Consider the following 57,458-nt stretch of genomic DNA (forward strand, 5'->3'; position numbering starts at 1 on the left):
CGATCCGCGCAGCCGTCACACCATGTGGGGGATCATCCGCGAGCTGGTATCCGGTGGCGTCACCGTCTTCCTCACGACCCAGTATCTGGAGGAGGCCGACGAACTCGCCGACCGTATCGCGGTGCTGAACAACGGGAAGATCGCCGCCGAGGGGAGCGCCGACGAGCTGAAGCGCCTCATCCCCGGCGGGCATGTGCGGCTGCGGTTCACCGACCCGGTCGCGTACCGGTCCGCCGCCCTCGCCCTGACCGAGGTCCAACGCGACGACGAGGCGCTGGCGTTGCAGATTCCCAGCGACGGCAGCCAGCGTGATCTGCGCTCCGTTCTGGACCGGCTGGACTCGGCCGGTGTCGAGGCGGACGAGCTGACCGTGCACACCCCCGACCTCGACGACGTGTTCTTCGCCCTGACCGGCTCCACCCACATCCCCGACCAGTCCAAGGAGACCGTCCGATGAGCGCCCTCTCCCTCGCCGTACGCGACGCCAACACCATGCTCCGCCGCAACCTGCTGCACGTACGGCGCTACCCGTCCCTCACCCTCAACCTCCTGCTCACCCCGGTCATGCTGCTGCTGCTCTTCGTCTACATCTTCGGCGACGTGATGAGCGCCGGAATCGGTGGCGGCGATCGCTCCGCGTACATCGCCTATCTCGTCCCGGGCATCCTGCTGCTGACCATCGGCGGCACCACGATCGGCAGCGCGGTGTCCGTCGCCATGGACATGACCGAGGGGATCATCGCCCGCTTCCGTACGATGGCGATCCACCGCGGGTCGGTGCTCATCGGGCACGTCATCGGCAGCGTGCTGCAGTGCGTGATGAGCGTGGTCCTCGTCGGCGCCGTCGCGGTGGCCATCGGGTTCCGGTCCGCGGATGCCACCGCCCTGGAGTGGATCCTCGCGGTGGGGCTCCTGGCCCTCGTCTCCCTGGCGCTCACCTGGATCGCGGTCGGGATGGGCCTGTCCAGCCCGACCGTCGAGGCGGCCAGCAACAACGCCATGCCGCTGATGGTCCTGCCGCTTCTCTCCAGCGCCTTCGTCCCGATCGACGCGATGCCGGGCTGGTTCCGGCCGATCGCCGAATACCAGCCGTTCACCCCCGCCATCGAAACCCTGCGCGGCCTGCTCCTCGGCACCGAGATCGGCCACAACGGCTGGCTGGCCGTCGCCTGGTGCCTCGCCCTGGCCGCACTCGGCTACTTCTGGTCCACCTCACTGTTCAACCGTGACCCGAAGTAGCGGGAGAAGGGCCGGGAAGTAGAGGGAGAAGGGCTGGCCCGCAGGTTGAGGGCCGCGCCCGCAGATCGTCCCGCCCCGGGGCGGCGTACGCCGACACCGCGTTGGCGTACGCCGCCCCGTCGGCGTTCCCCGCGGTCCGCGCTGTTCCCCGGTGCCGGAGCCCGCGAGTGGTTCAGAGGAGCGGTGTCCGGCTGTCCGCCGGGACCGTGTCCGTGCCCCAGCTCGCGAGGAGGCGCAGAGCCTCCGCCGACGCGGAGCCCGGCTCCGCGTGGTAAACGGACAGGAACTGTTCGGGGTCGTCCGGGAGGCGCATGGTCTCGTACGCGAGGGTGAGGTCGCCGACCAGCGGATGCCGCATCCGCTTCACGCCGTGGCCCTTCTCCTTCACGTCGTGCGTGGCCCACAGCCGCCTGAACTCGTCGCTCTTTACGGAGAGCTCACCCACCAGCGCCGACAGGTCCGGATCCTGCGGGTGCTGGCCCGCGTACAGCCGCAGATAGCTGACCATGTCGGACGCCTTGGAGTCCCAGTCCAGGAACAGCTCGCGGTAGGCGGGGGAGAGGAAGGTCAGCCGCGCCCAGTTGCGCTCCGCGGACGGCAGCTTGCCCCAGTCGCCGAACAGCGCCGCCGCCATGCGGTTCCAGGCGAGGATTTCCGAGCGTGCCCCGCCGATGTACGCGGGCATGCTCTCCATCGAGTCCAGCATGTGCCGCAGCGCCACCCGCACCTGCTGCCGCTTGTGCACCCGGTACTTCCTGCGCTCCTGCTTCGGCTTGGCGAGGTGGGTGAGGTGCGCGTGCTCGGCGTCGCTCAGGCGCAGGGCGCGCGCGATCGAGTCGAGCACCTCAGCCGACACATTGCGCCCGTTGCCCTGCTCCAGACGTGTGTAGTACGCCACCGAGACCCCGGCCAGTTGTGCCAGCTCCTCGCGACGCAGCCCCGGCACCCGCCTGTGCCGCCCGTGCGAGGGGATACCCACGTCCTCCGGCTTGAGCCGGGCCCGCCGGGTGCGCAGGAATTCGCTGAGCTCGGCCCGGCCGTCGAGGCCCTCGGGGAAGGCCGCCTGTCCGTTTTCCGTGGCGGGGGTGTCATCCATGCCTCCCAGTATTCCCGGTCGTACGACCAGAAGCCTGACCCCGTCAGTAGTAGGACCACTGGACGTACGCAAAGCGGTGACCTGGGTGATCACGGTGTGAGGAGGCACGCTGGAGACATGACCACGACTGTTGCCGCATACGCCGCCCCCAGCGCCAAGGCCCCGCTGGAGCGCACCACCATCGAGCGCCGTCCGGTCGGCGAGTTCGACGTTCTGATCGACATCAAGTTCGCCGGCATCTGCCACTCCGACATCCACCAGGCCCGCGAGGGCTGGGGTGAGGCCATCTTCCCGATGGTGCCCGGTCACGAGATCGCCGGCGTCGTCGCCGAGGTCGGCTCCGGCGTGACGAAGTTCAAGGCCGGCGACCGGGTCGGTGTCGGCTGCATGGTCGACTCCTGTCGCGAGTGCGAGAACTGCGAGGCCGGACAGGAGCAGCACTGCGTGCGCGGGAACGTCGGCACGTACAACGCCGTCGGCCGCGACGGCGAGCCCACCTACGGCGGCTACTCGCAGAAGGTCGTCGTCGACGAGAACTTCACCGTCCGCATCCCGGACGGCCTCTCGCTGGACGTGGCCGCGCCGCTGCTCTGCGCCGGCATCACCACGTACGCGCCGCTCAAGCACTGGGGCGCGGCCCCCGGCAAGAAGGTCGCCGTGGTCGGCCTGGGCGGTCTCGGCCACATGGCCGTCAAGATCGCGCACGCCCTCGGTGCCGAGGTCACGGTCCTCTCCCAGTCGCTGCGCAAGAAGGACGACGGCCTGAAGCTGGGCGCCGACCACTACTACGCCACCAGCGACGCGGCCACCTTCGAGAACCTGGCCGGCACCTTCGACATCATCCTCTCCACGGTGTCGGCGCCCCTGGACTTCGGCGCGTACCTGAGCCTGCTGAAGACGGGCGGCGCCCTGGTGAACGTCGGCGCCCCCGAGGAGCCCGTCGCCCTCAACCTGTTCTCCTTGATCGGCGGCAACAAGACCCTCGCCGGTTCGATGATCGGCGGCATCGCCGAGACCCAGGACATGCTCGACTTCTGCGCCGAGCACAACCTCGGTGCCGAGATCGAGCTGATCGAGGCGAACCGGATCAACGAGGCCTACGAGCGTGTGCTCGCCTCGGACGTGCGCTACCGCTTCGTGATCGACACGGCGACGATCTGAGCCGCGCGGCTCTGCCGAGCACGTAACCCACCACGCCCTCCCCGGGCTCCGTCGGGATCCCCCGTATCCACCGGAGCCCGGGGAGGGTTTTCCCTGGACCGGCTGCCGCCGGGCCGCGCTCTCCTCGGCCCCGGCCGCCTTCGGGGCGTTCGCTAAAACGAACGCGAGGTTCACTACATCGATGGTTCGGTATAGTGAACGTATGGTTCATTCAATCAGGGAGGGCGCGGAGAAGGTCGAGAAGGACCGCATCCGCTTGTCCCGAACCGCACCGCACAGGGGCCGCCGATGAGGCCCCCACCCTCCGGCCGCCGACCGGTGAGCAGCACCGCGGCCGCGGTCGGTGCGAAGATCCGCCTGCGCCGCCAGCAGCGCGGCATGAGCGCCGCGGAGATGGCCCGGCGCGCCGGGCTGAGCAAAGCCACGCTGTCCCAACTGGAGGCCGGCAACGGCAATCCGACGATCGACACCCTGGACGCGATCGCGATCGCCCTGCGCATCCCGATCGCCGACCTGCTGGCGCGTGACGCCGACACCGGACCGGTCTTCCGGCCGGGCACGGACATCGAGCCCGGCGAGGTCTCCCGGGAACTGCTGCGCCGCATCAGCAGCGGCAACAGCCTGGAGATCTGGCGGCTGCGCATCCCGCCCGAGACGGAACTGCCCGGCGTCCCGCACGCCACCGGCACGATCGAGCACCTGCTCATCGCCACCGGGCACGTCACCGCCGGCCCGGTCGACGCCCCGCGGTATCTGGGCCCCGGAGACATGCTCGCCTTCGCCGGGGACGCCCCGCACTTCTACCGCACCGGCGCCGAGGAAGTGGACATCACCGTCGTCTTCGCCTCGCCCATCAGCACCTGAGATCCAGCACCTGAGACCCAGCACCTGAGACCCAGCACACCCAGCACCCAGCACCCAGCACCCAGCACACCCAGCACCTGAGACCAAGGAAGACCCTCCATGGGCGCCACCATCGCCATCACCCCCTCCAGCCGTGCCTTCATCAGCGACAACATGGCCGGGGCGTCTCCGCAGATAGCCCAGGCCGTCGCGGACGCGGCCACCGGGCAGGTCCTGCCGTACGGCAACGACCCCTTCACCGAGAGCGCCCGCCGCAGGCTCGGTGAGATCTTCGAGCGGGACGTCGACGTCTTCCCGGTCTCCACCGGATCCGCCGCCAACGGCCTGAGCCTGGCCGCCCTCACCCCGCCGTGGGGCAGTGTGCTCTCCCACCCCGACAGCCACATCAACCACGACGAATGCGGCGCTCCGGAGTTCTTCACCAACGGCGCCAAGCTCGTCGCCGTCCCCGGCCCCGACAGCAAGATCGACGCCGAAGCGCTGCGGGCGGTGGTGCGCCGCCGGGCCGGTGACGTCCACAGCGTGCAACCGTCCACGGTGAGCATCAGCCAGGTCACCGAGAGCGGCAGCGTCTACACCCTGGAGGAGATCCGCCGTCTGTCCGCCATCGCCGAGGACGCGGGACTGCGCGTCCACATGGACGGCGCGCGCTTCGCCAACGCCCTGGACCATCTCGGCGCCACCCCGGCGGAGATGACCTGGAAGGCCGGCGTCGACATCCTGTCCTTCGGCGCCACCAAGAACGGGGCGATGACCGCCGACGTCATCGTCTCCTTCGACCCCGCACTCGCCACCGAGCTCGCCTTCCGCGCCAAGCGCGCCGGTCAGCTCGCCTCCAAGATGCGCTTCCACGCGGCCCAGATCGACGCGTACCTCACCGACGGCCTGTGGCTGCGCAACGCCCGCCGGGCCAACGCGATGGCCACCCGGCTCGGCGACGGCCTCAAGGCCATCCCCGGCACCGGCCTGCTGGCCACGCCGCAGGCCAACATCCTCTTCTGCCGCCTGCCCGGGCACGTCACCGAAGGACTCCTCGCCGAGGGCTACGCCTTCTACCACGACCGCTGGGAACCGGGCATCGTCCGGTTCGTCACCGCCTTCTCCCACAGCGCCGACGACATCGACCAGCTCCTCGAAGCGGTCCGGCGCCACACCCGCTGACCGACGGCCGGGGAAACGTCCTGACCCACATGGTTCGACCCCATCACCCATTGGTGAAGTGTGGGCGCTGACCATATCGGTGGGGCTTCAAGCGCTGCTTAGAGTGCGGAACATGACCGCGCCCACCACACCAGGTCCTGCCCCGCGTACGCCGGGCTCCCGTACCGCGGACAGCCCGGCCGCCCGTGGCCCCGCCACCGCCGACATCGCCGCCGCTCCCCGCGGACTCGCCTCCCTCGCGCTCGATCTCGCGGGCCGCACCGCGCTGGTCACCGGCGCCGCGAGCGGCATCGGCCGCGCCTGCGCGCTGCGGCTCGCCGCGGCCGGGGCCAGGGTCAGAGCGGTGGACCGGAACGGCGAAGGACTGGCATCCCTGGCCGGGGAAGCCGAGGCCGCCGGGGCGGCGGGGGCCTTCGAAGCGCGGGTCCTCGACCTGACCGACCTCGACGCGGTGGGGAAGGCGGCCGAGGGCGCGGACATCCTGGTCAACAGCGCCGGGCTGCAACTGGTCCGCCCCATCGAGGACTTCCCGCCCGAGGTGTTCCACACCGTCCTCACCGTCATGCTGGAGGCGCCCTTCCGGCTGATCCGGGGAGCGCTTCCCCACATGTACGCCGAGGGATGGGGCCGGATCGTCAATATCTCCTCCGTACATGGGTTGCGTGCCTCTCCCTACAAGTCGGCGTATGTGGCCGCCAAACACGGCCTCGAAGGACTCTCCAAGACCGCGGCCCTCGAAGGCGCCTCGCACGGGGTCACCTCCAACTGCGTCAACCCCGGCTATGTGCGTACGCCACTGGTCGAGAAGCAGATCGCGGACCAGGCACAGACACACCGGATCCCGGAGGAAAGAGTCGTCGCGGACGTCCTGCTCCAGGACTCCGCCCTGAAGCGTCTTCTCGAACCGGAGGAGGTCGCCGAGGCGGTCGCCTATCTCTGCACCCCACAGGCGTCCTTCATCACGGGCACGTCGCTCACGCTCGACGGGGGCTGGACCGCGCATTAGGTCCTGTCGGCGGGACCCCTCCGGGCCCGCGACGCCTGGCGCGCACGCTCGCGGCGTTGCCGGAGCCAAGTTGTCCACGTCGCGTCCGTTGTCCACAGGCCGGCGCGACCGAACGAACGGTGGGTAATGCTGTGTCCATGTCCCAGCCGCAGCCCAACTCCCACGCCCACGTCGCCCACCACGATCAGCTCTCTTACCTGGAGCTCCTCGCGCGCGGCGCGGCGGCGGAGGCATTCGACCGGCCCGCCCTGCTGGCCCGCGCGGACGGCAGAGGACCGGAGGCGCTGGCCGCACTGGAGCACGCCAAGCGGCTCGCCCTGAGAGTGCGGGCCGAGCTGGCGGAACGACGGCGCCGGGAGGCCGAGCTGTCGGCGCTCTTCGAGACCGCGCACGACCTCGCGGGGCTGCGTGATCTCGACGCGGTGCTCCGGGCGATCGTGCAGCGCGCACGCTCCCTGCTCGGCACCGAGGTCGCCTATCTGTGTCTGAACGACCCGGCCGCGGGTGACACCTACATGAGAGTCACCGAGGGGTCGGTGGCGGCGCGCTTCCAGCAGTTGCGGCTCGGTATGGGGGAGGGGCTCGGCGGGCTCGTCGCCCAGACCGCGCGGCCGTACGTCACCGACAGCTACTTCGACGACCCGCGTTTCCAGCACACCAGGGCCATCGACTCCGGCGTACGCGACGAAGGGCTGGTCGCCATCCTCGGCGTGCCACTGATGCTCGGCAGCCAGGTCATCGGCGTGCTCTTCGCCGCGGACCGCCACGCCCGGGTCTTCGAGCGGGAACAGATCTCACTGCTGGCTTCGTTCGCCGCCCACGCGGCGGTCGCCATCGACACTGCGAACCTGCTCGGGGAGACCCGCTCGGCGCTCGCGGAACTGGAGAAGGCCAACGAGATCATCAAGGAACACAGCGCGGCCATCGAGCGCGCCTCGGACGTGCACGACCGGCTGACCGAACTGGTCCTGGGCGGAGGCGGTGTCCATGACGTGACGAGCGCGCTCTCCGAAGTGCTGGACGGCACGGTGGAGTTCGCCGGGCCCGACTCCCCTTCCGTGACCGCGCTGGACCTGACCGGCACCGAAGGCCGTGCCACACGCCACGGCGAGGTCTGGGGAGCCGCGGTCTGGGCCGGCGGTGAACTGCTCGGCGCGCTCGTCCTGCGTGGCCATCCCGGTCTGGACTCCGTCGACCAGCGCACCCTCGAGCGGGCCGCCATGGTCACCTCTCTGCTGTTGCTGGCCCGCCGCTCCGCCGGAGAGGCCGAGCAGCGGGTACGGGGCGAGTTGCTGGACGACCTCCTCGACGCCCCCGACCGCGACCCCCGCCTGCTGCGCGAACGGGCCGTCCGGCTCCACGCGGATCTCGACGCGCCGCATGTGGTGCTGGCCGCCCGGATCGACGGCCCAGCCCCCGGCACGCCCGGAGCCACCGAACGGGAGGCGGCCGACCGGCGCCGCCTGTGGTCCGCCGCGTCCCATCTCGCCGCCACCGGACAGGGACTGGCCGCCACACGCGACGGAGGCACCGTCCTGCTGCTGCCGCTCGGCCCCGACGACACCGCCGCCGACCTCGCCCGCCGTACGGCCAAGCAGCTCGGCGAGGCCCTGCGCGAGCCCGTCACCGTAGGCGCCTCCGCGGCTGTGGAGTCACCCGCCGCGCGTCCGGGCGTGGTGGCCGAGGCGTACGCGGAGGCCCGGCGCTGCCTCGACGCGCTCCGGCTGCTCGGCCGCTCGGGCGACGGCGCCGCCGCCCAGGACCTCGGGTTCCTCGGGCTGCTGCTCGCCGACGCCCGGGACATCGAGGGTTTCGTGCACCGCACCATCGGTGAGGTCATCGCCTACGACCTGCGCCGCGGCACCGATCTGGTCCGCACCATGAGGGCCTACTTCGCGTCAGGGATGAGCCCGGCCCGTACGAAGGACGAACTGCACGTTCACGTCAACACGGTCGCCCAGCGCCTGGAACGCGTCGCATGGCTGCTCGGCGCGGACTGGCAGTCGCCGGCGCGAGCCCTGGAGATTCAACTGGCCCTGCGGCTGCACGCCATGTCCGAAGCCGTCGTCCGCTGAACAACGAACAACGACCGGCGAACGGCGAGCGGGGGACGCTTCAGGCGCACTTCACCGTCCCCCGTCCACCGCCCCCGTCCGTCGGACACTTCAGACGCTGGGGGTACGGGAGCCGGCGTCGGCCTGTCGTGGCGCGGGCGCCCCCGACCGCGCGGGATCCGCGTCGACATCCGTCAGATCGCGGTGCCGGGTCTCCCGGGCACACGCGAGGGCCACGACAGTGATCAGCGCGGCGCCCATGACGTACAAGGCGATCGGCGTCGAGCTGTCGTAGTCGGCGAGCAGCGCCGTCGCGATCAGCGGCGCCGGTGCGCCTGCCGCGACCGAGGAGAACTGCGCGCCGATCGACGCACCCGAGTAGCGCATCCGGGTCGCGAACATCTCCGAGAAGAAGGCCGCCTGCGGCGCGTACATCGCACCGTGGAGCACCAGTCCGACCGTGACGGCAAGGATCAGATTGCCGAAGCTCGCGCTGTCGATCAGGGCGAAGAACGGGAACATCCAGCCCCCGACCCCGACCGCGCCGATCAGATACACAGGCCTGCGGCCGATACGGTCCGACAGCGCGCCCCACGCGGGGATGACCGCGAAGTGCACGGCGGAGGCGATGAGTACGGCGTTGAGCGCGGTCTGTTTGCTCAGCCCCGCCGAGTTCGTCGCGTACACGAGGATGAACGCGGTGATCACGTAGTAGCTGATGTTCTCCGCCATGCGCGCGCCTATCGCCACCAGTACGTCCCGCCAGTGGTGCCGCAGAACGGCGACCAGCGGCATCTTCTCGGCCTCGGTCCCCGCTGTACCGGCTGCGGCCTTACGCTCCGCGGCCTGGGCCAGCGCGGCCTTGAAGACCGGGGATTCATCGACGGAGAGCCGGATCCACAGGCCGACGATCACCAGAACGCCGGAGAGCAGGAACGGTATGCGCCACCCCCACGCCACGAACTGGTCGTCCGAGAGCAGCGCGGTCAGCGCCGAGAGCACCCCGGTGGCGAGCAACTGCCCGGCGGGCGCCCCGGTCTGCGGCCATGAGGCCCAGAATCCACGCCGCTCGGCGTCCCCGTGCTCCGACACCAGCAGCACGGCCCCGCCCCACTCACCACCGAGTGCGAACCCCTGGACCAGCCGCAGCACGGTCAACAGCACGGGAGCGGCCGTACCGATGGTGGCGTGCGTGGGCATCAGCCCGATGGCGAACGTCGCCCCGCCCATCATCAACAGGCTGAGAACCAGCAGCTTCTTACGCCCGATCCGGTCCCCGTAGTGGCCGAACACCAACGCCCCGAGCGGCCGCGCGGCGAAACCCACGGCATAGGTGAGAAAGGACAGCAGCGTTCCGACGAGCGGATCGGAGTCGGGGAAGAACAGCTTGTTGAACACCAGAGCAGCTGCGGATCCGTAAAGGAAGAAGTCGTACCACTCGATGGTGGTGCCGATGAGGCTGGCGGCGACGATGCGCTTCAGACTGGCAGGTGTCGGGGGAGCAGGTGCTGCGGAGGTCATGTGCGCCACTTCCTCGTGTGAGGTGGGAGGGGTACGTGTCGGCACACGGTAGAAACACGCAGGTCAGGCGCACATGTGGTGGGGCAACGTAGTTCGAGGGCTAGCTATGCGGGCAGCCACCATGTCGGCTCACGGAAGGGCGGTTCAGGGGCTCGAAGGCGGTCGAAACGAGTGCTGTCCGGAACGCGCAGTTCGAGACGTTTTGGCGGTACGGTGCTGACTCCCGTGCTGACTTGGTGCTGACTACGCTCCGTTGAAGTAGGACATCTTGGGGCTGATCGGCTCAGGGCCGTTGCGTGGTGGCGACCTGACCGCGAGGCCGACCCGGCTCTGCCACTCGGCTCTGCGGCACGGACGAGGCGTTGCGCCGGCGCGTGGTACGCGTTCGTCCCAGCAGATTTTTCGTCTGCGGGTGGTACAGGGCTGGTGTGCAGGTTGACCTGCTTAATTGCTCAAATTGGATCTGGATGATGGCTGCTTGGTCCGTGCGTGGTCCGCACTCTGGGCTTGGACAAGGATCCAGGGGGCGCGGACAGCTCTGCTTGCAGAGCGGTTTCCGTGTAAGGGGCCCAAGATCGCCGAGTGGCTCTGGTGCGAAGTGGCTGGGTTGTGGGCTCTACGGACCTCCGAGCTTTCGGTGTGCTGATGGCCCCGTGGCTTCAGCCGGTACTTCAGCAGGGAGGTCTGGCATCATGAGTGGTGATGTTGAGAGATGATGGCCAAGGAATGGCAAAGCGCCTCTGAAGCCGCAGGAGGAAGAGTGCTTCCCGCGCGAGCGGGGGTGAACCGGCGGACGCCTCGATGCGGAGCGAGTCGAGCGCGTGCTTCCCGCGCGAGCGGGGGTGAACCGAAGCTCGACCAGATCCTCGCCGCACTCCAGGCGTGCTTCCCGCGCGAGCGGGGGTGAACCGTTGACGACCGTGCTGCCGGTCAGCGTCCCTTTGTGCTTCCCGCGCGAGCGGGGGTGAACCGCCGGTGGCGAAGTGGGACTTCTGGCTCCCCGCGTGCTTCCCGCGCGAGCGGGGGTGAACCAAGTAGCGGCGGACGCACTGCACGTCTCCGGTGAACCCTCGCTCGCGCACTTCGCGATGGAGCTGGGGAATGTCGTGGCAGCCGTCGATCCACCGTTGGTGCAGGTAGGGCTTGTAGTCATCCAGGAGAGTAGCTCGGTTGGTGGCCTTGACCAGCAGTTCGTCGAGGTTGCGGGCGCGGGCGAAGCGGCGCACGGTGGAAAGGTCAAGCCGTAGTTCCCTGCCGATGGCGCGCAGCGATTTTCCCTCGGCCAGCCGTTGCTGCACTGCCTCGTACCGCTGTGTGGTGCGGGCGACCAGACGCCGGGGACGCCCCGTAAAATCGAGCGTTCCGTCCGGCGGTACAAACCGTACTGCTTCAACGGCAGGCGACTCCGTCGCGACCAGGTCCCCCGCGGCCGCCTCCGTGGTGCCCACTGGCGTGGCGAACGCGGCCCGGATGCAGCCGTGGTGGGCGCCGACCGTCTTCTCCAGAGCCTCGGCGAGGTTCCGCCACAGATGCCACCCGTCCGCGACCTGCATCGCCTGTGGGGCACCGACGCGGGCGCCCTCCGCGTAGGCGCCGGCCCGGTCCCGGCAGATGATCTCCACCCCGGGATGCCCGCGCAGCCAGGCGGCCAGCGGCGCGGCGTCCCGCCCGGGCAGCACATCGAGCGGCCGACGGGCCTCCAGGTCGATCAGGATGGTGGCGTACGAATTGCCCTTGCGCAGTGCGAAATCGTCCACCCCCAGCACTCTGACCTGGGGCGGAGGCGGCTCGGGGACCGTGCGCAGGAGCTTCAGGAGGGTGTCTTTGGCGACACGGACGCTCAACGCGCTTGCGAGCCGTGCCCCGGGGCGGCCCGCCAGCGTCAGCGCGATCGAGCTGAGCACCGCGCGCAGCAGTGGGGTGTACCGGGCATGCGGGCTGGTCAGCCCGGGGATCTGCTCGGCGAACGTCGCTGCCGTGCACCGGGAGTTGAGGCACTTGAAGCGCCGCACCATCAATTCGATCACGACCGGGACGCCGCCAAGGGGAGCGTCGGCGAGTCGCCGTATGTACCGGCCATGCACCCGCCACGACGGCATCGCGCACGCCGTACATCTCGCCGGGAGCGTTCGGCACGACGTACGAAACGTGACCACCCCAGCCGCCCTCCTGACGGACTCCATGACCACACCCGCCAAATGCGGTAGCAACCGCCCCAAATCCCCTGAATCGCACACCCGGTAGATGCCCAGTTCAGACGGGAAACATCACAAGATCGCCGATAGAGCCGGATACTCGCCAGATGGGCACACTGGTCACACTGCGCGGTTGAGGGCGGAGTGGAAGGTGCCGGTGCGCTGTGGAAGAGGCCATGACAGCGCGCACACGCGGGAGCCTGTGGGTGCCGGAATCTGTTGGTGCTCCGCGTACTTGCCGACGGACGGCCCTGCACGTGCTCCTCGGAGTGCATGTGCGGGGCGGTCTCGTAGGCCCGGAGAGGGCCGCTGCTGAGGGCCGTGCGGGCTGCATCGAGGTTGTCTCAGGAAACGTGTGCCTGTATCTGCGTCTCTCCAAGATCCTTGATCCTGATGTTGCGCCAGCGGCACTGTGCGCCCCTGCCCCAACGGGCATCGCCGAACAACGCGTCGTTGTCGTGCACTTCGAAGGCGATGTGTCCGCGGTTGCCGAGACACTCCAGTACTGCGGATGGGTCGTAGTCCGGGGAGTCGAGCGTCTCGGTGTTCAATTCTGCTATCTTCAGCCCATTCACCCATGTGGTGATGACGGGGAGAGCGCCCACACAGCGGATTCTTATTTCGTTCCAGTCGTCCCACCGCCACACTTCGAGGAACTCGTTCACATCAGCCCCATAGCTCAGTCGGTCGATCTTCTCCTGGGTGACCGGCTCGACGGAGGTCGCCGGATCGTCGGGGGCGAGCCCGATGATTGTGCCGTCTGCGTCCTTCTGTGACACCACAGCGAACGGAACGGCGGAGAAGCTGGCCAGACCGTTACCGAAGAAGCCCGCGATACCGCCGGACTCCCGGTGGTCGAGCAGGACCTGGAAGCCCTCCCAGCTGTCCCGCTTGCGACGGAGCATGATGCCGGTGTCTGCGGGCCAGTCGGGCCGTGCTTCAACCGTGAGTTCGAAGTCCGCGAAGGTTTCGTCGCTCACCAAGTATCCGCCGTAGCCGCATCCCGGCCTTTCCTGTTCGCCCACGATGTAGCCGTCTTCCGCGCGCCAGACGGCAGGGTGCTTCTCCGGCTCCACCGGACGTGCGATGCCGCGCTCGTCGAATACGTCGAGCAGGTGGGGCCCTCCCGGGTGGACCGTGCCGTATACGCGGGGCGCCGGGTGCCAGCCGGTCAAGGAGTTTCCGTCGAAGAGGCTGACGAATCCGTCGTTGCCGAAGCTTTCCAATTTCATCGCATGTGCTCCTCTGGTGCATGGTGTGGGACGTTGAGGTGAAAGCGGGTGGGGTGGGCGGTGCCGGGCAGGTGCGTGGTCGACGCGAGGTCAGCGGAGACCACCAGCTGGTGAGCAACCGCATCGGCTGCCGTGCTCCTCCTTCAAAGCACCGCGATCCGCGATCCGCCGCAACTCGTAGCGCAGGCCCCGCCTTCTACTGGTTGTTGAAGGCGGCGTCGAAGGATGCCGCAGGTAGCTTCCACAGCAGGGAGCGGATATACCGCACGGCCTCGGCCGCCCCGTGCAGGCGGTCCATGCCGGCGTCTTCCCACTCGATCGAGATGGGGCCGTCGTAGCCGATCGACGCGAGCGCCCGGAAAGCGTCCTCCCATGGGATGTCGCCGTGCCCGGTCGAGACGAAATCCCAACCGCGACGCGGGTCTCCCCACGCCAGATGCGAGCCGAGGACGCCCTGGCGACCGCTGGCCCCGCGGATGCGGGTGTCCTTGCAGTCCACGTGGTAGATGCGGTCGGAGAAGTCGGTGATGAACGACACCACGTCGATGCCCTGCCACGCCATGTGCGAGGGGTCCCAGTTGAACCCGAAGGCATCGCGGCGGTCGATCGCCTTCAGGGTGCGCACGCTCGTCCAGTAGTCGTACGCGATCTCGCTGGGGTGCACTTCGTGGGCAAAACGCACGCCCTCGGCGTCGAAGACGTCGAGGATGGGGTTCCACCGGTTCGCGAAGTCCTCGTAACCGCGCTCGATGACCTCGCCGGGCACGGGCGGGAACATGGCGACGTACGGCCAGATCGACGATCCCGTGAAGCCGACCACGACATCGACACCGAGTTTGCGGGCCACGCGGGCGGCCCGCTTCATGTCCTCGGCAGCGCGCTGCCGCACACCCTCGGCGTCACCGTCGCCCCACACGTAGTCGCGCAGGATCGCCTGATGGCGGAAGTCGATCGGGTCGTCGCACACGGCCTGGCCGGCCAGGTGGTTCGAAATCGCCCACACCTTCAACCCGTAGCGGTCGAGGATGTCGAGCCGGGATTGCACGTACGTGTCGTCCTCGTCGGCCCGGGCGAGATCGAGGTGATCTCCGCTGGCTGCGATCTCCAGGCCGTCGTAGCCCCACGCGGCGGCGCGGCGCGCCAGTTCCTCGAAGGGCATGTCGGCCCACTGGCCGGTGAAGAGGGTGACCGGATGGCGGGACTGCTCTGTCACGACTTCTCCGTTTCCGTGGTGAGCGCTGCGTCAGCGGCAGCGATCTCGGTCCAGTCGCCGGTGGCGGCGCTGTGCAGCAGTGCGTCGATGATCTCGACGGATCGCAGCCCGTCGTCCACCGTGGGCAGTCCGGTGCGCTCTTCGCCCCGGACGGCGGCGTAGGTGTCCGCGCAGAACGCCGCGAACGCGTCGGGCCATCCCTGCGGGTGGCCGGGGGGTACATGGTTGAGTCGTCCCTGGTCGTCCGCGACCTCGCCTTCGCCGCGGCGGACGACGGTGGCACCCCGCTCGCTTCCGAACCAGACGGATTCGGGTTGCTCCTGGTCGAACACGGCCGACTTGAGCGAGCCGTCGAGCTCCAGCCACAGCCGGTTCTTGCGGCCGGCGGAGACCTGCGAGACGACGGTGTTCGCGAGCACGCCCCGTTCGGTGCGGAACGTCGCGACCGCGATGTCCTCGGTCTCGACGAGCGCGCGTTCGCCGTTCGCGTCGCCGCTGAAGGAGGGGCCGGAGGTAACGGGTCTCGTGGGATACGCGATGGAGGTACTGGCGGTCACGGCGGCGAACCGCTCGCCGGAGACGAACTCGGCCAGATCCGCCCAGTGCGATCCGATGTCCGCGAAGGCGCGCGACGCGCCACCGGTTCGGGGATCGACCCTCCAGGTCGACGCGTCGGGGGACACGAGCCAGTCCTGCAAGTAGGAACCGTGCATGAGCAGCGGTTCGCCCAGCTCGCCCGACTGCCGACGGCTGCGGATCTCCCGCACCAGCGGGTGGTACCGGTACACGTACGGCACGGTCGCGACCGTGCCGGCGGCATGGACGGTCGCCGCCAGCTCGCGTGCTTCGGTCAAGCTGGTGGCGATCGGCTTCTCGACGACCATGTGGAGCCCGGCCCTCACCACGGCGTGCGCGTAGTCGATGTGCGTGTCGTTGGGTGTGCAGATGTGTACGACGTCCGGCCGTGCCTCCAGCAGTTCGGGCAGAGTCGGATAACCGGTCGTGATGCCCCACTGCTCCGCGGCTTCCAGGGACCGCTCGGGGCGGGAGCCCAGGACCCCGACGACCGCGGCACCGGCGTCCCGGGCCGCGCGCAGATGCGCTGCCGCGATCATGCCGGTCCCGACGATCGCCACCCGGAGCGATCCTGGCCGAGCGCTCACTCGGCGGCTCCTGCCGTGGCCGTGAAGTAGGGGTGCTGTCGCAGGAACGCCAGCGACGTGGCGCTGCTCTGCGCGGGGGTGCCTATGTTGGGCACATCGACCTCGATGACGAACCAGCCGTCGAAGGCAGCAGGAAGCGCGGCCAGGACGGCGTCGAAGTCGATCGCGCCGCGTCCGGGCTCGGTCCACACCTTCGAGTCGCCGGTCGCCGTCCTGTAGTCCTCGCGGCGCTGCCGTGCGGCGTCGGCCGCCTCGGCGTCGACGTCCTTGAGGTGGACATTCAGCACGCGGTCCGCGTAGTGCGCGACGAGCTTCTCGGGTACGGCGCCGGCCCAGCACAGGTGGCCGGTGTCCGGGCCGAACAGCAGCGCGCTGCCCGTGGTGGAATCCAGCACCGTACGGACTTCTTGTTCGATTTCGACAGCGGTGCCGACGTGGGGGTGCAGCCCGTATCGCACGCCCTCTACGGCAGCCGCTTCTGCCGCGGCGGCGAGGCCTTCGGCCACCACCAGCGTCCGGTCCGCGTCGTGTCCCGCGCCGACGGCTGGTCGTGCCATGCGCTCGGGCAGCAGGTCGGCGGCGATGAAGGCGCTGTCGACGCCGAGTTGAAGGTGCGCCTGTGCGTGACGTTTGATCGCCTCGACGGCCTCGCGATGGCGATCACGCTCGTGGAACGGGGCGCAGAAGTACCCGGGCGCCGCGGCGAGCGAATGCCCGGCCAGGAGTGTGCCGTACTCCGCGGGGCTCATCTCCGGGGGCAGCTCGATCGTGAAGTGCGTGTAGCCGATGGCGGACAGCGCGGTCATGGCTTCGTCCAGGACGGCGCGGTCGAGCCGGTATCCGCCATCGCCCAGGATCCAGGGCAGCGGATTGATCGCCGTACGGTGCGTGAGGGGCATCGGAGTCTCTTTCCTGTTCACTGGCCGCCGGAGTCGTTCTGCTGGTCGAAGGGGTAGTCGACGAACGCGAACGCCGCCCCGTCCGGGGACCAGCTGGGCACGTTGATCGTGCCCTGCCCGCCCTCGACCGCGACGAGCGTCGTGGGGTCCTGCCAGGCGTCGACCGACACGAGACGCAGCTCTACGGGCAGGTCGGCGGGGTGGCCGGTCGTGCCGGGCGGGTAGCTGAGGTAGACGGCGATGTCACCGGTCGGGGCGATGTGCGGGAACCAGTTCACACGCTCATCGAAGGTGAGCTGCTCCGGCCCGGTCCCGTCCGGCCTGACGCGGGCGAGTTGGGCGTGGCCGGGCCGGCCGGAGAATTGCTCGGTGTTGAAGACGATCCAGGCGCCGTCCGGCGTCCACTCGCACCCGTCCGCCGGCCCGGGATCGGTGGTGACGGCGATGTCGGCGCCCCCGTCGACGCCGACGGTGTGGATGGTGGCAGAAGCCCACCAGTTGTCGCCCTCGGGTTCCAGACGTACGTAACCGAGGCGGCGTCCATCGGGGCTGACGCCGTGCAGGAAGTGCATCGCGCCGTCGTCGGTGGTGATCCTGCGGGCGGCGCCACCGGAAAGGGGGACCGCCCAGATGTGCCAGTCGTTCGCCGAGGCGAACACCGTGGCCCCGTCGGGAGACAGGACGTGATCGTTGTTGACATCGGGCAGCCCCTCCGCCGGCACCGCCCGGGGCGCTGCCGACCCGTCGGTGGGGAGGGTCCACAGAAGCCCGTCGCCGTTGACGAGCAGGCGCCCGTCGGGCGTCCAGTTGGGCGCCTCGTAGAGGCGGTCGCGGGACTTGTACACGGTGCGGACGGCCCCGCTCGCACGGTCCCAGATGCGAATGCGGGAGCTCTGGCCGCTCCGCAGTTGACGCAGGGGAACCTTCTCGCTCACTCGTTGCCTCCGTCGGCCAGGTGGGCGCGGATGCCTTCGACGATGAGGTCGTGGTCCTCCCGCGAGGACAGGCCGGAGGCGGTCGCGGCTGCGACAACGCCGACGTCCCGAACACGGATGGGGAACGAGCCGCCCGTGACCGCGTAATCCGCTCCCAGCCATCCGACAGCGGCAGGGTCGACCCCCGCGGCGGACAGCCGCGCGTCCACCAGCGCGCTGCTGGCCTCCATACGCAGCACGACCGCGGCCTTCCGGGCGATCCACGTCTCCTGGTCGGGCGTGATGCCCGGCAGGGCCGCGCGGAACAGGATCAGGCCGGGCCGCCGGATGTCGATGCCGACCGCGTGGCCGGCCTGCTCGGCGATCGTGGCGATGCGCGAGCCCAGCCGCCATGCGTCCGCGTGGTCGAACGAGTCGAAGACCAGCTCCTGTTCGTGGCTTTCCAGGGTGGCGATGAGATCGGTCATGGAACTCTCCTTCGAGCCGCGAAGGTCAGGACGCAGTGATCTGTGCTCGCGCCTCGTCGATGGTGGCGAGGATCGATATGTTCTCTTCGAGCGTGTGTACGGGTGATTCGGTGCGGCCCTCGCCGACGAAGCGCGCCAGTGCCGTGGCCTCCCACGAGAGCCCGTCGAAGAGCCTGAGGCCGGTCGGATCGCTCCAGGTCAGCTCCGGGACAGAGGGATCGCCGCCCGAGGAGAGGGTGAAAGAGGTCGGCGTGTAGAAGCTGCCGTCGATGCTGAGTGTCGCCTCGGTTCCGGCGATCACGGCCGTCATCGGTGTGCGGGCCAGGACCGAGGTGTGGAGCGTCGACTGCGCGTCGCCTTCGTAACCGAGCACCAGGGTCGAGTAGGCGTCCACGCCTGTTCCGGTCATGCCTCCGACGGCGGTCACCCGGGTGGGGGCGCCGAGCACCATGGAGGCGAACTGCACCGGATAGATGCCCAGATCCAGCAGCGCGCCGCCGCCCAGCTCGGGACGGTAGAGGCGGTGCTGAGGATCCGCCGCGATCGCCTGCCCGTGATCGGCGAGGACGGCGCGGGTTTCCCCGAGCACGCCGTCAGCGAGGAGCCTGCGGATGACCGATGTCTGCGGCAGGTAGCGGCTCCACATCCCTTCCATCACCAGCAGTCCGGCGCCGCGCGCCGCGTCGGCCAGGGTCTTTGCCTCTGCCGCGCTCACGGTGAGCGGCTTCTCGATCAGCACATGCTTGCCGGCGGCGAGTGCGGCCAACCCGATGGAGAGATGCTCGCTCTGCGGGGTCGCGACGTACACCACGTCGACGTCGGGATGGCTGACGAGCTGCTCCGTGGAGCCCAGAGCGAGGCCAATGCCGTGGGTGGCTGCGAACGATGACGCGCGGTCGAGGGAGCGGGAGGCGACCGCCACGATCTGCTGAGCGGTGTGGGCGCGGACGGCCTTCGCGAACTCACCTGCGATCCAGCCGGGCCCGACGATGCCCCATCGAAGCGATGGCTCTCCGGTGCCAGGCAGATAGAGGTCGGGTTCCGGCAGGCGGGAAGGAAGCATGTCAGTCTCCATCGACGTCGCTATAGGCAAACCAGTTAGCACGAGCTAAGTTGACCTGGCGCCAGATTAGCACGAGCTAAATCGCGGGAATTTGGTGATCCGCTCTGCTGGGCGCGCTTCGCACACGACTCAAGGAGGCGTCGATGGCGACGGAATCCGCCGCGCACCCGGTCACGGCCCAGAGCCCCATCCGGTCCGTCAGTAACTGGTACATCGCTGCGATTGGAATCGCCCAGTTCGGGATCTACGTGGCGATCCTCGCACCCGTATTCGTCAGTATGCAGTTGAAGGCTCAAGAGCTGAGCCCCGCCGACCCAGCCTCCGTCATCGCGGTGGCACTGCCGATAGGTTCGCTCGGTGCGATCATCGGCAACCCGCTGTTCGGGGCACTCAGCGACCGGACCCGGACGCGGTGGGGGCGACGGCGGCCGTGGCTGCTCGGCGGCATTGTGTTCCTGCTCGCCGGCCTCACCGCGGTGGCCTTTTCGACGAACGTGCTGACGCTGACGCTGTCGTGGCTGCTCTGCCAACTCGCGTCCAACGCGGCGTACGCCGCGCTCGTGGCCAGCTTCGCCGACAATGTGCCCGAGTTGCAGCGCGGACGGGCGTCCAGCGTCCTCGGTCTCGCGCAGAACGTCGCGATTCTGGCGGGCATCTACGCGGCTGCGCTCCTCGTTGCGAACCTGCCCCTTCTCTTCATCCTGCCCGGTGTCGTCGGTGTTGCCTGCGTGATCGTCTACGTGCTTGTCACCCCCGACCGCGTCCCGGAAGCCTCCATCGAAGCCTTCTCCGTGACGACCGTCTTCCGCACGTTCTGGACCAACCCGGTGAAGCACCCTGACTTCGGGCTGGCGTGGTTGTCACGGTTCATGATCGTCCTCGCGTCGTTCCTGTTCACGACCTTCCGTCTCTTCTACATGCAGGACCACCTCGGTCTCGCCGAGAAACGGGCGGTCTCAGTCGTCGCGACGGGTGTGCTCCTCTACACGGCCGCCCTGATGGTGAGCGCGGCCGGGTCCGGCTGGTTGTCCGACAAGCTCGCCCGCCGCAAGATCTTCGTCGGTGGTTCGACGCTGCTTTTCGGCATCGGGCTCATCGTGCTCGTCTACGCCGACAGCGTGGCGGCCTTCTATGTCGCCGAGGGCATCATGGGCTTCGCGTTTGGCGTGTACATCGCTGTTGACAACGCGCTCGTGGTCGACGTGCTGCCGGATCCGGAGAGGCCGGGCAAGGACCTCGGTGTCATGAACATCGCCAACTCGCTACCGCAGTCCCTCGCGCCTGCGCTCGGCGCTCTCCTCCTCGGCATCGGTGGCGGAGACAACTACCCGGCATTGCTCTGGGGCGCAGGCATCGTCGCCGCCGTCGGCGCGGCCGTCATCATCCCTGTCCGTGGGGTGCGTTGAGCCGCAGTGCCAACAGAAGCGGGTCGTGACAGCGGGAACTCGTCACGCCCCGGTCCGCGCCGGCCCCGTCGAGTCACGAACCACGAGTGTCGTTGCTGTGGCGATGACACGGCGGGGACCGTCGCCTCCTTCGATCCGCTCAAGTACTGAGCTCAACGTCGCCTCGACCGTGGCATCGACGTCCTGCCGCACCGACGTCAACCGGTGGTACGACAACGACGAAAGGTAGCTGTCGTCGAATCCGATGACGGAGACGTCCTCGGGGACCTGGACACGCGACTGCGCGAAGACTGCCATCACGCCCGCCGCACACTGATCCCCACAGCACACCACGGCCGTCGGGCGCCCCGCGCGCGCGGCCATCTCCCTCGCAGCCGCAGCGCCATCCTCTTCCGAGAACCCGCTGGGCAGAACCTCGATCTGATCGGACAACCCGAACGTCATCATCGCCGCGCGATACGCGTCGGCACGATCCCGTCCCACACTCCCGCCCAGCCCGCCGACGTAGACGATGTCACGGTGCCCCAGACCGACCAGGTGCTCGATCGCGAGACGAAGCCCCTCAACCTCGTCCACGTGCACGTTGTCGACCTCAGGCTTCTGCACCCATTCGCCCAACCAGACAACGGGAACGAGGTCGCACGCCTCGGCGAGCGCGGCGGAGCCCGGGTCAGGGTTGAACACGACGAGTGCTTCTACGCGTTCCTCCATCAACTCGGCGACGACGACATCGGTAGGCCTCTCCACCGTCGCTGCGCCGAGCGCCAACCCCAGCCCCTTCTCGGCTGCCCGGACGAACAGCCTCTCCACGAAACGCACCTGGAAGGGATTGCGCATCTGGAACACCATCCCGATCAGACGGGTACGGTTCTGCCGCAGCAGGCGCGCGGACGCGTGCGGCCGATACCCGAGCTCGCTGGCGGCGGCAAGGATCCGGTCCCTCGACTCAGCACTTGGCCCGGTCACGCCCCTCAGCACCAGTGAGACAAGCTGACGAGACACCCCCACGTGGTCGGCGATGTCCCGCATCGTAGGCAGCCGGCCAGCACCTTTGCCCTTCCTCCGAGTCCGCGAACCCTCCTCACCAGTCGTCATGCGCGACAGTCTCGCACGGGCGGCGGCCCCAGCAGATCGCGGCCGACGGCAGCTCGGCGGCCGTGCAGCCGCACAGGCGCGTTTGGCGTGCACGGCCCCTCCATCGGCTGGAGCGTTTGAGCCCAGGCGGCGGTGGGTCGCCTGCGCCTCGGACGCCAGTACGGTGCATCAAGAATGACCAGGGATATCGGGCTGACGGCGGCGATGAGGACGAGACGGCAGGGCGGCCCGGTTCCGCCATCTCCTCCGCCTCGGGCGGAGGAGATCGAGACAGGCGTCGCCGGGCCGGTTCAGCGGGGGCGGAACTTCGTCATCGTGAATTCCGAATTGCCTGTTCGATGATCTCAAGCGCGCGGATGCTGTCGATCGGGTCGACGGGCAACGGACCGCCCTCGCTCAGAGCAGCCGCGAGCAGACGGTAGAACTCACGGTAGTCGCCGGCGCGCAAGGGCACGGCCTCCGCACCCTCGGGGCCTTCCACGGTGGCGGCCCGTCCGTCATCGTGCAGCCCGAACCCGGCTTCGCCCGGTTTCCGCCCGGCTATGGACTGTGCTTCCTGCGGGTCGAGTCCCGTCGAGCGGAAGACGGCCCGGGACCCGGTGACCCGGAAGCGGGGGCGGGGAGCGGGCGCCACCGCACTCATCCACAGCCGCGTCCGCACGCCGGAGGCGTGTCGGAGGGTGAGGAAAGAGTCGTCGTCGTTCACGCCGCCGGACCGCCGGAAGTCGAGTTCGGCGTGGACATCGGTGATTTCGCCGAACAGTTGCAGGGCCTGGTCGATCAGGTGCGGCCCGAGGTCGTAGAGGATGCCGCCACCCGCGTCGGGGCCCGCGAGGTCCTTCCAGCCGGTACCGACCTGCGGGTTCCACCATTGGAAGGCGGAGTCGAACTCGTGGACCTCACCGAGTTCGCCGCGCGCGATGACCTCGCGGAGGGTGAGGAAATCGCCGTCCCAGCGCCGGTTCTGGAAGACGGTCAGTACGCGCCCGGCTGCCTTCGCCGCCGCTGCAATGTCGCGTGCCTCGGCGGCCGTGACGGCGATCGGCTTGTCGACCACCACATGCGCCCCGGCCTCGATCGCGGCCCGGGCGAGCGGCGCGTGGCTCTCGTTCGGGCTGCCGATGATCACGAGGTCGAATTGGTCTGCCCTGGCGAAGAGCGTGTCCATGTAGGCGATCACGTCGGTCTCCGGGTACGTCTCACGGGCGGCCTGCGCTCGTTCGGGCGATCCGGTGACGATCGCGTCCAAGGCGTAGCGCGGGTTCGCGGCGACCAGTGGTGCGTGGAAAACGCGTCCCGCGGTGCCGAAGCCGATGACGGCGGTGCGAATGACACTCATGGTTTGGTGTTTCCTTCGTGTCCGTGTGTGGTCATCGGGGGCCGACGTCGGCCGGAAGCCCGGCAGCGATCTCGTCCACGGCCTCGAAGAGACCTGAAGGGATGTCGAGTTCGACTGCCGCGACACTCTCCGCGATCCGTGAGGGACGCGATACCCCCACGACGGTTGAGGCGATCCGCGGGTCACGAGTCGAGAACTGGACGGCGGCAGCGGAGAGCGGCACTCCGGCCTCCTGGCAGAGATCCTCGATCCGGCGGATGGCCCCGAGCAGTTCCTCGGATGCTTCCCGGTATCCGTACCGGCTCGAAGCTGCGGTGCCGGCTGCCAGGATTCCGCCGCCGAACACCGCGGCGTTGACCACACCCATCCCGCGCTCGACGGCGGAGTCGATGAGCCGGTCGGCCGTACGGTTCACGAGGGTCCACCGGTTGTGTGTCAGCAGTACGTCGAAGTGGCCGGTCTCCACGTAGGCGCCGATCGTCGCCGTATCACCGCCGGCCACTCCGATCGCCCGCGCCACCCCTCTGTCCTTCAAGTCCCTCAGGACCTCGACCGGGCCGCCGGGCGCGGTCGCAGCGGCGAACGTCGTGTTCTCGGGGTCGTGCAGATACAGCAGGGGCACCGTGTCGACGCCCAGGCGCCGAAGACTGCCGGCGATGGCCCTGCGCATCTGTTCGCCGGAGAAATCACCGGTGTCCAGGTCGCGGGTGATCTTCGTGGCGAGCAGGTAGTCGTCGGGCAGACCGCCGACCTCGGCGATGGCCGTTCCGATACGCCGTTCCGATTCACCGCGGCTGTAGGCGCAGGAGGTGTCGATTCCGCGGATCGGTCCGGTGAGTGCGGCGACGGCGGTCGCCACTCCGTCCTCGACGCTCACGTCGTAGCCGAAGTTCGAGGGCATCGAGCCCAACGGCGCACCGCCGACCATGAGAGGAGTTACGGGGAGCCCGGTGGTGCCCAGGGCTCGGGGGGTCCAACGCACGCTCATTCCTCCGCGCTTGTCCAGTCGAAGAACCCGGCGTCCGCCGGGTCCAGGTGGGCACTGGCAGCCGTACGGTCGAATTCGACGCCCAGTCCCGGGCGATCTCCGACGGTGACATAGCCGTCCTTCACGATCGGCTCGGTGAACCCGTCGAGGACGTCGTACCACCAGGGGTCCGTTGCCAGGGGATATTCAAAGGCGATCAAGTTGTCGGGCAGCGTCGCCGACACCTGGATCAGGGCCGCCAGTCCGAGCAGGCCACTGCTGACGCCGTGCGGCGCGATGCCGATTCCGTACAGATCCGCGAACTCGGCGATCCATTTCAATTCGGCGAGACCGCCGACGTCACCGGGGTCGGGACCGATGACGCGCACGGCGCGTGTTTCGATCAGCTCACGGAAGTTCTGCCGCAGATAGAGCTGCTCACCGGTATGAGTGGGAACCGTCGTCGCCGTGGTGATCTCGCGGTAGCCCGCGACATCGTTCCAGGGCACGAAATCGCCCGTCAGGATGTCCTCGGCCCACGCGATGTCGAACTGCTCCAGTTCGCGCAGCACCCGGATCGCGTCCGGCACGGCCCAGCCCGGACCCATGTCAAGAGCCAGACGCCGGTGAGGGCCCAGTACGTCCTTCATCGCGGCGACCGTATCGACGATCCGGCTGATTCCACTCGGCGTCAGAAACCCGCGATTGGGGTGCAGCGGCCCCTCGCGAAGGTCGTTGTAGAGGAAATCCGGGGTGTGGGGCGCCATGAACCCGTGCAGGCCGACGCCTTCCTTGATGATCGAGAAATTCTCGGGAGCCGCGGCCATGTGCGCCATCGACGCGGCGTACTCCTCGGGCGTGTGGGCGCCGAGGGAGGTGCGTACGCCCCCGTTGTAGACCCGGATGCGGTCACGCACCTTGCCGCCCAGCAGCCGGTGCACGGGTACGCCGAGCGCCTTGCCCGCGATGTCCCACAGCGCGATCTCGATGGCCGAGACGATGGCGCCCCACGGCTTGGAGGCGCCCAGTCGCCGGATGCGCAGCATGCAGCGCTCGACCTCCGTCGGATCGGATCCGAGCAGAAGCGGGCGATACACCTCAAGCGTCCTGGCCACATAGGGTTTGGAGTATTCGATCTCGGCGAAGCCGTCGATTCGCTCATCCGTGAGGATGCGAATCACGGGGGACCGGCCGATACGGGCGCATCGGATGTCGGTAATCTTCATCCCTTGACCGCACCTCCGGTCAGCCCGGCCGTGAAGTACCGCTGCATGACAATGAACAGGATGACGATGGGAACCGTGAGGACCACGGATGCGGCCATGGTCGCGCCCCAGTCGACGTCGAACTCTCCGGCGAACTGCGTCAGCGCCACGGGGGCGGTACGCGAGGCCGTGGACGTGGCCATTACCGAGGCGAACAGGAATTCGTGCCACGACTGCAGGAAGGCGAACATGCCCGCCGCTGCCAATCCCGGAGCGCACACCGGAAGCGTGACGTAGCTGACCGCGTCGAATCGTGAACCGCCGTCGATCAGAACGGCTTCCTCCAAGGAGTAAGGGATGGCGGCGATCTGATTGCGCACCATCCAGGTCACCAGGGGCACGGTGATCGCGAGGTGCGCGAACGCCACCCCGGTCGCCGTGTCGAGCAGCTTGAGCGATGAGACGATCTGATAGACCGGCAACAGCACCACGGTCAGCGGAACCATCTGCCCGAGCAGAATGAACAACGCCAACGGCCGTGCCGACCTGAACCGGAACCGTGCCAGGGCGTATCCGGCGCTGAAACAGAACAGCAGAGTCGCTATGGCCACCAGGCCGCCGATGATGACGGAATTCAGGAGTGCACGCGGCATCGACGACGACGTGAAAACCGCGCTGTAGTTCTCGAACGTCCATGAGTCGGGAAGCAGACGGGCCGGTACGGCGAAGATCTCACCCCGCTTCTTGAACGACGTGAACACCATGACGGCAATCGGGGCGAGGCTCCACACCAGCAGAACGACCAGGGTTCCCCAGATGGCGGTGCGAGCAGAGGCACGGCCTATGAGATTCCTCATGTCTGATCCTCCAGATCCGTGCGCATGGTGCGTGCGAAGAAGACGGCGAAGGCAGCCCCGATGAACACCTGCACCAGTGCGACCGCCGAAACGAGCGTCTGATCCCCGTTCTGGAACGCCTGGTAGAGGAGGATGGGCAGGATGGTCGACGCACCCGCCGGCCCACCGCTCGTGGCGACCCAGATGATCGTGAACGAGTTCAGGGCCCAAATTGCGAGTGTCAGCGCACAAATGCCCGTGGTCGAGCGAATGGCGGGCAGGACGATGTGCCGCAGGATCGCGACACCGCCGGCCCCGTCGAGGCGTGCAGCCTCGTAACGCTCGGAAGGAATGGTGGCCAGAGCCGCCGAGACCATGAGCATCACGAACGGTGCGGTGACCCAGATCTGAATCAGCGCGACCGCCCACAGCACGATGCCGGGATCGGAGAGCCAGCGGACGGGCTCCCCGATGAGCCCGAGATCCAGCAGCGTTTGATTGAGGACTCCGTAGTCCGTGGAGAGCGTCCAGCGCCATACGGTGGCACCGACCACGCCGGGAATGATCCACGGAATCATCAGGAGGGAGCGCCACACTCCTACCAGCCGGATCCTTTTCGACTGCAGTACGAGGGCCCCGGCATAGCCGATGACCATCGCCCCGACCACCGACCCGACCGTCCAGGACAGTGTGTTGAGGAAGACTTGACCGACGTCAGGGAGACTGAAGAAGCGTCTGAGTCCGGTACCTCGGTCGGTGATGACCCGCACGATCGTCGTGACGATGGGTATCACCATGAGGACAGCGGTGATGATCACGGCCGGGAGTACCAGGAGGACCGGGCGGGTCCGTTGCCGCCTTCGGACCGGCTCCATCGTTGTTGTGTCTGTCATTGCTTCACCAGACCCTGGATCTGAACCGCACCGTCGGCCGGTGTGGTGCGCCCCAGCGCGACCTCTTGGATCTTGTCGTGCACCGCCTGGACGGTGGCGGTCCAGCGGGGGTCGTTGGGGGCCGGAACGGAGTGGTGGGCGAGTTGTTCCACGTACGGCCTCCGCTGCGGAGTGGTGAACCTGGCGTCCTCCGACGCACTGGTCCGCGCGGGGAAGGTCACCGTCAACTCCGCCATATTCTTCGGCTGTGCGAGAAAACGTACGAGTTGCCTCGCCGCTTCCTGGTGCCGCGACGCCTTGGGAATGATGTAGCCCCAACCGACGCCCTGCGCGGTCCCCGGTCCATCCGGTCCGGGCAGCAGGGCCGTCCCGACCGCCGCGCCCTGCTCGGCCGCGGTGTCCACATCGAACACACCGGCGGGATACATGGCGATGCGCCCTTGAAGGAACAGTTCGCGGATACCGGTGTTGTCGAGCTCGAACGAACTCCTGCTGGCCCATCCCTCCCGAATCGAGCCGCCGATCAGCTTGAGAGCCGACTCGGTCGATTTTTCCGTGAATCGGGGCGAGCCATTTGTGATCTTCGTGCCGCCGGAGATCGCGAAGTCGAGGAAGCGCAACGTCAAGTCGTTGGGATCGCCCTGCATCGGCCACGCTGTTCCCACCACGTTGCCGCTGGTGAGCCGTTTGGCATCCTTCTCGAACTCCGCCCAGGTGCGGGGCGGGGAGTCGATGCCGGCCGCCGCGAACAGGCGGGGGTTGTAGATCAAGGCGTTGGTGGCCCACCGGTACGGCACGGCGTAGGTGCCGCCCTCGAAGGTGAGCGAGTCGACGAGCCCCGGCGCGAAATCGTTGACCGGCATGGTGGTGTCGTAGAGACCACTGACGTTGGCGAGCTGCCCCTTACCGACGTAGCCGCGCACGCGGGACAGGGACTCCGTGATGACATCGGGCGCGTTGCCCGAGTCCAGCGCCACGGAGGTGCGGTTCGCCACCGTGTCACCGGTGGTCTGGACCAGATCGACCACGATGCCGGGATGCTGCTGTTCGAATTGCTTGACGAGTCCTGTCGCCTTCTTGTAGTCCCAATCGGGTACCCACCAGGCGACGGTGTTGGCGCGTGCCCCACTCTGTACGACGTTGTAGGTGGTCGTGCCCGCGATGGTACAAATCGCTGCGATCACCACACCCAAGAAGAGCCGGGTCCGAGGCATCATTGCCATCTTCGCTCCGTTGATCGAGTACTCCCTGCCGGGTCATCGTGTATCCTGTCATTACAGGATGTCAAGTGATTGTCTCGGCGAGATCCGGCTCGCTTCGCATCAGCTCCTTCCTGGTGTGGTGCTGTCCGATCGCCGACGCACGCGAGCCGATCCGACGCAAGGCAACTGACCGACGAGGACTGTGTGCATGATCGACTGGAGTCGCCCGATCGGTTCCCGGCGTTGGCGCTCAAGATAGGATCTAGTCCCGGCTGGAAGCGGGCGCTCTCAACAGACAAAGGATTTCGGTGACATGGGCGGGAGGATCGAGATCGCGTGGCCATCGGGTGTGAGAGGAATCGAGGGTGGAGGCCGGACGGTGTTCCCTCTCGTCCTCTGCGTGACTCCGCCCGTCGAACCCACGGAGATTCTGATCTCGGCGAGCCCGTTCGACCGGTTGGACGGGCTCGCCGAGCCCGGCTGTCGGAAGTGCCAAACCGGCCAGTGCGTCAGCGCTGGTGGGAGAGGTTGCCATTGGTGCGACGGTCGAAGGAGGCGGAGCGGTCCAGAACGCCACCAGTGCGGCATTAACGCCATCAGTACAGCATTGCGCGGCCCGGCTCATCACAACCAGGGAACCCATGAGCATGTCTTCGTCGATTGATCGGCGTTCGGATATACCGTTCTATTCGCAGCTGAAGCGATTGCTTCGGGAGGACATCGCGGCACGAGGTCTGGAACCCGGAGATCGCCTACCCGGGGACCATGAACTCTGTGACAGGTATCAGGTCTCCCGCACCGTGGTGCGCCAGGCGCTACTGGAACTGGAGCATGAGGGCGTCGTCCGCCGGGAAAAGGGCCGCGGTACGTTCGTCGGCGACCCACGGACATCGCAAGGGTTCGGCGGCGCGCTGGTCGGCACGTTCGAAGATATTCAGAGCAACGCGGGTGAGCAGCACTCCCGCGTGCTGTTTCGCGGCGTCGTCGCTGCCGCCCCGCAGGTCGCGCGCGATCTTGCCGTGACAGAAGGGGCGGATGTGGTCGAGATTCAGCGCCTCCGCGAGGTGGACGGTGTTCCTTGGGCGTTCACCCGAACCTTCCTTCCTCTCGATGTCGGGCAGCCACTGCTCGATATCGAGTTGGAGGACGTCTCGCTCTTCGGTGTCCTGGAACGACAGTTCGGGATCCGGTTCGAGCGCGCCCAGCGGTCGGTGGAGGCGGACCTGGCGAACGATACGGTCGCGTCGGCCCTCGATTGCGGTCCGGGAGCAGCGGTCCTGGTGATGCGGAGCATCTCCTTCGACCAGACCGGACGGCCGATCGAACGGTTCACCGGGTTCCATCGTGGCGACCGCAGCCGCCTGAACGTCGAGGTGTCCCACTCGACAGACCGCATGTGAGGGCCCTGCAACACCCCTGCCTGTCGCTCCCCGGCACAGCCCCGTCTGCCTCTTGGACCGAAGGGCGAGAGGCTCGATTTCGACCTGCTGACTACGGTGATCATCGATGCCGAGAACGCGCTCGGAGAGGCAGCGGGGGCCGGGGGTGCTACCGCCACGACTGCGCCGCCCCAGGTTGTCGCCAGGCGGGTATCTGGGCTTCCTCGCCGTGGGTGATGTTGATGATCTGCAGCATCGAGAGCAGGTAGTTGGGCAGGAACATCCGGTCCAGGAGAGCGAGAACGCGCGGGTGGTCCACCAGACGGTCACAGACCCGGGTCTTGTTCAGGACGCTGTAGACACGCTGCGTGCGGTGCCCCTCGAAGGCGTTGCGTCCGGTCCGGGCGAGCAGGGGAGTCACCCCGGCGCGGATCTCCTCGCACTCCTCGGGGCTCAGGAGTCCCTCCAGGATGACGTACCCGTCGCGTTCGAGTACGGCGAAGTCCGTGTCGACAACCGCCGGGTCGACGGACCCCCGCTGCCGATGGTCGCCGGGTAGCGGCCGGCCAAGTCGGCGGTCAGGCCCGTCTCGAAGGAAACGGCGGGGCCGTGCCCCGGGGATGCGATCGGCATGGCGATTCCTTAAGGCCCGGAACGTCGACCGCCCCTCGAAGGTCTCCCGCCGCCGCCAGGCACGGAGGAACGTCTCCTGCACGGTGTCCTCGGCGTCCTCGAACGACCCGAGCATCCGGTAGCAGTGCACGTGCAACTCCCGCCGGTGCCGCTCAGCCAGCCCTGAGAACGCCGGCTCGTCGACCTCGCCCAGACCGCTCACGCCCAACTCCTCCAGCCGCGTGTTCGCACTCATCACGTCATCCTTCCGCCTCGTCGTGTCCCGCCGTATGTGTGACGGGTGCGGGCGCGGAAACTCATCACCGGGGTCGGTCGGAATGGCTGATCCAGTGACGGATCCGGCGGAGTGGGCGCGGATGCGCGATCGCCTGGCGCATGCCGGGGTCGCCTGGTTTACGACGACGCGACGAAGGCCGCACGTGCACGGCACGAGGTCCACCGGAAGGGATGGGCTTGATCGTGGAGCCGAGACCTGGCTCACCTGGGGAGATGCGCCCGAAGGGATTCGAACCCTACCGACAGCGGGGGTGACGGTAGCGCGAGAACCATCGCACGTGCGCCGGCAGCACCGCCTCCGGCGCACCCAGCGTGCTGACCCCGTACGACTGGGTTCGCTGTCAAACGCCTCGATTGGATGGCAAAGGACAGCCGCTGAAACTCGTCGACAAACGCTGTCCTTACAAGTTAACGAAGCCACTCAGCCGGTCGAAACGGACAGCCCACCGCATCCAACACTCGGAGAGACATCCAGTGCTGACCTACGAAGACATGACCGCATGGGCCGGAGCCGAGTACGTCACCCGGGCTGACCCGGCTGACCTGGACGGCTGGCGTATTCCCGAGCGTCAGAAGGCCCTGCTCGTGAACATCGGCGTTCCCATCGTCGATCAACTGATCGAGTACGTCACGTTCCAGACGGACCCGAACCCCGCCCTCCAGACCGCATCGTGCACCGTCCTCTATCAGCTCTCCCGGAACCATCACGGCGACCTCGTGCCAGGTCTGCAATGGGCTTTCGGCGTCGAGCCGGATACCGGAAAGGTCTACTACGTCTTGCCCGACGGGGAAGCCTGGTTCGCCAACTCCTCCATCGACGTCTGGCTACAGACACTGCACCACTACGGCCGACGAGTGAGCCAGTCTCCGATCCTCAACGACCCGGACGAGCACGTGCGGTCAGCCGGCTATGCGCTATGCCAACCCGGCCGGGCATCCGCCTGCTTGCTGTAGGCGTCGGTGTGGCTCGGCCGCTGGGCGGTGCCTGCTGTCATCGCACCGCGGAACGGGCTACCGTGCGGGTCGTCGTGACAGCCACCGCAGCAGGCGCCGCCGTCCACCGCCTGGCCGACGCCTCCGGCGAGATCAGCTACCTCGCTGGAGGCGGTCGGCAGGGGCCGCACCGTCCTGAGAGGCGGCCCAGGAGGCGAGCAGGCGCAGGGCTTCCTCGGAGGGGGAGCCGGGCTCAGCGGTGTAGATGAGGAGGGTGAGGCCGGGTTCGTCGTCCACGGCCGAGCCGTGCCAGGCCAGGGTGAGGCCGCCGACGACCGAGTGATGGAAGCGTTTGACGCCGGTGCCGTGCCGACGCACGCCAGGTTCTGCGGCACCTTGATCCCTTTGTTCCTTGCCGCGGCCCCCCTTTCCTCCGCCAGTGCCTTCTCCAGCGCTGACAGCGTCTTGGCGTCCACCCTCATGCCGGCCGCGTCGTGATGCGCTCTCGCTGTGGTGGAGTCCACGCTGACCAGGGAAAGGTCCACCTGGTCCCGCCGTGCGGCCTCAGCGATCACCGCCTCCATCAGGGCCTGGAAGACGCCCGCGTCGCGCCACTGGCGGAACCGGTCGTAGACCGTGGACCAGTTCCCGAACTCCTCAGGGACCTCCCGCCACTGGGCCCCGGAGCGAAACCTCCAGATCACGCCCTCGAAGTGATCCCGCAGCCGGTGCGGATACGGGCCGTAGGCGCCTATCGGGAGCAGCGGCTCCACCAACGCCCATTCGTCATCGCTCAGTTCACGCCTCGCCACACGAGTGTTCTACCAACCGAATGATCACGACCCCCACAGGCCCTAGCTAGAACACGTCGCGCAGGGTTTCCAGGAGGCGGGCGATGTTTGCCTCGTCGCGGCGGTAGTAGGTCCATTTGCCGCGTCGGGTGGCGACCACCAGCCCTGCCTGCCGCAGCACGGTGAGGTACTGGGAGGTGGTGGACTGTCCCAGGCCCATGCGCCGCTGGATGTCGGTCACACAGACGCCGATCTCGACGTCTTTGGCTTCGTGGCCGGGGAAGCTCATAGGGTCCTTGAGCCACACCAGCATCTGGCGGCGGGCGGGGTTGGACAGGGCCCGGAACACGGACAGCAACTTCTCTTCCGAGAACACGACGTGATCGTAACCCATTCACATATTGACGATTCGCGATACGACGATCTATCGTCGCCGTATGTCCTCCTCGATGCGTGTGATGGAACTCGTCCGTTTCGGTGGTGCGGACACCGCGTTTGCAGCGCGGGAACTGTCAATGCCCAGCCCTGGGCCCGGCCAGGTGCTGGTGCGGGTCATGGCCACCTCCGTGAATCCCCTGGACCTGCAGACCCGTCGCGGCGACTACCGCGACCAGGTGGCGCTGCCGGCGGTGATCGGCAACGACGTGTCCGGCGTGGTGGTCGAGACCGGCACTGGGGCAGGCGACTACCGGCCGGGCGATGAGGTCTGGTACTTGGCGCCGGTGTTCGCCGGTCAGGGGACCTATGCCGAGTTCCACGTGGTCGACCAGGCCCTGGTTGCCCGCAAGCCCTCCCGCTTGTCGCATGTTGAGGCCGCCGGTCTCGCTCTCGTGGGTGTGACGGCGTGGGAGGCGCTGGTCGAACGGGCTGGGGTGCGGGCCGGGGAGCGGGTCCTGGTGCACGGCGGCGCGGGCGGGGTCGGTTCGGTTGCAATCCAGGTCGCAAGTGCTCTGGGGGCTGAGGTGGTCACCACCGCGCGGGCGAGGGATCACGATTTCGTCACCCGGCTGGGAGCGGACGTCACGATCGACTTCTCGGCCGGTGACTATGTGCCGCAGGTGCAGGCCCTGGGTGGGGTGGACGTTGTGTTGGATACGGTGGGCCGGGACACTCTCACCCGCAGTCCGCAGGTTCTGGCCGACCGAGGCCGCGTGGTGTCGATCGTGGACATTCCCGAGCCTCAGAACCTCCTCGCTGCTTGGGGCGTGAACGCGACCTACCATTTCCTCTTCGTCAGTCCCGGCCGGGCAAAACTCGCGGCCCTCGGCCGCCTGGTCGACCAGGACGAACTCCGGCCGGTGATCGGCGCCGTGCTATCGCTGGCCGACGTCGCCCACGCCCACAGCCTCTTGGAAGGCGGCTCCGTCGACAAAGGACGCGGACGCCCGCGCGGCAAGATCGCTCTTGCCGTGCATCCCGTGGACGAGCCCCCGCACGGGGCGGCGCCCAGGCCTTGAGCGACGCGACCGGGCCCAGGCACGGAGGGGTAAGACCGGCGGCAGACTGGTCGCGGGGATCTGCGATCGGCCCGGCTACTGTGTGCCGTCGGGTGCTGGACGCCTGCCTGACGGTCGAGAGTTGGCTCGCTACCACGGTCCGGTGGCCGGGACGAGCAAGCCATCTGACATGCCGACCCCTCGGGTGCTGGCCCGACCCGCTCGCGGGAACCTCGGTCAGTTCGAGCGGTGGATGCGCCGCCGGCCCGGCTTCGGCGGGGCAGTGGCCTACCTGGTGATCCTTGTCGTCGTCATTCTTCCTACAACGCCAAGCACTGGCACGCGCGGCTCTCCCAGCTCACCGGAACGCACCGTGGACACCAATCGAGGGCTTGGCCGACGGCGACCGACTGCACCCGCTGCAGCAGGCGTTCATCGACGAGGACGCCTTCCAGTCATCGGCGCGATGGGCTCCCGGCGCACCCACAACGAGCGCCTGCGCCTGGTCGACGAGGCGGGCGTCTCCGAAGGCTGCGGCGAGGACGTCCTCGGACACACCGTTGATATGCCTTTTTCAGCCCCGTGCACCACGCGGTGCTGACCCCGGCCAGCAGGGGCCACCACCCGGTACATCCACCGTGATCCCCGGAAACGTCACCCATGAAGCCCAACGCCCCCCACAGACCCTGAATGACCCAGGTTTTGAAGACTCTGCGGAGGCCGGGCGGCCCGCGAGCGATCTTCAGGAAAGGAGGGTCTTTTGGCGTTCGGCGGGTGCCCGACGGGCCGCCTCCGTCTGCTGGGTGCGCCGTAGACGGTCACCTTCCTGTCAGGCGCCTCCGGGCCGCCCTTACGTGGAAAGGCCCGCCGGGCCGGCTCGACGCATGGCCTCGTAGAGGGCGTCGTCTTGGGGCGGATCAGGCAGAGGGCCGCGGGCGGGGGCCTGGAAGGACTGGATCAGCAGGGCGACGAAGCGACGCCAGGTATCGGGCGCGGACTCGCCGACGAAGTTGACGACACCGGCGTTGGCGATGAGCAGGAGGACGAGATCCTGGCTGGCGAAGTCATCGCGCAGGTGCCCGCTGCGCTTGGCGCGGGTGATGAGTTCGAGGAAGCCGTGGTACGCCTCGGCGCGCCGGGCCTCGAAGGCTTCGGCGCCGGGGAAGGTCATGGTCAGTACGTCGGCGAAGCCTCGGTCGGCGGCCTGCATGGCACAGATGGCCTCGATGAAGCCGGTGAAGCCGCCCCAGGGGTCGGGGGCATCGAGTGCTTCGTTGACGGCGGTGACGTAGGCGTCCATGCGGTCGGCGAAGACGGAGGCGACCAGGTCCTCCTTCCCGGGGAAGTGACGGAAGAGCGTGGCGATCCCCACTCCCGCCTCGCGGGCCACGGAAGCCATCGAGGCGCCCAGCCCGTCGCGCCCGAACACCGTGCGCGCGGCGGCGATGATCCGTCCTCGGTTGCGCTCGGCATCGCTGCGCAGGGGCTGGCCGTCGGGGTGGTGGGCAGTGGGGCTCATGATGGCCACCCTACCAACCGGAATACCCTATCCATTTTTGGTGTTACGCTGACAGAGGCAAACGGACAGGGTTTTCCGTTTTGGAATCGGAATGGCCTTTCCGGATGCCGGGTGGCGTCGACGCTGCAGGTGCTCGCACCGCGGGCAAGGACCGCCGCCGCCGCCCGCCACAAACCCACACAACGCTTTACGGAAGGAGCGCTGTGACCAGCATCGCCATTGTCGGAGCCGGCCCCCAACTGGGCCTGGCCATCGCCCGCACCTTCGGCTCCCGCGGCTTCGATGTCGCCCTGATCTCGCGCAACCGCGACAAGCTCGACAAGCTCGGCGGCCGGCTCACCGCCGAGGGCATCACCGCCGCGGTGTTCCCCGCGGACGTCCTCGACCGTGACTCGCTCACTCAGGCGCTCAAGGACGCCGCCGCCCGGTTCGGCGGGATCGACGTCCTGGAGTACTCCCCGGTGGGGGCGTTCGCGTCTACCGTCCTGACCACTCCGGCCGAACTCGAACCGTCCCACGTGCAGCACGAGATCGAGTTCCAGCTCTACGGAGCCATCGCCGCCACCAAGGCCGTACTGCCCGCGATGCGCGAGGCCGGCGCGGGCACGCTCCTCTTCACCACCGGCGCCGGCTCCATCGACCCCGTGCCGCAGGTCGGCAACGTCAACGCCGCCGCCGCGGCCCTGCGTAACTGGGTGGTCAACCTGCACAAGCAGCTGGACGGCACTGGAGTCCAAGCCGCCCACGTCGGCATCGACGTGTCGATCGGCACGCCGGCCGTCCCCGGCTTCCCGACCGCCCAGCCCGATGAGATCTCCCCCGTCTACTGGGACCTGCACGCCACCCACCGTGAGGAGGCCGAGCGCGTGTTCAGCCTCTGACCCGACCGTAACTGCCCCGATCCACCCGATATCGTCTTCTCGCTGGGCTGCGGCGCAACGAGAAGACGGCATTGGCGTTCACGCGAATGCACACCGGGCGGTCCGCCCCTGTTCCCTGCGGACTTCATCGGCTCCGGAGAGGAGCTGGGCTTCCTTGACGGCGGTGTCCTGGCCGGGGTCCGTCAGGTCCTCGCCCCCAGCACCCGGCTCCACACCCTCGACCTGCTCCTCGTCTCCAACATCCGCGACCTGGAGCAGAGCGACTACAGCGGAGCCGAGGAAGAACTCGGTGCACGGCCCTTTCCTGCTGCGACCGTGCCGGACAAAACCGCGGTCCTGGAGCTCCACGCCTTCGGCCCGGATGCCCTGGACCGGACCGCGGCACGGCAGCGGTGGGCGGTCGAACAGGTCACGAAGAGCATGGCGGGCCGCTCGATCGCGATGGTCACCACCGAGGGACAGCGCCGCCCCGTGGACGCGGCCCTCGCCCGGATTGTTGACAGCGCGAAAAAGGTGCTGGCGCGAGGACTCCTCGTGATCGACGGGCACGGCCGCGTGGCCGCCAAGCTCGACGCGCTGACCAGGTTCTGCAGAGCGGTTGACTACGACCACGACCTCATGGGGTTCACCACGCTGTCCGACGAGGAGCGATACCCGATCCTCGACCACCTCGGCGGGGCCCTGCGCGAGGCACAGGCCGCCCTGGAGAAGGACCCGGCGGACAACACCGTCGAGTTCGAGGTCCGGGACAAGGGCGAGCTGCGGAAGGTCAGCGTCGCCGCTGGTCTCGTGCGAGAGGCCCTGAACAGCTGGACCACCACGGCGTCCGTGGTGGTCGCCGGCTACCGGGAACAGGACCGGGCTGACTTCCCCGCATCCATCACCCGGCGCTACGAGTCCATCCATAACGACGCCACGGTGCTGCCGGGCGGAACAGGCGCTGCCCGGCTGGCGGAACAGGCCGTCGATGAGCTGGCCGCCGCAGGAGTCTTCGACGAGGTGCCGGTTCACGGCCGCGCGGTCGCCCGGTACCTCAAGCTTCCCTCCGACCGCCCTGCGGAACTCTCGCTGGAGTACCTGGCCCTGATCGTGGTATGGGTCTTCTCCCGCCGGACGGTCTCCGCCGTGCGCGTCTACGAAGCCCTCGGTCTGGCCGGTGCCATCAGCGAACGCGGCGCAGCCCGTCGCCCAGCGGCTCCACCGTCCCCAGCGCCCAGTGCCGCGGGACATCCGGCTCAACCAAGTCCAGCACCCGCCCCGCGACCCCCTCACCGCCGCCGACCGGGACCGCACCGGCAGCCGGGGCGCGCAAGGCGATCAGCAACTCCGCGCGCACCCGCGGCCGGTCGAGGTCGGCTTCCAGCAGCCGGGCCGCCGCGCGCAGCCGCGCCCGGACCGTTCCCCGGGAGATGCCGAGCGCCTCCGCGGTATCGCCCACCGACGCACTGCGCAACCAGTACTCCAGCACCCGCCGCTGCTCCGCGTCCACCGGCAGCAGCAGCCGCGCCGCCCATGCCGCATACCGGTCGGCCGGGACGATCCGCGCGAGCGCGCCGTGGCCGAGCCAGGCGGCCGGAACCAGCCGCCGTCCCGTCCCGGCCTCCTGCCGGGCCTGCCCCGCCTCCGCCCACGCCCCCGCGATCCGGTCCACCGGCACCGGGTCAGCCACCCCCGCCAGCAGCCCATGAGACCGCGCCGCCCGTGCGACCAGCCGCAGCACCCACCCCTGACCACCCGAGGCGTCATGCAGCACCACCACCGCCAGATCATCACCCATACGAACGATCAGCACCGCCTCCGCCCGCCCCCGGGCCGCCGGGAACACCGCCTCCCACACCGCCCCGGCCGCCCCCACGGGATCCCGGCCACCCGACACCCGGTAGACCGTCGCGTACTCCTGCTCCACCCCGCCGATCTCCCGGGCCAGATCCGTACGGCCAGACAGCAGCAGACGCACCACCACCTCGTGCAACCGCACCTCGCGCGCCCGCCGCGCGCGTACTTGCAGCAGCCCCGCCGTCACCCGAGCCACCAGCTCCGCCCTGCACGCGGGGACCTCCGGGCCCGGGCCGACCACCAGGACCGCCCCGGCCGCCGGACGCAGCACTACACCGGCCTCCGCCGGATCGCCGCGGTCCGCAGACCGGCAGGCCCCGCGCCGTCCGGTGCGCTGTAGACGACGCCCGCGACCGCATCGGCCAGGACCACCCACCCCTCGACGCCGACCGCCGTACGCGCCGCGTCCACCAGGACGGCGCCCGACCGTCCCGCCGCGTCGATCAGCCGCAGCGTCGACTCCACGTCGTCGGACTCCGCCATGTTCACAGCCTCGGCCCACCCCGGGCATCCCGCATCCCCACAGAACAGGCCCTGTCGGCCTGGTCAGCCGGGGCATCCTCATCGAACCCGAAACCGGCTTGTTCGCCCGGCCCGACGCCTGAGGGCCACACCCCGCCCGCGACCAGCAGCCCTTCCCCAACCTCAACTACGAAACGGACAAAGGCTCACGTTGCGCACTCTCAGGGCCAGTTGCTCCCAGGAAACTGCAACCCGGCCGCCACCGCCAGGCTTTCGGCGGGTGTCCGGTCACCGTGGCCCGCCGCGCGCGGAGCGGCGGGCCGGCCGCTCGCGTCCGCTATCTCGGGTGGTTCTCGATCAGCCCGGCTTTCCTCAGCTCCTCGGAGTGGTTCCTGATCTCCGTGGTGAGGTTCTCGGCCGTCAGACCCGCTTCTCCGTATGCCTGATAGAGGCGAATACCGAACATGATCGAGGTGGTGTCGCCCGAAAAGATGGGCTGCCCCTCTTTCACGTCGACGGCGCTCGCGGCCCCCAACAGCACCTCGGGGCTGAACCCGGCCGCCGTACCCACGTAGCCGTAGTGGACGTTGGACCAGAAGTCGTCCCGCATCCAGAAGCCGGTACCGGGGATGCTGGTCGAGTTGTTGACCTTGTTGCCGTTCAGGGCCGCGATCTGACCCTTGTGGTCCCACGGGCCGCCGGTCTTGACGAATTCCTTCCACGCGGCCAGCGCCGCCGCCTTGTCGGCGTACCAGTTCGGTTTGACCCACTTCGTCACGCCCTGGACCGTGTTGATCTCGTGCATCTTCTGCACCGGGCCGGAGCGGGAGTTGATCGACATCTCTCGGGCCATCAAGACCGCGATCTGGTCGTAGACCGACGCCTCGGGAGCCCGTCCGGTGGGGTCGACCAGCTTGACGGGGTTGTTATGCGCGTAGGCGTAGGCGGCGAGGTTGCGGGGTTCGGAGATGCCGCCCGCGAGCTTGGTGTCGAGGTACTCCGGCAGGGCCGGGTCGGCGCTCGCCCACAGCTGGGTTCGCGGGTTGTAGTAGCGGGCGCCGTGGTAGTTGAGGCCCGTCTCGCCGTCGAGTTCCTTGCCGGTGTACCGGTACGGCGTGTCCGCCTGCCCGGCCCGTTCCTCCACCCAGGTCTCCCCGGACGCGAAGTACTCCAGATGCTCGGTCACCGTGCCCGTGTTGTCGGTGACGTACCCGGACGACCCGAGGTGGTCGGTGTGGATGAACGACCGGTCGTTCTCGACTCCGCTCGCGACGGTTTTGGTCGTCAAGCGGGTCTCGCCGATGAAGACGTGCTTGTACCCGGTGCCGTCACGCTCGCTGTAGTTCTGGTTGGGGTACAGCGACAGGTTTTTGCCCTTCTTGACCACGCGCTCGCCCGCTGCGTCGTAAACGTAGGAGACGGTGGCGCCCGCGCAGCCCGCGGGGCTCTGCTCGACCGTCGAGGTCGTGGCGTCCTGGTTGCAGGCGAGGCGGTTCTCCTCGTCCCACACGTACTGCCTGCGCTTGTCCGCCGCGGCAGTGTTCACCGTGGCGGTGAGGTTGCCGTCGGCGTCGTAGGACTGGGTGATCGGGCCGACCTGACTCGGCGCGTGGGGCTTGCCACCGGCGTAGGTGTAGCCGTAGTCGTAGCTCGTCCTGTCCTGCACGTCGGCCGGGTTCGACGGGTCGTCGACCGGTTCGATCGGTCCGGGGGACCCTGCGCCGGGCGGGAAGGCGGGGACGCCGCCGGTGATCTCGTGGCGCTGGGACTTGCTCGTTGTGTTGTGGACGGAGTCGTAGCCCAGCGTCAGGGTGTACTTGTTGACCTGGTTGTTCTTGTCCGTGTACTGCCCGGACGCCGATGTCAGCCGGTTCAGGTCGTCATAGCCGTAGGTCTGGGAGCTCGGGCCGCCGATCGCCGAGCTCCGCGGCGCGGAGTTCGCCAGCGCTGTGACGTTGCCGGCGTTGTCGTAGGTGTAGCCCAGGTCCTGGAACGTCGCCCCGGTGTGTGCGTCGGACTTGATCGTCGCGAGCCTGCGGTCCTCGGCGTCGTACGTGTAGGCCGTGCGCACCCCGTTGCCGGTCTCCTGGAGGGTCTTCTGACCGAACTTGTCGTAGTCCAGCCGTTCCAGGTAGGTGTAGTCGGTCCCACCCTTGACCCCGGTCGCCCGCGTGACCTGGCCACCGGAGTCGTAGCCGTAGGTGAGCACCTCGCCGTCGGGGTAGGTCAGCTGCAGCACGCGGTCGAACGTGTCGTAGCGCCACGCGGTCGTGTAGGTGCGCGGTGACCCGCCGGCGACGGTGATCGTGCGCGTCTCCCTGGTCAGCTCGCCCAGCGGCCCGTAGCCGCGGGTGGTCGTCCCGGCCGCGTCCCGGACCTCGGTGATCCGCGACGCGGCGTTGTCCGCCGCGCCCGGGGCGCCGTAGGAGTAAGTGACGTCGTTCGCCGGGAACTTCGGGTATCGGACCGCCTTCACCCGTGCGTAGTCGTAGTCGTACTCGATGCTCTGGCCGGCGGCCCGCAGGTTCGCGGTGATCTTCGCCGTGACGTTGCCGGCCAGGTCGTAGCGCGTCTCGGTCCGGCCCGCGTCCGGGTTGTCGAACACCGTGCGCCGCCCCAGGCCGTCGTACTCGGCGCGGGTTACGTTGTCCTTGTCGTCGGTGATGGCCGTGACCCGGCCCAGCGGGTCGTTCGCGTAGCTGGTCCAGACCGCCGTCGAACCGCTGAACTCCTTCACCGCCGAGGTCGTGTCGCGGATGCCGGTGTAGATGCGGCGCTGCTTGCCGTTCGCATCGGTCACCGTGTTCTCGAACCGCGTCGCCCCCGCCCGGTCCGGCCCGAATCCGTACCCGTTGGTCGTGCTGACCCCGTCCGGCCGCACGGTCCTGACCGGCCGGTCCAGCACGTCGAACGAGTCCTTCGTCGGGGCCACCGTGTCGAACGCGGCGTTGAGCTTCGTGTTCGCCGCGCCCTTGGGCTCGGTCACCGGGTAGTACTTCTCCGTCGTGCGGCCGAGGAAGTCGAACTTCAGCCGCCCGGACACCGTCATCACCGCCTGCGGCGCCGTCCCCGGCGACGCGGCGACCGACGCGTCCTTCTTGGTTTGCAGCACCCGCTTGAGACCATCGCTGAACGTGACGGTGTCGAGGGTGTCCGCCCGCACGCCGCCCGCGTCCCGGTCCAGGTTCTTCGTCGTGGCGTACGGGACCACCGCCTCCGGGTGGTACTCGAAGTCGATCGTGACCTTGCCGCTGCCCGCCTCGTACGGGCCGGTCACCGAGTCCAGCCGGCCGAAGCTGTCGTACGCCGTCGACAGCGGCTGGTCGCTCTGGTCGGTGCTCCGTTCCGGCAGGCCGTACTTCAGGTTGTGCGTCGTGGCCGACCGGTACCCGAAACTGTCCACGACGGACTCGACGTACACGCCGACGACGGTGTCGTAGCCGTACTCCAGCTTGTACCGCTGACCGGACTTGTTCGCCGGACGGGTCACCGACCGCAGGTTCCCGTCCGGGCGGTACTCCAGGTCCGTGACCGCGATGTCGGTGGGGGTCGGGTACTCCCGGATCTGCCGCAGCGCCCCCGTCGCACAGTCCACCGTGGCCTCGCGATGCCGGAGCGAGGTGTCTGTCGCGGTCGCGCGCTGGGACACGGACCTGGCCAACCCGACCAGGTTGCGGTCCCGACACGCATGGTCCGACGCGGTGTACCCGAAGTCGGTCTGGACGTCGTCTTCGACGCCGTCATCACCGGCGTCGAACGATCCCGTCAGGTTGCCGTACTCGTCGTAGGCCATCACGGTGTGCGTGGTCTTCGCGGGTTCCTGCGCACCCTCGTGGAACTTCTTGTCCACCCGGGTCAGCTGCGGGAACACCGACGCCGTGGTGCCCGCCGGATCGGCCGCCGTGCCGGTGGCGATGTCGCGGAGCTGATAGGTGTTGACGGTCTCGGTGAACGGGCGGCCCGCGCCGTCGGTGGTGAGAGTGCGGGCGAGCAGGCCCCTGGTGTAGACGCTGTCGGTCCTGTACTCGTCGCTCACCGACCGGTAGAGGGCATCGCCCGCACCAGGATCGCGGACCTCGGAGACGACCTTGCCGAAACCGCGGAACTCGCGCTCCAACCGGTCGTACGTGCCGTTCTCGTAGCGGTAGGTCGTGAGTAGGCTGTCGGCTCCATCGCCGGCCTGACCGTCGAACACGGAGGTGCGGGACAGGACCCAGCGGCTTTCGGGCATGGCCTGGGTGTTGCCGGTACGGGCGTAGTCCAGGTCGATCCGCGCGCCCATCGGGCGCGACACAGTGCGCAGGAGGTTGGTGCGCCCGGTCCTGTTGGTGGCGACCAGAATCTCGTTGTCGCGGGTCGACTTGACGTGGTCGGCCAGGCCGTCGCCGTTGATGTCGGTGAGGTCGAACTTGGCGTCGGACTCGCCGCCGCCGAGGTTGCCGCCGATGCCCAGCGAGGGCATCTCGACGCCGGTGCGGGCGGTGGTGGCCGAGGCGTCGCCGGAGGGCGCGTCGGTGCCTCCTGCGGTGGCCAGGGTGCGGACCGGGCTGCCCGCGCTGAGGGACACGCCGCCGGAGACGGAGTTGGTCTCGCGCACGTTGCTGCCGAGGGTGCCGCGGGTGGTGCCGAGGCCGCCGTCCATGTCGGAGTACTGGATCCCCTTGGCGCCGACGACGTCCGGGAAGCGGTCACCGTTGAGGTCGAGGAAGTCGACCTCGCTCGCGGTGGTGCCGATGGCTCCGCTGCCGCCGAACGGGCCGAGCGTCAGCGTGGTGGAGATCTGCTGGGTGCGGCCGCGCCGGATCAGCCCGGTCGCCCCGGCGATGTCGGCGTCGGTGACGATGTCGACGGTGTCCAGGCCGAGCCGGGAGCTGGCCGCGGCCGATGCGCCGACCCACGTGCTGTCGTCGGAGGCGACCCACCGGCCCGTGGCGGGCTGCGGGGCGAACACGGTGATCCGCGGGGTGGGTACCTTCGGATCGGCGGTGAACGCTGCCAGGTCTTCCTGTGTCGGTGCCTTCGGCAGCGCGTCCTTGTAGCTCTGGTCGAGCACGAGTTCGTTCTGTGCGATGGGGCGGGTGGCCCTGTCGCGGTTGCCCTGGTAGCCGATCACGCCCCAGCCGCGGTACGACTGGGCGAACGCGCCCTGGTCGGCGGGCGAGTGCATGGCGCTCGGCACCTGTTGGAAGTTCGAGCCGTCGTAGCTGACTTTGACCGTCTGCGTGTTGAGGAGGCCGACGAGCTTGGTGTTGGTCGTGGTCAGGTCGAAGAACAGCTCGTCGCCCTCGGTGACCGGCACGTTCAGGCGGGTCATGGACGCGGGCAGGCCCGCGCCGAGCCGCAGTTCGACCGTCCGCTTGCCGAGCAGCGCGTTGCGTTTCTTGACCGTGAGGAAGATGGTCGCGTTCTCGGAGTTCGGTTTGAGCTGAATGTCCGGCTCGACGATGAGCGTGCCGGTGCGCGTGGCGGTGTAGGAACCCTGCGGCCCGGTCGATGAGTTCACCGGGTACAGGTTCAGCTCGTACGGCGGGTTGACCACCACCGTCGGGTTGCCCGCGGGGTCGACGACGGATTCGACGCCGTCGGCCTTTGTGTAATGCGCCTTCGGCGCCCAGCGCAGCGCGTTCGCGTCGATCGGGGAGTCCACCAGCAGCTTCCACGAAAGCCGCTCGCGCGCGGCGACCTGGACGCTGAGGTCGATCGGTGTCGTACCGGTGGATGCCGCGGGCAGAACCTTGCGGATCAGCTCTTTGGTGACCGGGTTGCCCAGCAGGTCGGCCTTCTCGTGCGTGATCAGCACGGTCACGTTGTCCGAGGTCGCCGCAGTCTTCACCAGGTCACCGGTGATCTTCAGCGTGCCGGTCAGCGGCGCGGTGACCACGGACGGGCGTCCGGCCAGGGTGAAGTCGTTCTTCGCGTCGAAGACCGCGGTGCTCTGGCCATTGGCGTCGGTGCCCGCGGGCAGGCCGACATAGCTGACTCTCGGGTCCCACGCCACGGTGTCGTACTTGCCGTCCAGAACGGACTGCACGCGGAAGTACACGGCTTCGCCCTTGCGCACCTGCACCGAGTTCACCCCGGTCGGGGCGAACTCGGCGTAGTCGTCCGGCCCGATCCGCTGCGCCCACAATTCGGTCTCGTTGTGCTGGATGGTGACGCGGACGCCGTCGGCCTTCTCGTACTCCGCGCGCTGCGGGCTGCTGTCCTTTTCCAGCCGCACCCCGCCCTCGATCTGCACCTTGCCGTCGTAGGGCGCCACCCAGCGGCGCACGCTGTCCATCAGCGGAGAGTTGTCCACCGCGCGTTCGAAGGCCGCGGTCTGATCGCCCACGATCGTGCCCGTCGCGGCGCCCGGTCCCACCGGGGCCTCGGTGCCGGCGCTGTCGGGGCTGTAGGTCGGTTTGCCGTCGGAGTCCAGGCGCCCGTAGAGCACCCCGCCGTTGTTGACCAGGTCGGCGATGCCGTCCGCGTTGACGTCGGTGAAGTACCGGTCGGATGTCGTCGTGGTCGACACGTAGTCGAGCTGGCCGTTGACGCCGACGTACGCCTCGATGCCCGCGGTGCCCGACAGGGTGGTCTCCCGGGAGATACCGGGCAGCCCGGTGAGCTTGACCGGGGTGTCCCCGAACGTCTGCTGCCCGGATGGGCCGGACAGGTTCGGCCGGTAGAACACCTCGCCGTTCCTGCGGAACACCTTGTCCGGCAGATTGTCGCCGTTGACGTCCTGCAGGGCCAGCAGGCCGTCGGACACCCCGGCGTTCGCGCCGACCTTCACACCGGCCGAACCGGACTTGACCGGCGCGACCGGGTTGTAGCCGACGTAGAGATGCCCGCCCGCGCCGACCGACGTGCTCGACGACAGCGTGCTCGCCTCGCCCTCCCGGATGTTGACACCGAGGTCGTCATCGGGGACCGTCCAGCCCGCGGCGGCGTCGAACGTGGTGTAGGAGCCCGACTTGTCCCGCACGTCGTCGAAGTAGTCGAACCGGTGGGTGTTGAACACCCGGTTGTCCTCACCGAACTGAGACACCGACTGCAACAGGGTCTTGGCGAACGCGCCGGTCTGGTAGTTGAGTTCGTAGGCGCGGATCAGCTCGTCGTCGAGCTTGACCTCGACCCGGCGCAGCAGGTCCGCGGTGACCCGTTTGAAGCCGTACCGCGCGTCGACCTGGACGTCGCCGCGTCTCGGCTCGTCCCGGTCGCGGTCCCGGAGGAAGGTGACCGAGTAGCGGCCCTCGGTTTCGCCGTGTCCGGTGTAGGTGATGCGCTCCGGGTAGAGCGCACGGCCCTGGACGGTGGAGTTCGCGACCCCGCCGTCGTCGACCCGGACGTGGTGGTAGCGCAGCAGGTTGTCGTGCCCGTCGCGTACCTCACGCACTGCCCACAGCGCGATGTTGCCGGCGGCGTCGGCGAGCGTGGTGTCCTGCGCCCCGCCGTACACGGTGCGCAGCCCCTGCTTGTCGGTGACCTCCCACCAGTAGTTCGACGGCTTGTCGCCGTGCCGGACGATCCGGTCGAACCGGCCCTCGACGCGGGAGTGGAACACCTTCTCCGCGGTACGCGCCGGGAGTGCGCCGCGGTGCACGACCGGGGTGAGCGGCTCCCCGTTCAGCAGGTACGACTCGGTCTCCTTCGCACCGTCGTAGCGCGGCACGCCCCACCGGGTGTCCACCGTGATCAACGGGGTGCTCATGTCCCAGCCGACGCCGGTCCAGCCGTTGCCGCCCGACGAGTTGTAGGCGATCGACAGCTCGGGGTGCAGGCCCCCGCGCCCCTTGGGCACCTCGAGCGGGTACGCCAGCCGTGCGCCGCCTGCGTTGTTCGCCGTCGGGACGTCGATCAGGTTCATCCCGGCGCCGGGATCGGCTGCTTTGATGTCCTTGATCTCGTTCGGGTTGAACGACGTGCCCTCGGGTCCCTCCGGCCCGGTGACCGCCGCCCCCGTGTCCGGCCCCGCCGCGACGTTGCGGAACGGCTCGGTCGAGGCCGGCCCGATCATGGAGAGTGCCATGATCAGGATGAAGATCACTCCGGTCCGGCCGCGTAACACGCCGTTCCGACCGCGGAGCACACGCTGGACATTCATCGAAGGTCCCCCACACCGTCCGACATCCCCAGAGCACGCGTCCCTACGATCCGGCAACGGGCGTCCTCACCGGCGTACTGACCGGCGGTGAGTACCCAGTGCACCGACCTGGCGCCCGCCGGAGTGTTACCCGCGGCTTTCTTCAGCGAACCCGCCTGGACGACCTCGCCATCGTTGCCGGTGTTGACGAACTCGACCGTCCGGAACAGGGATGCCACGACGCCCAGGGCGATGCAACAGGTCACCAGGACAGCGGCGAGCGCGCGCAGAAAGGGCGACGATCGCCCAGGGAGGGAAAGTAACGCCATGGCGGGTCGGTTCCACTTCTTGTCGGTTCATGCGGGTGGCACCAGGAGCACGCCCCCGGCCGGAGACCGGGCGGAGCGAGTGACGTCTCCCGGTGCTGTGATCCACGAGGTCCTGAGCCGAGCCGCCGTGACCACAACGCGCCGTCGCAGATTCCCCCTGATGCTGGCGTCATACCGCTCGGACGGACAGGTCACCGCACCGGTCATATGTGACCGGTGGTCACGGTAGGCTCACGCAGGCTGTACACGCAGGCAGAGAGGACGCCGAAGTGGCGGATCAGCTCGGGGCGCTCTTACGTGAGCTGCGCAGGCGGACGGGTCTGACCCAGGAACGGCTGGCGGAGCGGTCGGGGGTGAGCGTCAGCACCATCCGCAGGCTGGAGACCGGTAGCTCCAGGGATCACCGGCAGGGGACGCTGCGTCTGCTGGCGGATGCTCTGGAGGCCGGCCCGGAGGAACGCGGGCAGTTGCTGGCCACGCCCGCGACAACACAGAGCGACCCGGCTCAGTCACCTCCGGAACCGGTCACCGTGCCACCCGCGCAAGTGGCCGGCGTGCGTGAGCCGACCGCGGCACAGCACCAACAGCCCCCCACGCCGGATCATGCGCCGCCCCCGGTCCTCGCTGCCGCCGACGAGCTGGCCGTTGAGGTCAGGAGGCGTTGGCAGCGCGAGGAGGAGCACCGCCGGGTGCACGATCCGTTTCCGCTGCCGGTGCGCTGGCAGGAGGCGCCCGCACTCCTGACGGACCACACGGAGAACATTCAACGTCTCCCGCCGGGAGCGACGTCGTGCGCAACGGATCTGACGGGTGACTTGGGTAGCGTGGCCGAGGTCTACCGGCGAATCTCCTCCGGACGACTGGTGGTTCTGGGCCGGGCCGGCTCGGGCAAGTCGATTCTCACGATCAGATTCGTCCTGGACTTCCTGAAGACCCGGACTCCTCGTGACCGGGTACCGGTGATCTTCACTCTCGGGTCCTGGGATCCGACGACGGTCGCGTTGCGGGACTGGCTGATCGATCGGCTGGTGCGCGATCATCCGCGCCTGGCCTACACAGCGCCCGGCGGAGCGATGCTCGCCGCAGCGCTGGTCGACGCCGACCTCGTACTGCCGGTTCTGGACGGGTTCGACGAGACCGCCGAAAGCCTGCGGTGCGCCATACTCCAAGCGCTCAACGACACCTCGCTTCCGCTTCTCCTGACCAGCCGGGCCGACGAGTTCGCCCAGGCGGTCAAGGCGGTACATGCGCCATTGGTCTGGGCCGCCGGCATCCAACTCACCGATCTCACCCGCGACAACCTCCTGGCCTACCTGCCCAGGACCGCCCGGCCCATCGCCGGCGGCGACGGCCGCACCGGGGCGGTATGGGATTTCGTCCTGGAACAGCTGCGAGCCCGGGAGGAGACCGAGGCGAGCGTGAACCTCGCCGGCGTCCTGCGCACTCCGTTGATGGTCGCCCTGGCGCGAACGATGTACAGCGAAACACCCGACCGGGATACGGCGGAACTCCTGGACACTGAACGGTTCCCTGCCGAGCACTCCATCGAGGAACACCTGCTGGCGGGCTTCGTGCCCACGGTCTACAGGCGCACTGTTCCCGAGCGAACCGCCGGCCGCCGCCGGCCCCGGAACTGGGACCCGGAGCACGCCGAACGCTGGCTTGGCTACCTCGCCCACCACATGGTCCGCCACAAGCGGCAGGACCTCGCCTGGTGGCGGATCGGCGAATCACTGCGACGCTCGACGCGCGTCATGATCGTCGTGGCCGTATCCACGCTGTGCGCCGCCGGGGCCGATGGACTTTCGACTCTGCTCCTCCACCAGGCCACGTTCGGTCAGGCCCTCGTCCGGGCGGCTTTTACGGGATCGATTGCCGGCCTCACCGTCGGAACGGTGTACGCGATCATGATCGCGCTCGGTAACGAGATCATCGAACCGGCCCCGGTACGGCTACGGCTGCCCGGCACAGGCACCACACTGAGTCGCAGGACAGTCCACACGTTCATCGCCCGCTTCGGAACCGCACTGTTGGGCGGATTCGTCCTCGGCGTCGGGAACGGGTGCAGCCTCGCCGTCCAAGGCACGCTGTACCGAGACCTCCCCCTCCCGAACGGTGAGCTGATCGAGAACATCCTCATCAACATGCTGGTCTTCGAGCTGATCTTCGGAGTGGGAGGCGGCCTGGTATTCGGGCTCCTGGCGTTTTTCGAAGCGCCCATGGACGCCGCCTCGGCGGCCACCCCCGTCAGCCTGCTGGCCTCAAATCGCGCGACGGTGAGCCAACAGGTCCTCTTCCTCGCACCGATGCTCACCCTGGCGGTCGTCTTCGGCGGGAGCCTGACCGTCCACCTGTTCCAAGGATTCCTTGAGCCATCTGCCTGGGGGGTGTCGGACGGGCTCCGCGCCGGAGCCGTCTACGGGTTCGCCGGCTCGCTCACGTACGCACTCCTGTTCACCGCCTGGGGACAGTGGGTGGTCTTCTCCCGCATCTGGCTGCCCCTGACCGGCAAACTGCCCTGGGACACCGAGGCCTTCCTGGACGACGCGTATCACAGAGGAGCGCTCCGACAGGTCGGCGCGGTCTATCAGTTTCGCCACATCCGGCTCCAACACCATCTCGGCCGATCGTTCCTCAGGAGCGAGCCACGTACGTGCCGGCCAGAATTTGTCGCAGAACGCAGGTGAATTACCACGTCGGTGCAGGTCAGGTGCAGCACTCGGTGTGTTCGGCGCGGAGGGCACGCACAGGTGACGAGGTCGCCCGGAGCTGGTGCGGCCAGTCACGAACAGCCTACGCCTGCTGAGGCTGCCACCCGGGGTTAATGCAGTCCCGACCAGGAGCAGAGTTAATGCAGTCCTGAAGTTCCCCCGCGAGATGGACAGCGGGTGTTTACGCTGCTGGGGTGAGGTTCTGCCTGAGCAGGGATCTCGTTTCGAGCGGGGTGACGTATCCGTAGTCGGGGTGCCGGCGGAGCCGGCTGCGGTTGTACTCGGCCTCGATGTAGCGGAAGACGTCGGCCCGGGCGGCCTCGCGGGTCTCCCGGACGGTCGTCCTGATCTCCGCTTTCAGGATGGCGAACCAGCTTTCCGTGGCGGCGTTGTCGTAACAAGATCTGATGCGTCCCATCGACTGCCGCATGCGCAACTTGCGTATCTCGGTGCGGAATTCGTCACTCGTGTACTCGCTGCCGCGATCCGTGTGCATGATGCAGCGGTGCTCCAGGCCGCCGCGACCGGCCGCCATCCGCAGGGCAGCGACCGGCAGCTCGGCGCGGTGGTGGTCGGCCATCGCCCAGCCGACCACCTCCCGCGTCGCGAGATCGATACAGGTCGCCAGATACAACTTCCCTTCCAGCGTGCCCAGTTCGGTCATGCCACCGACGAGCCGCATCCCCGGTCTGGGCGCGGTGAAGTCCCCGCCGATCAGGTCGAGCGCGAACACCGCCCGCTTCGCCTGCCGGGTCAGGCCCCCACGCCGTCGGTGGGTGATCCCGACGATCCGGTGCTCGCGCATCAGCCGCTCGACCTTCTTGGAATTCACCACCCGCCCGGCCCGCCGCAGGGCAGCGTGGATCCGCGGGGCCCCGTAGGCGCCGCGCGATCCGGCGTGGAGCACCTGGATCTCGCCCACCAGCACCTCCTCGGCCCGCTCCCGCACCGTTCGGGCCGGCCGCGACGCCCTGTACGCGTAGTAGGTGGAGCGGGGCACTCCCAGCACACAGCACAGGGAGAAACGCTGTGACCTGCGGGATTACCCTCCGACGCCTTCTCCGCATCAACGAAGTGACACCGTGCCGCAGTGTCTACCTCATCTTGTCCTGAGCGAAGAAGGCGGTCGCTTTTCCCAGAACTTCGATCGTCGCCTCCTGCTCACGGACCTTCCGCCGCAGCTGGACCAGCTCCTCACGCTCCGCAGTGGTCAAAGCCCCGGCGGGCCCCTCACCGCGGTCGATCTTCGCCTGCTTCACTCACCCGCGCAGCCCTTCCGGACTCACGCCCAGATCCCTCGCGACCTCGGTGACCGTCTTCTCCGAGGACAACGTCAAGGCGACCGCGTCCCGCTTGAACTCGGCCGTGTACCGCTTGACTCGTATTGCTCTTCTTGCTCACTACCTGTGACTGCTTCCTCCGGGACCATCCGTCCCAGTATCAAGCTGTCCGGCCCACGGGGGAACATCAGATCGCTCCGTCACACCCGCCCTGTGCAGTGGGCAGGTTGACGACGTCCGCCTCCCGCGACAGCCGGGGGAGGGGCGTGGACGCGTTCAGAGCCGAAGGACGACAGCGGTCCCGTCGGCCCGGGGGTCGCTCGCCGCGTCGACCACGCCGGCGCGCATCCTCGCCGTCTGCACGTGGCCCGCCTCGTCGTGTGGCCCTGCCACTTCCGCCACCGCCAGCCCCAGACCGTGCGCCGTGTCGGCCAGGTGCCGCGCGTCCGGTACGCCGGGTTCGAGGACGAGGGTGGGTCGTGAACGGCCCAGATCGCGGGAGCCGATGACCCATCGGGGCCGGGCCAGCAGCGCGCCGGGGTCGGCGGCGTCAATGAGTTCGGTCCCCACCTGGGAGAGGATCCACGCCTGCGCTCGGCCGCCCTGGCAGCCGAGCGCCACGACGCGGTCGGGGCCGGTGGCGAGTGCCGGACACAGAGTGTGCGGTGGCCGTGCCCCGGGGCGCAGCGCTCCGGGGTGCGCGGGGTCGAGGCTGAAGGCCGAGCCCCGGTTGTGCAGCACCACGCCCGTGGTGGGTTCCGCGATGCCCGAGCCGAAGCTCTGGAACACGCTCTGAATGAGGGTGACGGCATTGCCTTCGTCGTCGACGGCGGTGACGGCCACCGTGTCTCCGGCCGGTCTGGGCCCGGAAGGCAACGCGGCGCTCTCGCGGTGCTCGCGCAGCAGCAGACCGTCGAGGTCCACCGCCCCGCACCGGGGATCGCCGAGCAGCGTGTCACGGCGCAGTTCCGCGCTGCGCGCAGCGGTCAGCCGGTCGCCGTCGGCGCCGAGCACGGCGAGCAGTGCGGCGCCCTGAGTGGGAGGCGGAGCCGCCCACCAGGTGACACCGTCCCGGGTCAGGCTCAGCGCTTCGGTGTTCTCCGCCCGGTGCGCGGCGAAGTCCGCGAGATCGAGCAGGCTGCCGCGTGCGCGCAGACCCGATATCAGGCGCCGTGCGGTCGGTCCGGTGTAGAAGTGCCGCCAGTCCTCCGAGAGTTCGTCCAGGGTCGCGGCCAGGGCAGCCTGGATCAAGGGCGCGCCGACGGGCAGGGGCTCGCCCGCCGCGTCCAGCAGCAGCGCGGAGAGGCCCGGGTCTGCGCGTACGACGTCGAGCCGGTTCCGGATCGCCCGCGCCAGGCCCTCACTGACGGCGACTCCGTCCCGGGCCAGGGCCAGGGCCGGGGCCAGCGCCCGGCCGAGGGGCAGCCGCGCACCGATCCGGGCCAGCTCCGCCCAGCCGGCCACCACTCCGGGGACGGTCACCGTGTGCGGGCCGCCCGCGGGCATCCGCGGCCCGGAGGCGTTCAGCGGTTCCGGGTCGGCGGCCGTCGCGGCGGCCCCCGCCGAGACCACGGCGCGCACGGTGCCGCTCGCCGCGTCGCGGACCAGGGCGACCAGGTCACCGCCGATGGAGCACTGGTGGGGGTAGGCCACGGTCAGTGCGGCGGCTGCGGCAAGTGCCGCATCGACCACACCTCCGCCCTCGGCAGCGGCCTGGCGTGCCGCCCTGATACCGGCGGGGTGCGGGGCGGCGATCGCGATCGTGGCCACGGTCAGTCCCGAGTGGTGAGGATGGCGCGGGCGAAGGACCCGTCGGCGCCGACCAGTTTGGTAGGCAGGCAAGCCAGGTCGTACTCACCGGCGGGCACCTCGTCCAGGTCGGCGTTCTCCAGGATGAGCACGCCTGCGCCCAGCAGGGCGTGGTGGACGTCCCAGGTGTCGGTGCGGTGGTGGCTCTCGATGGTGAGGTAGTCGATGCCGATGAGCTCCACCCGCTGGGCGATCAGCCAGTCGGCGGCCTCCGGTGACAGTCCCACCCACCGCGGGGCGCGCTCGGGCTCCTTGAGCGGCCCGCCCGAGTTGGAGGTCTTCAGCAGGACGCGCCGGTACCCGGCGGCCCCGCCCTTCTCCAGGTGGGACGGCTCCACGTCGCCCTCGACATGGGTGAGGTCGACGACCAGGGCCGGTCCCACAAGCGAGTCCAAGGACACCTCGTCGATCGGGGTCGCGCCGTCGCGGAAGTGCGCGGGGGCGTCGACGTGCGTGCCGGTGTGGGCGCCGAGCCGCCAGCGGGTCACGTTGGAGGCGTCGCCGTTGGCGAGGGACTCGACGATCTCGACCTCGGGCTTGCGTCCCCAGTGCAGCATCTCGGGGTGGATGGGCAGAGTGATGTCGTAGATCGTCATGCGGTCGCTCCAGGCCGGTGGGTGGGGTCGGGCCACGGCTCGCGGACGGCGGCGGCCACGGCGCGGGCGGTGGTGAGCAGGCAGCGGTCGAACTCCGCGCCACCGTGTTCGGCTCGGGCGTCGGCCACGTCGCGGCCCCATACGCCGGTCTCGCTGACCTGGTCCATGCGGTAGTCCCAGAAGGAGTCCACGTCGATGTGCGAGGTGGCCTTCTCCATCCGCACCAGTTCGGGTCGAAGGTGGAGCATGACCGAGGTCTCGAAGAAGTTCGCGTGCATCAGAGCCCGGCCGTACCGGACGTGGCCGTCGACCTCGGGGCCGGGGTACATCGTGACGTAGCCCAAGGCACGTACGCGTGAGTCGCGGTGTCGCACACGTAGCTTCTCCGCCGACACGTCGAGCGCGCCGTTGTTCCAGATGTGGCCGTTGAGCAGGATGAACTGCCTTATCCCGGAGGCGTGGAGGGAGTCGATGACATCCTCAACGACGGCGATCATCGTCTCGGGCCGCAGCGCGACCGTACCGCCGAAGTCGCCGTGCGAGGCCGACACGCCGAAGCTGAGCGGCGGCACGACCGGTACGCCGGTCAACGCCGAGACGCCACGGGCGACTTCCTCGCAGATGATGGTGTCAACGGCGAGTGGCAGGTGCGGGCCGTGCTGCTCCGTGGCCCCGACGGGGATGATCACCGCGTTCAGCTCGGTCGCGGTGGTCTCCGCGTCCTCCCAGGTCAACTCCTCCCACAGGACAGGGGAGCCGGTGCCGCCCAGTTCCGCGGCGAGGGGGACGATGTCGAGGCCGGTGGCCACGGGCCGGGGGGAGGGAACGGGTACTCCACGGGGCATGATGCTTCCTTCTTCGCTGGGGCCGGAGTTCACCACGCGCGCCGGCTCTTCTCCGGCAGCAGGTCGAGGGCCCTCATCGGGACGACCTCGTCGTCGTCGGGCGTGGTGACCCAGACGGTGGCGTCCGGGCTGTAGTCGCTGATCAGTTCGCGGCACACGCCGCACGGGGCGATGACGCGGAACCGGCCCGCGGGTTTGATCTGGACGGAGACGACCGAGATGACAGTCAGCGGCTCGCCGCCGGGGTACGCCCCACGCGCGGTTCCCAGGGCGACGCCCTCGGCGCAGACGGAGCTTCGCCGACAGGATCCTTCGACGTGGACGCCGGTGTGGACGGCTCCGTCGGCGGTGCGCAGTGCCGTGGCGACCTCGTGTCGGCCGTCGCGCCAGACACGGCCCAGCACCTCCTGCGCGACCGCGAGCAGTTCGGCGTCCGCCCCGCTCATGGAAGGGGGGACGGCGACGGACGCCGCGGATACGGCCGGCGCCGGTGCCCGCGTCCGTGCCCGCGGCCCGGCGCCTGTGCCGGTGTCGCCGGCGCTCATACGGAGATCCCCAGCAGCCGGGCCATGTTGCCGCCCTCGACGAGAGCCCGGTCCTTGTCGTCCGGTACGGCCTTGGCGATCTTCATGCGCTCCAGGTCGAAGTCGGAGCCGGGCCACTCGCTGCCCATCAGGATCTTCTCCGGGCCCAGCCGCGCGTAGGCGCGTTTGACGTCGCTCATCAGCGTCGCGGAGGTCTCCAGATACACATGGGGCTGTCGCTCGGCGACAATGATCGCCTCGGGGACGTTCCACACCGCGCCCATGTGGGCGATGATCGTCGGCACTTCCGGGTGGTCGCGGGCGATCTCCTCGATCGCCAGCGGGGCGCAGAACGAGTCGTCCAGGGCGTTGATCAACACCATCAGGCCACGCCGCGCGCAAGCCTCGAACAACGGGTCGAGCAGCCCGTGGTCGGCGACGTGGTAACCGTGCAGGCTGGGATGCAGCTTGAGACCCACCAGGCCCGCGTCGGCCATCCGGTCGATCTCCTCGACCGCGTCGTCCGCCTGCGGCAACGCCTGCCCGAAACCGAAGAAGCGGTCCGGGTGGGCGGCGACGAGGGAGCTGATGAAGTCGTTCTCGATGCGCTGGGCGAGTGAGCACACCATCGCCATGTCGACGCCGGCCGCATCCATTCGGTCGATGATCCGCCGGGGGTCGAACGGCGTGTGCGGCGGCGGCGCCTCCCCCTTGCGTACCCCCGTGAGGTAGTCGGACCGTCCCCGGACGTCCTGAGTGGTGTTGTACGCGTCGATGATCATGAAGGGCCGGCCTCTCTTGTGGACACCAAGGGCTTGTGGCAGCGCACGCTGCGCCCGGGGACGAACTCCGTCAGCTCCGGCATACGGGTGCGGCAGGTTGCGTCGGCGAAGGGGCAGCGGGTCTGGAAGAGACAGCCGTCCGGTGGATTCGCCGGATCCGGCAGATCCCCCTCCAGGACCTGCCGTTCGCGCCGCCCGCTGGGGCGCAGTGACGGCACCGAGGACAGCAGCGCGGAGGAGTAGGGGTGGGCGGGGCCGGAGAAGAAGTCGTCCCGGGAGGCGATCTCGACGATCTGCCCGAGGTACATGACGGCCACCCGGTCGGTGATGTGCCGTACGACACCCAGGTCATGGGAGATGAAGAGCATGGTCAGGCCGCGCTCGCGCACCAGGTCCGACAGCAGGTTCAGCACCTGCGCCTGGATGGAGACGTCCAGGGCGGAGACGGCCTCGTCGGCCACCACGAACTTGGGCGAGGAGGCGAGCGCCCGCGCGATGCCGATGCGCTGGCGCTGCCCGCCGGAGAACTCGTGCGGCCTGCGCCCGCCGGCCTCGCCGCCGAGGCCCACCCGCTCCAGCAGTTCCGCCACGGTCCGGTCCGCCTCGGCACGGCTCGCCCCGCGGACCCGTAGCAGCGGCTCGGCGACGATGTCGGCGATCCTGCGCCGCGGGTTCAGCGAGCCGAACGGGTCCTGGAACACCATCTGCATGTCGGCCCGCGTGCGCCGCAGCCGGGTACCGCGCAGCCGGGTGATGTTCAGCCCGAGGAAGTCGATGGTGCCCGCGGCGGGTTCGACGACCCGCAGCAGGGCCCGGCCCAGGGTGGACTTGCCACAGCCGGACTCGCCGACCAGACCCAGCGTCTCGCCCTCGATGATCTCCAGGTCCACGTCGCGCAGGGCACGAAACTTGCCCCCGCCGAGGCGGCCTCGGTACTCCACACGCAGCTTCTCCGCCCTGATGAGCGGAGTGCCCCGGCGCGCCGGGGGGACCGGCGAGGCGGGCAGGGGCGGTGACGAGGTCATGAGTTCCCCTCCGTGGCGGGTGACGGGGCCGGTTCCGGGCCCGCCCGGCGCGCCGCGTCGCGTTCGCGGGCGGGCAGGACACAGGCGTCGAGCTGGCCGGGGGCTCCGAAGCGCCGCTCCAGAAGGGGCTGTTGACGGCAGGCGTCCCGGGCGAAGGCGCACCGGGGGGCGAACGCGCAGCCGCGGGGCCGGTCCATGCCCGTCAGCGGGCTTCCGGGGATCGCGGGCAGCCGGTCGGCGACCGGTCCGTCGATCGGCGGCACTGAGCCCAGAAGTCCCATCGTGTACGGGTGTTGCGGGTTGAACAGCACGTCGTCGCGCAGCCCCTGCTCGACGATTCGGCCCGCGTACATGACGGCGACCCGGTCGGCGACCTCGGCGACCACGCCGAGGTCGTGTGTGATCAGCAGGACAGAGGTGCCGTGGGCGAGGCGCACCCGTTCCAGCACGGACAGCACCTGTGCCTGGATCGTCACGTCCAGCGCCGTGGTGGGTTCGTCCGCGATCAGTACGGCCGGGTCGTTGGCCAGCCCCATGGCGATCATCACGCGTTGGCGCATGCCGCCGGAGAGCTGGTGCGGGTAGGCGTCGGCGTTGCGGCGGGGGCCGGCGATGCCGACTTCACCGAGCAGTTCCACGGCCCGCTCCCTCGCCCGCTGCCGCGGGACCTTGCGGTGGGCGCGGATCATCTCGCCGACCTGGTCGCCCACCCTGTGCAGCGGGTTGAGGGCGGCGAGCGCGTCCTGGAAGACCACGGTGACGTCCTTGCCCCGGACCTCGCGCAGTTCGCGCTCGGTGGCCATGACGAGATCGCGGCCGGCGAACTCCACCTCCCCGCTGATATGTGTACGCGGGCCCCGGTTGAGGCCGACCAGGCTCATCGCCAGGGCGGACTTGCCCGAGCCCGACTCGCCGACCAGCGCCAGGATCTCCCCCCTTCTCAGGGTGAGGTCGACCCCGCCGACGGCCGGAAGCCGGCCCGCGGGACCGTCGAAGCCGACTCGGAGGTCCCGGATCTCCAGCACAGGTGGCGATTGCCCCTCGGGCGCGGGGCGGTCCTGGTGACCCTCGGCGGGCGTGGTCACGGGGTGCCGCTCACTGTCACGGCCGCGGTGTGGATGAGGTCGGCCACCC

Annotated in this window: 48 protein-coding genes, 4 pseudogenes and 1 CRISPR repeat array (2 of these 53 cut by a window edge); of the genes and pseudogenes, 14 read left to right on the forward strand and 38 right to left on the reverse strand. The window is 68.9% G+C overall.

The window, feature by feature from the left end; translation table 11 throughout:
• Both ACIBJC_RS08100 and ACIBJC_RS08105 read left to right on the forward strand, forming a co-directional pair.
• On the forward strand, positions 1-457 hold the 3' end of the coding sequence (locus tag ACIBJC_RS08100) for an ATP-binding cassette domain-containing protein (protein WP_399289419.1). The gene continues 545 nt to the left of window position 1, outside the view; 457 of the gene's 1,002 nt are visible here — the last part of the coding sequence; the start codon falls outside the window, past its left edge; it ends in the stop codon at positions 455-457.
• The gene (locus ACIBJC_RS08105) at positions 454-1,239 is read left to right on the forward strand and encodes an ABC transporter permease (RefSeq protein WP_399289421.1); all 786 of its coding nucleotides are present in this window, start codon (positions 454-456) and stop codon (positions 1,237-1,239) included. The genes ACIBJC_RS08100 and ACIBJC_RS08105 overlap by 4 nt, the downstream gene beginning before the upstream one ends.
• Positions 1,240-1,411: 172 nt before the next feature.
• Here the strand turns inward: ACIBJC_RS08105 and ACIBJC_RS08110 are convergent, their stop codons facing one another.
• Complete coding sequence (locus ACIBJC_RS08110; protein ID WP_399289423.1) at positions 1,412-2,335, reverse strand: helix-turn-helix transcriptional regulator; 924 nt, start codon at positions 2,333-2,335, stop codon at positions 1,412-1,414.
• A 117-nt stretch (positions 2,336-2,452) separates the two neighbouring features.
• Between ACIBJC_RS08110 and ACIBJC_RS08115 the strand changes: the two genes are divergently transcribed.
• The 5 genes from ACIBJC_RS08115 (at position 2,453) to ACIBJC_RS08135 (ending at position 8,602) form a co-directional block, all read left to right on the forward strand.
• Complete coding sequence (locus tag ACIBJC_RS08115; RefSeq protein WP_399289425.1) at positions 2,453-3,496, forward strand: NAD(P)-dependent alcohol dehydrogenase; 1,044 nt, start codon at positions 2,453-2,455, stop codon at positions 3,494-3,496.
• Positions 3,497-3,814: 318 nt separating this feature from the next.
• Complete coding sequence (locus tag ACIBJC_RS08120; RefSeq protein WP_399289427.1) at positions 3,815-4,360, forward strand: helix-turn-helix domain-containing protein; 546 nt, start codon at positions 3,815-3,817, stop codon at positions 4,358-4,360.
• A 99-nt stretch (positions 4,361-4,459) separates the two neighbouring features.
• A complete protein-coding gene (locus ACIBJC_RS08125) occupies positions 4,460-5,521 on the forward strand; it encodes a threonine aldolase family protein (protein WP_399289429.1) in 1,062 nt (353 codons plus the stop codon).
• Between the two features lie 112 nt (positions 5,522-5,633).
• Positions 5,634-6,527 (forward strand): 3-hydroxybutyrate dehydrogenase, encoded by an 894-nt coding sequence (locus ACIBJC_RS08130; protein WP_399289431.1) that lies wholly within the window; start codon positions 5,634-5,636, stop codon positions 6,525-6,527.
• Between the two features lie 137 nt (positions 6,528-6,664).
• Positions 6,665-8,602, forward strand: coding sequence for a helix-turn-helix domain-containing protein (locus ACIBJC_RS08135; RefSeq protein WP_399289433.1), 1,938 nt, complete (start codon positions 6,665-6,667; stop codon positions 8,600-8,602).
• A gap of 90 nt (positions 8,603-8,692) precedes the next feature.
• Here ACIBJC_RS08135 and ACIBJC_RS08140 read toward each other — a convergent pair whose 3' ends face one another.
• The 9 genes and pseudogenes from ACIBJC_RS08140 to ACIBJC_RS08180 all read right to left on the reverse strand — a co-directional run bounded on the left by ACIBJC_RS08140 (position 8,693) and on the right by ACIBJC_RS08180 (position 19,269).
• Positions 8,693-10,102 carry an MFS transporter gene (locus ACIBJC_RS08140; protein WP_399289435.1) on the reverse strand — a complete coding sequence of 470 codons (1,410 nt, stop codon included), beginning with the start codon at positions 10,100-10,102 and terminating at the stop codon, positions 8,693-8,695.
• A 760-nt stretch (positions 10,103-10,862) separates the two neighbouring features.
• Positions 10,863-11,135: direct repeats of the CRISPR family, unit length 29 nt; unit sequence GTGCTTCCCGCGCGAGCGGGGGTGAACCG.
• Between the two features lie 469 nt (positions 11,136-11,604).
• Positions 11,605-12,285 (reverse strand): annotated as a pseudogene (locus tag ACIBJC_RS08145) (ISL3 family transposase); the annotation flags it as partial.
• A 356-nt stretch (positions 12,286-12,641) separates the two neighbouring features.
• Positions 12,642-13,529: a DUF1080 domain-containing protein gene (locus ACIBJC_RS08150; RefSeq protein WP_399289437.1), complete on the reverse strand. Its 888-nt coding sequence runs from the start codon at positions 13,527-13,529 to the stop codon at positions 12,642-12,644.
• A 196-nt stretch (positions 13,530-13,725) separates the two neighbouring features.
• Positions 13,726-14,688: a sugar phosphate isomerase/epimerase family protein gene (locus tag ACIBJC_RS08155; protein ID WP_399289841.1), complete on the reverse strand. Its 963-nt coding sequence runs from the start codon at positions 14,686-14,688 to the stop codon at positions 13,726-13,728.
• A 50-nt stretch (positions 14,689-14,738) separates the two neighbouring features.
• On the reverse strand, positions 14,739-15,905 hold the full coding sequence (locus ACIBJC_RS08160) for a Gfo/Idh/MocA family protein (RefSeq protein ID WP_399289439.1): 1,167 nt from the start codon (positions 15,903-15,905) through the stop codon (positions 14,739-14,741).
• A complete protein-coding gene (locus ACIBJC_RS08165; protein WP_399289441.1) occupies positions 15,902-16,804 on the reverse strand; it encodes a sugar phosphate isomerase/epimerase family protein in 903 nt (300 codons plus the stop codon). The genes ACIBJC_RS08160 and ACIBJC_RS08165 overlap by 4 nt, the downstream gene beginning before the upstream one ends.
• 17 nt (positions 16,805-16,821) lie before the next feature.
• Positions 16,822-17,739, reverse strand: coding sequence for a TolB family protein (locus ACIBJC_RS08170; RefSeq protein WP_399289443.1), 918 nt, complete (start codon positions 17,737-17,739; stop codon positions 16,822-16,824).
• Complete coding sequence (locus ACIBJC_RS08175) at positions 17,736-18,206, reverse strand: heme-degrading domain-containing protein (RefSeq protein WP_399289445.1); 471 nt, start codon at positions 18,204-18,206, stop codon at positions 17,736-17,738. The genes ACIBJC_RS08170 and ACIBJC_RS08175 overlap by 4 nt, the downstream gene beginning before the upstream one ends.
• A 25-nt stretch (positions 18,207-18,231) precedes the next feature.
• Positions 18,232-19,269 carry a Gfo/Idh/MocA family protein gene (locus ACIBJC_RS08180; RefSeq protein ID WP_399289447.1) on the reverse strand — a complete coding sequence of 346 codons (1,038 nt, stop codon included), beginning with the start codon at positions 19,267-19,269 and terminating at the stop codon, positions 18,232-18,234.
• Between the two features lie 143 nt (positions 19,270-19,412).
• On the opposite strand from ACIBJC_RS08180, the gene ACIBJC_RS08185 reads away from it, so the two are divergent.
• Entirely contained in the window at positions 19,413-20,675 is a 1,263-nt protein-coding gene (locus ACIBJC_RS08185) for an MFS transporter (protein WP_399289449.1), read from the forward strand.
• A 42-nt stretch (positions 20,676-20,717) separates the two neighbouring features.
• On the opposite strand, the gene ACIBJC_RS08190 is transcribed toward ACIBJC_RS08185, so the two are convergent.
• The 7 genes from ACIBJC_RS08190 to ACIBJC_RS08220 all read right to left on the reverse strand — a co-directional run bounded on the left by ACIBJC_RS08190 (position 20,718) and on the right by ACIBJC_RS08220 (position 28,233).
• On the reverse strand, positions 20,718-21,704 hold the full coding sequence (locus ACIBJC_RS08190; protein WP_399289451.1) for a LacI family DNA-binding transcriptional regulator: 987 nt from the start codon (positions 21,702-21,704) through the stop codon (positions 20,718-20,720).
• Between the two features lie 376 nt (positions 21,705-22,080).
• A complete protein-coding gene (locus tag ACIBJC_RS08195) occupies positions 22,081-23,109 on the reverse strand; it encodes a Gfo/Idh/MocA family oxidoreductase (RefSeq protein WP_399289453.1) in 1,029 nt (342 codons plus the stop codon).
• A 31-nt stretch (positions 23,110-23,140) separates the two neighbouring features.
• Positions 23,141-24,091 (reverse strand): aldo/keto reductase, encoded by a 951-nt coding sequence (locus ACIBJC_RS08200; protein WP_399289455.1) that lies wholly within the window; start codon positions 24,089-24,091, stop codon positions 23,141-23,143.
• Between the two features lie 2 nt (positions 24,092-24,093).
• Positions 24,094-25,302, reverse strand: a complete 1,209-nt coding sequence (locus ACIBJC_RS08205) for a mandelate racemase/muconate lactonizing enzyme family protein (protein ID WP_399289457.1) — start codon at positions 25,300-25,302, stop codon at positions 24,094-24,096.
• Positions 25,299-26,138, reverse strand: coding sequence for a carbohydrate ABC transporter permease (locus ACIBJC_RS08210; protein WP_399289459.1), 840 nt, complete (start codon positions 26,136-26,138; stop codon positions 25,299-25,301). The genes ACIBJC_RS08205 and ACIBJC_RS08210 overlap by 4 nt, the downstream gene beginning before the upstream one ends.
• Positions 26,135-26,935 carry a carbohydrate ABC transporter permease gene (locus ACIBJC_RS08215; protein WP_399289461.1) on the reverse strand — a complete coding sequence of 267 codons (801 nt, stop codon included), beginning with the start codon at positions 26,933-26,935 and terminating at the stop codon, positions 26,135-26,137. Before ACIBJC_RS08215 ends, ACIBJC_RS08210 begins: the two co-directional genes overlap by 4 nt.
• 71 nt (positions 26,936-27,006) lie before the next feature.
• Positions 27,007-28,233, reverse strand: a complete 1,227-nt coding sequence (locus ACIBJC_RS08220) for an ABC transporter substrate-binding protein (protein ID WP_399289463.1) — start codon at positions 28,231-28,233, stop codon at positions 27,007-27,009.
• A gap of 620 nt (positions 28,234-28,853) precedes the next feature.
• Here ACIBJC_RS08220 and ACIBJC_RS08225 point away from each other — a divergent pair.
• Positions 28,854-29,612 carry a GntR family transcriptional regulator gene (locus ACIBJC_RS08225; RefSeq protein ID WP_399289465.1) on the forward strand — a complete coding sequence of 253 codons (759 nt, stop codon included), beginning with the start codon at positions 28,854-28,856 and terminating at the stop codon, positions 29,610-29,612.
• Between the two features lie 148 nt (positions 29,613-29,760).
• Here ACIBJC_RS08225 and ACIBJC_RS08230 read toward each other — a convergent pair whose 3' ends face one another.
• On the reverse strand, positions 29,761-30,459 hold the full coding sequence (locus tag ACIBJC_RS08230; protein WP_399289467.1) for a sigma factor: 699 nt from the start codon (positions 30,457-30,459) through the stop codon (positions 29,761-29,763).
• A gap of 515 nt (positions 30,460-30,974) precedes the next feature.
• Between ACIBJC_RS08230 and ACIBJC_RS08235 the strand changes: the two genes are divergently transcribed.
• Positions 30,975-31,454 carry an SUKH-4 family immunity protein gene (locus tag ACIBJC_RS08235; RefSeq protein ID WP_399289469.1) on the forward strand — a complete coding sequence of 160 codons (480 nt, stop codon included), beginning with the start codon at positions 30,975-30,977 and terminating at the stop codon, positions 31,452-31,454.
• A 132-nt stretch (positions 31,455-31,586) separates the two neighbouring features.
• Here ACIBJC_RS08235 and ACIBJC_RS08240 read toward each other — a convergent pair.
• The 3 genes and pseudogenes from ACIBJC_RS08240 to ACIBJC_RS08250 all read right to left on the reverse strand — a co-directional run.
• A pseudogene (locus tag ACIBJC_RS08240) lies at positions 31,587-31,814 on the reverse strand (transcriptional regulator); the annotation flags it as partial.
• 20 nt (positions 31,815-31,834) lie between these two features.
• Positions 31,835-32,245, reverse strand: a pseudogene (locus ACIBJC_RS08245) (IS5 family transposase); the annotation flags it as partial.
• Between the two features lie 46 nt (positions 32,246-32,291).
• Positions 32,292-32,600 carry an ArsR/SmtB family transcription factor gene (locus ACIBJC_RS08250; RefSeq protein ID WP_399289471.1) on the reverse strand — a complete coding sequence of 103 codons (309 nt, stop codon included), beginning with the start codon at positions 32,598-32,600 and terminating at the stop codon, positions 32,292-32,294.
• Positions 32,601-32,661: 61 nt separating this feature from the next.
• Here ACIBJC_RS08250 and ACIBJC_RS08255 point away from each other — a divergent pair, with 61 nt between their 5' ends.
• Complete coding sequence (locus tag ACIBJC_RS08255; protein WP_399289473.1) at positions 32,662-33,681, forward strand: zinc-binding dehydrogenase; 1,020 nt, start codon at positions 32,662-32,664, stop codon at positions 33,679-33,681.
• A 356-nt stretch (positions 33,682-34,037) separates the two neighbouring features.
• A pseudogene (locus ACIBJC_RS08260) lies at positions 34,038-34,115 on the forward strand (carbon monoxide dehydrogenase); the annotation flags it as partial.
• 395 nt (positions 34,116-34,510) lie between these two features.
• Here the strand turns inward: ACIBJC_RS08260 and ACIBJC_RS08265 are convergent.
• Positions 34,511-35,179, reverse strand: coding sequence for a TetR/AcrR family transcriptional regulator (locus tag ACIBJC_RS08265; RefSeq protein WP_399289475.1), 669 nt, complete (start codon positions 35,177-35,179; stop codon positions 34,511-34,513).
• A 203-nt stretch (positions 35,180-35,382) separates the two neighbouring features.
• On the opposite strand from ACIBJC_RS08265, the gene ACIBJC_RS08270 reads away from it, so the two are divergent.
• On the forward strand, positions 35,383-36,060 hold the full coding sequence (locus ACIBJC_RS08270; RefSeq protein WP_399289477.1) for an SDR family NAD(P)-dependent oxidoreductase: 678 nt from the start codon (positions 35,383-35,385) through the stop codon (positions 36,058-36,060).
• A 78-nt stretch (positions 36,061-36,138) separates the two neighbouring features.
• Here the strand turns inward: ACIBJC_RS08270 and ACIBJC_RS08275 are convergent, their stop codons facing one another.
• From ACIBJC_RS08275 to ACIBJC_RS08295, 5 genes are all read right to left on the reverse strand, one after another.
• Positions 36,139-37,071 carry a hypothetical protein gene (locus tag ACIBJC_RS08275; protein ID WP_399289479.1) on the reverse strand — a complete coding sequence of 311 codons (933 nt, stop codon included), beginning with the start codon at positions 37,069-37,071 and terminating at the stop codon, positions 36,139-36,141.
• A 151-nt stretch (positions 37,072-37,222) separates the two neighbouring features.
• Complete coding sequence (locus ACIBJC_RS08280) at positions 37,223-38,167, reverse strand: helix-turn-helix domain-containing protein (protein WP_399289481.1); 945 nt, start codon at positions 38,165-38,167, stop codon at positions 37,223-37,225.
• Positions 38,167-38,379, reverse strand: a complete 213-nt coding sequence (locus ACIBJC_RS08285; protein WP_399289483.1) for a hypothetical protein — start codon at positions 38,377-38,379, stop codon at positions 38,167-38,169. The genes ACIBJC_RS08280 and ACIBJC_RS08285 overlap by 1 nt, the downstream gene beginning before the upstream one ends.
• Before the next feature lie 316 nt (positions 38,380-38,695).
• Positions 38,696-46,369: a SpvB/TcaC N-terminal domain-containing protein gene (locus ACIBJC_RS08290; RefSeq protein ID WP_399289485.1), complete on the reverse strand. Its 7,674-nt coding sequence runs from the start codon at positions 46,367-46,369 to the stop codon at positions 38,696-38,698.
• 71 nt (positions 46,370-46,440) lie between these two features.
• On the reverse strand, positions 46,441-46,752 hold the full coding sequence (locus ACIBJC_RS08295) for a hypothetical protein (RefSeq protein WP_399289487.1): 312 nt from the start codon (positions 46,750-46,752) through the stop codon (positions 46,441-46,443).
• A 269-nt stretch (positions 46,753-47,021) separates the two neighbouring features.
• On the opposite strand from ACIBJC_RS08295, the gene ACIBJC_RS08300 reads away from it, so the two are divergent.
• Entirely contained in the window at positions 47,022-49,439 is a 2,418-nt protein-coding gene (locus ACIBJC_RS08300) for a helix-turn-helix domain-containing protein (RefSeq protein ID WP_399289489.1), read from the forward strand.
• A 205-nt stretch (positions 49,440-49,644) separates the two neighbouring features.
• Here the strand turns inward: ACIBJC_RS08300 and ACIBJC_RS08305 are convergent, their stop codons facing one another.
• The 11 genes from ACIBJC_RS08305 to ACIBJC_RS08355 form a co-directional block, all read right to left on the reverse strand.
• The gene (locus ACIBJC_RS08305) at positions 49,645-50,472 is read right to left on the reverse strand and encodes an IS3 family transposase (RefSeq protein WP_399289491.1); all 828 of its coding nucleotides are present in this window, start codon (positions 50,470-50,472) and stop codon (positions 49,645-49,647) included.
• Positions 50,473-50,557: 85 nt separating this feature from the next.
• Positions 50,558-50,722: a hypothetical protein gene (locus ACIBJC_RS08310; protein ID WP_399289493.1), complete on the reverse strand. Its 165-nt coding sequence runs from the start codon at positions 50,720-50,722 to the stop codon at positions 50,558-50,560.
• Entirely contained in the window at positions 50,723-50,848 is a 126-nt protein-coding gene (locus ACIBJC_RS08315; protein ID WP_399289843.1) for a transposase, read from the reverse strand.
• 171 nt (positions 50,849-51,019) lie between these two features.
• Entirely contained in the window at positions 51,020-52,513 is a 1,494-nt protein-coding gene (locus ACIBJC_RS08320; protein WP_399289495.1) for a gamma-glutamyltransferase, read from the reverse strand.
• 2 nt (positions 52,514-52,515) lie between these two features.
• A complete protein-coding gene (locus ACIBJC_RS08325; RefSeq protein ID WP_365809756.1) occupies positions 52,516-53,148 on the reverse strand; it encodes a cyclase family protein in 633 nt (210 codons plus the stop codon).
• Positions 53,145-53,993 carry a creatininase family protein gene (locus ACIBJC_RS08330; protein WP_399289497.1) on the reverse strand — a complete coding sequence of 283 codons (849 nt, stop codon included), beginning with the start codon at positions 53,991-53,993 and terminating at the stop codon, positions 53,145-53,147. The genes ACIBJC_RS08325 and ACIBJC_RS08330 overlap by 4 nt, the downstream gene beginning before the upstream one ends.
• A gap of 29 nt (positions 53,994-54,022) precedes the next feature.
• Positions 54,023-54,538, reverse strand: coding sequence for a cytidine deaminase (locus ACIBJC_RS08335; RefSeq protein ID WP_399289499.1), 516 nt, complete (start codon positions 54,536-54,538; stop codon positions 54,023-54,025).
• Positions 54,535-55,299 (reverse strand): amidohydrolase family protein, encoded by a 765-nt coding sequence (locus ACIBJC_RS08340; protein ID WP_365809752.1) that lies wholly within the window; start codon positions 55,297-55,299, stop codon positions 54,535-54,537. Before ACIBJC_RS08340 ends, ACIBJC_RS08335 begins: the two co-directional genes overlap by 4 nt.
• Positions 55,296-56,324 carry an oligopeptide/dipeptide ABC transporter ATP-binding protein gene (locus tag ACIBJC_RS08345; protein ID WP_365809750.1) on the reverse strand — a complete coding sequence of 343 codons (1,029 nt, stop codon included), beginning with the start codon at positions 56,322-56,324 and terminating at the stop codon, positions 55,296-55,298. The genes ACIBJC_RS08340 and ACIBJC_RS08345 overlap by 4 nt, the downstream gene beginning before the upstream one ends.
• A complete protein-coding gene (locus tag ACIBJC_RS08350; RefSeq protein ID WP_399289502.1) occupies positions 56,321-57,409 on the reverse strand; it encodes an ABC transporter ATP-binding protein in 1,089 nt (362 codons plus the stop codon). The genes ACIBJC_RS08345 and ACIBJC_RS08350 overlap by 4 nt, the downstream gene beginning before the upstream one ends.
• Positions 57,406-57,458, reverse strand: partial view of an alpha/beta hydrolase gene (locus ACIBJC_RS08355; protein WP_399289504.1) — the final stretch only. 637 nt of this gene lie beyond the right edge of the window; 53 of the gene's 690 nt are visible here — the last part of the coding sequence; its start codon lies beyond the right edge, outside the window; its stop codon occupies positions 57,406-57,408. The genes ACIBJC_RS08350 and ACIBJC_RS08355 overlap by 4 nt, the downstream gene beginning before the upstream one ends.

Origin of the sequence: Streptomyces sp. NPDC050509 (genome assembly GCF_044457965.1) — a bacterium.
Lineage (GTDB): Bacteria > Actinomycetota > Actinomycetes > Streptomycetales > Streptomycetaceae > Streptomyces.

Excerpts from the sequence above, each read along its gene's own strand:
- ACIBJC_RS08295 (WP_399289487.1), bottom strand. The coding sequence starts at position 46,752 with ATGGCGTTACTTTCCCTCCCTGGGCGATCGTCGCCCTTTCTGCGCGCG.
- ACIBJC_RS08175 (WP_399289445.1), bottom strand. The coding sequence starts at position 18,206 with ATGACCGATCTCATCGCCACCCTGGAAAGCCACGAACAGGAGCTGGTC.
- ACIBJC_RS08340 (WP_365809752.1), bottom strand. The coding sequence starts at position 55,299 with ATGATCATCGACGCGTACAACACCACTCAGGACGTCCGGGGACGGTCC.
- ACIBJC_RS08325 (WP_365809756.1), bottom strand. The coding sequence starts at position 53,148 with ATGACGATCTACGACATCACTCTGCCCATCCACCCCGAGATGCTGCAC.
- ACIBJC_RS08180 (WP_399289447.1), bottom strand. The coding sequence starts at position 19,269 with ATGCTTCCTTCCCGCCTGCCGGAACCCGACCTCTATCTGCCTGGCACC.
- ACIBJC_RS08335 (WP_399289499.1), bottom strand. The coding sequence starts at position 54,538 with ATGAGCGCCGGCGACACCGGCACAGGCGCCGGGCCGCGGGCACGGACG.
- ACIBJC_RS08205 (WP_399289457.1), bottom strand. The coding sequence starts at position 25,302 with ATGAAGATTACCGACATCCGATGCGCCCGTATCGGCCGGTCCCCCGTG.
- ACIBJC_RS08285 (WP_399289483.1), bottom strand. The coding sequence starts at position 38,379 with ATGGCGGAGTCCGACGACGTGGAGTCGACGCTGCGGCTGATCGACGCG.
- ACIBJC_RS08255 (WP_399289473.1), top strand. The coding sequence starts at position 32,662 with ATGTCCTCCTCGATGCGTGTGATGGAACTCGTCCGTTTCGGTGGTGCG.
- ACIBJC_RS08225 (WP_399289465.1), top strand. The coding sequence starts at position 28,854 with ATGAGCATGTCTTCGTCGATTGATCGGCGTTCGGATATACCGTTCTAT.
- ACIBJC_RS08110 (WP_399289423.1), bottom strand. The coding sequence starts at position 2,335 with ATGGATGACACCCCCGCCACGGAAAACGGACAGGCGGCCTTCCCCGAG.
- ACIBJC_RS08105 (WP_399289421.1), top strand. The coding sequence starts at position 454 with ATGAGCGCCCTCTCCCTCGCCGTACGCGACGCCAACACCATGCTCCGC.
- ACIBJC_RS08140 (WP_399289435.1), bottom strand. The coding sequence starts at position 10,102 with ATGACCTCCGCAGCACCTGCTCCCCCGACACCTGCCAGTCTGAAGCGC.
- ACIBJC_RS08210 (WP_399289459.1), bottom strand. The coding sequence starts at position 26,138 with ATGAGGAATCTCATAGGCCGTGCCTCTGCTCGCACCGCCATCTGGGGA.
- ACIBJC_RS08130 (WP_399289431.1), top strand. The coding sequence starts at position 5,634 with ATGACCGCGCCCACCACACCAGGTCCTGCCCCGCGTACGCCGGGCTCC.
- ACIBJC_RS08230 (WP_399289467.1), bottom strand. The coding sequence starts at position 30,459 with ATGAGTGCGAACACGCGGCTGGAGGAGTTGGGCGTGAGCGGTCTGGGC.
- ACIBJC_RS08195 (WP_399289453.1), bottom strand. The coding sequence starts at position 23,109 with ATGAGTGTCATTCGCACCGCCGTCATCGGCTTCGGCACCGCGGGACGC.
- ACIBJC_RS08345 (WP_365809750.1), bottom strand. The coding sequence starts at position 56,324 with ATGACCTCGTCACCGCCCCTGCCCGCCTCGCCGGTCCCCCCGGCGCGC.
- ACIBJC_RS08290 (WP_399289485.1), bottom strand. The coding sequence starts at position 46,369 with ATGGCACTCTCCATGATCGGGCCGGCCTCGACCGAGCCGTTCCGCAAC.
- ACIBJC_RS08155 (WP_399289841.1), bottom strand. The coding sequence starts at position 14,688 with ATGCCCTTCGAGGAACTGGCGCGCCGCGCCGCCGCGTGGGGCTACGAC.
- ACIBJC_RS08265 (WP_399289475.1), bottom strand. The coding sequence starts at position 35,179 with ATGAGCCCCACTGCCCACCACCCCGACGGCCAGCCCCTGCGCAGCGAT.
- ACIBJC_RS08185 (WP_399289449.1), top strand. The coding sequence starts at position 19,413 with ATGGCGACGGAATCCGCCGCGCACCCGGTCACGGCCCAGAGCCCCATC.
- ACIBJC_RS08115 (WP_399289425.1), top strand. The coding sequence starts at position 2,453 with ATGACCACGACTGTTGCCGCATACGCCGCCCCCAGCGCCAAGGCCCCG.
- ACIBJC_RS08150 (WP_399289437.1), bottom strand. The coding sequence starts at position 13,529 with ATGAAATTGGAAAGCTTCGGCAACGACGGATTCGTCAGCCTCTTCGAC.
- ACIBJC_RS08125 (WP_399289429.1), top strand. The coding sequence starts at position 4,460 with ATGGGCGCCACCATCGCCATCACCCCCTCCAGCCGTGCCTTCATCAGC.
- ACIBJC_RS08135 (WP_399289433.1), top strand. The coding sequence starts at position 6,665 with ATGTCCCAGCCGCAGCCCAACTCCCACGCCCACGTCGCCCACCACGAT.
- ACIBJC_RS08220 (WP_399289463.1), bottom strand. The coding sequence starts at position 28,233 with ATGGCAATGATGCCTCGGACCCGGCTCTTCTTGGGTGTGGTGATCGCA.
- ACIBJC_RS08190 (WP_399289451.1), bottom strand. The coding sequence starts at position 21,704 with ATGCGGGACATCGCCGACCACGTGGGGGTGTCTCGTCAGCTTGTCTCA.
- ACIBJC_RS08165 (WP_399289441.1), bottom strand. The coding sequence starts at position 16,804 with ATGCCCCTCACGCACCGTACGGCGATCAATCCGCTGCCCTGGATCCTG.
- ACIBJC_RS08330 (WP_399289497.1), bottom strand. The coding sequence starts at position 53,993 with ATGCCCCGTGGAGTACCCGTTCCCTCCCCCCGGCCCGTGGCCACCGGC.